Here is a 40693-nt window from a genome sequence, read left to right as displayed (position 1 = left end):
CACCAGCCCGGCCCGCTCCCCCAGCCGCGAGGTCACCACGTCCAGATGAGCGGTGGAACGCGGCAGGGCACGCTGGTACAGCAACTCCCGTACGCCGGTGAGGAAGGGGGTTCCGGCCAGATCTCCGGCGATCATCAGCACCCCGGGATTGAGGAGTGTCACGACGGTCGCCAGCACGTCCCCGACCTGTCGGCCGGCCTCCCGTGCCAGCGCGGCCGCCCCCGGGTGCCCGGACGCCAGCAGATCCCGCACATCCGAGCCGGAGGCCGCGGGCACCCCCTCCTCGGCCAGCCGCCGGGCCACGGCACCACCGCTGGCGACGGCGGCCAGGCAGCCGTACGAACCGCACCGGCACAGCGCGTCGGCGTCCACCCGGATGTGCCCGAGGTCGCCCGCGCCGCCGTCGATGCCCCGGTACACCGAACCGTCGACCACGACGCCCGCACCGATACCGGTGGACACCTTGACCAGCACGAACGCCGAGCAGTCGGGGTATCCGGTGCGCTGTTCGCCGTACGCCATGAGGTTGGCGTCGTTGTCGACGAGGACCGGCACCGGCCCGACCCCCGTGTGCTCGCTGAAGGCTCTGGCGAGGCGGCCGCGTATGTCGTAGCGGTCCCAGCCCGGCATGATCGGCGGCTGGACGACCCGGCCGGTCTCCCTGTCCACCGGCCCCGGCACCGCGAGCCCGATGCCGCCCACCTCGTCGGCCCGGCGCCCGGCCTTCTCCAGCAACTCGGCGAACCAGCGCCCGAGCTCGCCCAGCACCGCGTCCGGCCCGTCCTCGATGACCAGCGTGCCGCCGTGCTCAGCGAGGATCTCGCCGGTCAGGGACAGGACGGCGGCGCGCGCGTGCCGGGTGTCGAGGTCGGCGGCGAGGACGACCGCGTGGGCGTCGTCGAACTCCAGGGTGATGGAGGGGCGGCCGCCCAGCGGGGAGTCCACGGGACCACCCGCACCCTCGCGCAGCCAGCCGGCCCGGAAGAGGCGGTCGAGGCGCTGGCCGACGGTGGCCCTGGACAGCCCGGTGGCCTGTTGGAGGGCGCCGCGCGTGGTGGCGCGTCCACTGCGCACGAGTTCGAGCAGATCCCCGGCGCCGGCCTGACCGCCGCTCTTGGTCGTCCTGCCCGTACGTCCCGGCCGCCCAGTCATGCGCACCCCCTTGTGTTTCTCAACCATGCATTACATATTGAGTTTTGCGTGTTAAATAGACGTAACCCTACGGTAGCCATGACCGAACCGGTCAGCCGGACGTCTTTCGGGGAGCCCCGAGTGGATCGCACTGCCCAGCTCACAGCCCGTCGCGCCGAGCGTGACATTGCATACGATCCGCCCCCTGTGGCGGATGCGCTGCACGTCAGGGCCGCCCGGGTGCTGGAGGCCAACTGGACCGGCGCCTCGACGGTCCCCTCGCGCGGCCTGTACCCGCACCAGTGGTCCTGGGACTCGGCGTTCATCGCGATCGGCCTGCGGCACCTGTCGCCGCTGCGGGCGCAGACGGAGCTGGAGACGCTGCTCGACGCCCAGTGGGGTGACGGGCGTATCCCGCACATCGTCTTCAACCCCTCCGTACCGCTCGACGCCTACTTCCCGAGCCCCGACTTCTGGCGCTCCTCGACCGCGGGGCGCGCTGCGGGCGCCCCGCGCACCGTACAGACCTCCGGCATCGTGCAGCCACCGGTGCACGCGCTGGCGGCCTGGCTGGTGCACCGCGCCGACCCGGGTCTGTCCCGGGCGCGCGGCTTCCTCACCCGTATGTATCCCCGCCTGGCCGCCTGGCACCGCTATCTGCTGCACCGGCGCGACCTCGGCGGAGGCGGCCTCGCGTCCGTCGTACACCCCTGGGAACAGGGTATGGACAACAGCCCCTGCTGGGACGCCCCGCTGGCCCGCATCACGCCCGCCCCGGCCCGCTCCTTCCGCCGCGCCGACCTCGCCCACGGCGCCCCCGAGGACCGGCCGACCGATCTGGACTACGGGCGGTACGTGCGCCTGGCGACGGAGTACCGGGACGGCGGGTACGCCGACGGCGCCGGCGACTTCGCGGTCGAGGACCCGGCGTTCAACGCCCTGCTCATCGCCTCCGAGCTCGCGCTGGCCCGGATCGCACAGGAGCTGGGGGCGACGGGCACGGCCCGCATCGCGCGCGCCGAGCGGCTGACGGCGGCGCTGATCGAGCGGATGTGGGACCCGGCGGAGGGGATGTTCTTCTGCCGTGACGTGCGGAGCGACGGCGTGCGGAGCGACGGCGTGCGCAGCGACGGCGTGCGCAGCGATGGCGTGCGCAGCAACAGCGTGAGGGGCGACGGCGTACGCGGTGACGGGCCGGCCGGGGCGCTGATCCCCGAGCGCAGCGTCTCCGGCCTGATCCCCCTCCTCCTCCCCACCCTCCCGCCCGACATCGCCGCCACCCTGGTCCGCACGGCCTACGGCCCGCACTTCGGCCTCGGCGACACGACCCGCCTCGCCCCGTCGTACGACCTCCTCGGCGAGGCCTTCGACCCGCACCGCTACTGGCGCGGCCCGGCCTGGTTCAACACCGGCTGGCTGCTGGAGCGCGGCCTGCGCACGCACGGCGAGCGCGAGCGCGCCGACGCCGTGCGCGCGGCGGTGCTGGAGCTCGCCTGCGCCACCGACTTCGCCGAGTACGTCGACCCGTACACCGGCGAGGCCTGCGGAGCCACCGGCTTCGGCTGGACGGCCGCGCTCGCGCTCGACCTGCTGCACGACGAGCCCGCAGAGCCCGCAGAGCCCGCATGGGCCACGCGCCCGCACGACACCACGGAATTCGCAGTCAATGAGCTCAAGGGAGGGGACCGGGGATGACGGACCGGCATCATCTGCTCGTGTACGGGGGGACGTTCGCCGCCGTGGGCGACGGCGGGGACATCAGCGGCGTTCGGGGCGTCGGCTCCCCGGACGGGTTATTCGTACGCGACGCCCGGCACCTGAGCCGCTGGCAGCTCACCGTCGACGGGGCCGTGCCCGAGGCACTGAGCCCGGTCACCGACGGCGACACCACCCGCTGTGTCCTGGTCCCGCGCGGTGGCCGCAACGAGCCGCCCGCCTACACCCTCTTCCGTGAACAGGCGGTCGGCGACGGCTCGTTCATCGAGTCCCTGCGCGTGACCAGCAACCGCCCGGTGCCGACGACGATCCGCCTCGCGGTCACCGCGGACGCCGACTTCACCGACCAGTTCGAGCTGCGCTCCGACCACCGCACGTACGCCAAGATCGGCGCCACCCGTTCCCGCCAAGTCCTCGACCACGGCGTGGAGTTCACCTACCAGCGAGGTGAATGGCGCTCGATCACGACCGTGACGGCCGACCCCGCCCCCGACGCCGTCGAGGAGACGGGCACCGGCGCCCGCCGCCTGGTCTGGACCCTGGAGCTGGACCCGCACGGCACGGCAGAGCTGATCCTCCGGGTGATGGCCCGCCCGCACGGCGACAAACGCCCCCTGCGGGTACCCCGCTCCCCCGCCGCCCTGTCTTCCCAAGTCCTCTCCCTGGAGGGCGAGTTCGTGGAGGGCGTGGCCTTCCCCACCGGCTGGCCCGAGCTGGCCGCCGCCTGTGCCCGCGGCCTCGCCGACCTGGCCTCGCTCCAGGTCCCGGCGACGGGCCCCGACGGTGAGGAACTCCGCGTCCCAGCGGCCGGAGCCCCCTGGTTCCTGACCCTCCTGGGCCGAGACGCCCTCCTCACCTCCCTCTTCGCCCTCCCCTACCGCCCCCGACTGGCCGCAGCCACCCTCCCCGCGCTGGCCGCGACCCAGGCGACGGACACCGGCGTCGACGCGGTCTCCCAGCCCGGCAAGATCGTGCACGAGGTACGGCACGGCGAGCTGGCGCACTTCGGCCAGGTGCCGTACGGCCGCTACTACGGCTCGGTGGACGCGACGCCCCTGTTCCTGATCCTGCTGGGCGCGTACGTCGAGCACACAGCCGACACGACCCTGGCGCGCCGCCTCGAACCCCACGCCCGCGCGGCGATCGGCTGGATGCTCGACCACGGCGGCCTGACCTCCCGCGGCTACCTGGTCTACCGCGCCGACCAGGGCGGCCTCGCCAACCAGAACTGGAAGGACTCCCCCGGCGCCATCTGCTCGGCCGACGGCACCCGCCCCGCCGGGCCGGTGATGGCGGCTGGCGCCCAGGGCTACGCGTACGACGCCCTGCGCCGCACGGCGTGGCTGGCCCGCACGGTGTGGCGGGACGAGACCTACTCGGCGCTCCTGGAACAGGCGGCGGCCGACCTCCGCGACCGCTTCCAGCGGGACTTCTGGATGCCGGAGCACTCGTTCCCCGCCCTGGCGCTGGACGGCGAGGGACGCCAGGTGGACGCACTCGCCTCGGACGCGGGGCATCTGCTCTGGTCGGGCCTGCTGGACAAGGAGTACGGGGAGCTGGTGGGCCGCCGCCTCCTCGAACCCGACTTCTTCTCGGGCTGGGGCGTACGCACCCTGGCCTCCGGCCAGTCGGCCTACCACCCCCTCTCCTACCACCGGGGCTCGGTCTGGCCGCACGACAACGCCCTGATCACCCTGGGCCTGGCCCGCTACGGCCTGCACGACGAGGCCCGCACGGTGGCCCACGCCCTGGTCGACGCGGCGACGACAACCGGCCACCGCCTCCCGGAGGTCCTCGCCGGGTACGGCCGCGACACGCACGCGGAACCGGTGCCGTACCCGCACGCGTGCGTGCGCGAATCCCGTTCGGCGGCGGCCCCGTTGGCGCTGCTGACGGCGGTGGGAGGCGCGTAGCGGGGCGGCTGAGGGGTGGCTGCGGGGTGGCTGCGGGGCAGTTGGCCTGGCGTTTGCCGAGCGTTTGCCGAGTGCTGGGGCGGCGGGGCTGAACACGGGCTGAGGGCCGGCCGTACGGATGGACGGCGGGCCCCCAGCCTCCCCAGCGAGGCCCGCCGCACCACTCCACCAGGGGCCTCGCACGGAAGGACCTTCGGGTGCCTGTCTTCACGCGCCTACGTCAACTGCCCGGCAAGAACGACGACTTGACCGACGAGGCACCCGTCAGCGAGGCCGCCACGGAGACACCGCCGACCGACGATGCCGCACCCACAAGGGACGAAGGCGAAGGCGAAGGCGAAGGCGAAGGCGAAGGCGAAGGCGAAGGCGAAGGCGAAGGCGAAGGCGAAGCCGAGTCCGAGAAGCCAACAGCCCTCCGCACCTGGCGCACCACCTACCTCCCCTGGACCCTCACCGCCCTCGCCGCCGTCCTCATCTACGTCTGCCTGCAGATGCCGAACACCCTCGGTAACCTCAGAGCCAGGGAGTTCACCCGCCTCCCCGCGGAGGCGATCGTCGGCGCCGCCGTACTCCTCAGCCTCCCCCGCCGCCCCCGCGTGATCGTCGCGGCGATATCAGGCGCCACCCTGGGCGCCCTGACCGCCCTGAACATCCTCGACATGGGCTACAACGAGTTCCTGGGCCGGCACTTCAACATCATCCTGGACTGGGAACTCCTCGACGACGCCCAGTCGTACCTGAAGGACTCCCTCGGCGGCACGACCACCGTCCTCCTCACGATCGGCGTCATCCTCCTCGTCATCGCCCTGATCACCCTCGTGGCCCTGGCCACCGTCCGCACAGCCAACGTCCTGGCCCGCTACAAAACCCCCGCGTCCAAGGGCGCCCTGATGGCCGGCACCGTCTGGATCACCTGCACGGCGTTCGGGCTGCAGGTCGCCGGCGTACCGATCGCCGCGGACCACACCGCCGGTGTCATCAAGGTCCACGCACACCGGGCGATGGACACCCTCCGCGACGAGGCGGCGTTCGCGAAGGACGCGAAGTCCGACACGTTCGGCAACACACCACCCGACCAACTGCTACCCGACCTGCGCGGCAAGGACGTCCTGTTCACCTTCATCGAGAGCTACGGCCGCAGCGCACTGCAGGACCCGCAGATCGCCCCCGGCGTCACAAGCACCCTCGACACCAGCACCAAGGCCCTCGCGGAGGCCGGCTTCCACGCGAAAAGCGGCTGGCTGACGTCGGCGACGTACGGCGGCAGCAGCTGGCTGGGCCACTCCACCACCCTCTCCGGCCTGTGGATCGACAACCAGCAGCGCTACCGCACCGTCATGGCCAGCGACCACCTCAGCCTCACCAAGGCCTTCCAGAAGACGGGCGACTGGGACACGGTCGGCGTCATGCCCGGCGTACAGAAGGGCTGGCCGGAACAGCAGTACTACGGCCTCGACAAGGTCTACAACGCCTTCCAGCTCGGCTACAAGGGCCCGAAGTTCAGCTGGTCCACCATGCCCGACCAGTACGCCCTCGAAGCCTTCCAGCGCCAAGTCCACGGCAGGAAGCGCGACAAGCCCCTGATGGCGGAGATCATCCTGACCTCCAGCCACCAGCCCTGGGCACCGATCCCGAAGATGGTCGACTGGGAGGCCCTGGGCGACGGTTCGCTCTTCAAGCCCATCCAGAAGTCCGGCACCAAACCGGCGGACATCATCTCCGACTCCACCCGCTCCCAGCAGGAGTACGGCAAGTCGATCTCGTACTCCGTCACCAGCCTCACCCAATGGCTGGAGCGCTACGGCACCGACGACACCGTCCTGGTCTTCCTGGGCGACCACCAGCCGATATCCCGGGTCAGCGGCACCAATGCCAGCCGAGACGTCCCGATCTCGATCGTCGCCAAGGACCCGAAGGTCCTGGACAAAATCACCGACTGGAACTGGACGGACGGCCTCCAGCCCGCCGCCAAGGCCCCCGTCTGGAAGATGAGCTCGTTCCGCGACCGCTTCCTGACGGCGTACGGCTCGACGCCGCACGCGAAGAAGGACTGACCTTCGCCACGGCGGCTCAGCCCCCGGAGGCTCAGCCCCCGGAGGTGTCCAGCTCCGCGTCCTCACTCACGCCCGCGCAGTCGTACGGGTCCTTCAGCCAGCCGTCCGGCAGCACCACCCGGTTGTTGCCGGACGTACGGCCGCGGGGCCCGTCGGCGCCGGTCGGCCACGGCTGGTCGAGGTCCAACTCGTCCAGCCCGCCCCGCAGTTCCTCCAGCGACGACGTGATCGCGAGCCGCTTGCGCATCTCGGACCCGACCGCGAAGCCCTTCAGGTACCAGGCGACATGCTTACGGAAGTCGATGACGCCGCGCGCCTCGTCCCCGATCCACTCCCCGAGCAGCGTGGCGTGCCGCACCATGACGTCGGCGACCTCCCGGAGCGCAGGCCGAGCGATGTCTTCCGCGCGCCCCTCGAACGCCGCGACCAGATCCGAGAACAACCACGGCCGCCCCAGGCACCCCCGCCCGACGACCACCCCGTCGCACCCGGTCTCCCGCACCATCCGCACGGCATCCTCGGCCGACCAGATGTCCCCGTTCCCGAGCACAGGAATCTCCGGTACATGCTCCTTGAGCCGCGCGATGGCATCCCAGTCCGCCGTACCGCCGTAGTGCTGCGCGGCCGTACGCCCATGCAGCGCGATCGCCGTCACGCCCTCCTCGACCGCGATCCGCCCGGCGTCGAGGTAGGTGATGTGGTCGTCGTCGATGCCCTTGCGCATCTTCATCGTGACCGGCAGGTCCCCCGCCCCGCTGACCGCCTCGCGCAGAATCGCGCGCAGCAGGTTCCGCTTGAACGGCAACGCAGACCCGCCACCCTTGCGCGTCACCTTCGGCACCGGGCACCCGAAGTTCAGGTCGATGTGATCGGCCAGCCCCTCCTCCGCGATCATGCGGACGGCTTTGCCGACGGTGGCCGGATCGACGCCGTACAGCTGGATCGAGCGCGGCTTCTCGGTCGCGTCGAAGTGGATCAGCTGCATGGTCTTCTCGTTGCGCTCGACCAGCGCCCTGGTCGTGATCATCTCGCTGACGAACAGCCCCTTGCCCCCACTGAACTCACGGCACAGCGTGCGGAAGGGCGCGTTCGTGATCCCGGCCATGGGGGCCAGGACGACGGGCGGCTGGACGGTGTGCGGCCCGATCCGCAGGGGCGAAACGGTGGGCGAAAGAACGGGCGAGACGGTCGTGGGCATTCACCCATTCTCACGTACCGGACGGGGTGCGGCGAAATTCGTTAGTTAGGCGTACTATTGAAGAATGCCGGAGCTCAGCCCCCGTCGCCGCCTGCTGGTCCTCGCGATCTGCTGCATGAGCCTGCTGATCGTGAGCCTCGACACCACGGCCCTCAACGTCTCCCTGCCCGCCATGCAGCGGGACCTCGGCGCGAGCACGTCGGGCCTGCAGTGGACGATCGACGCGTACACCCTCGTCCTCGCCTCGCTGCTGATGCTGGCCGGCTCCACGGCGGACAGAGTCGGCCGCAAGCGCGTCTTCACGGCGGGCCTCGTCCTCTTCACCATCGGCTCGGCCCTGTGCTCCGTCGCGCCGAACCTCGACTCGCTGATCGCCTTCCGGATGGTGCAGGCGGTGGGCGGTTCGATGCTCAACCCGGTCGCGATGTCGATCATCACCAACACCTTCACGGATCCGCGCGAGCGGGCGCGCGCGATCGGCGTGTGGGGTGCGGTGGTGGGCATATCGATGGCCGCCGGGCCACTGGTCGGCGGCCTGCTCGTGGACTCGGTGGGCTGGCGCGCGATCTTCTGGGTCAACCTGCCGGTGGGACTCGCCGCCCTCCTCCTCACCCTCCGCCACGTCCCCGAGTCCCGCGCCCCCAAGGCCCGCCGCCTCGACCCGGTGGGCCAGCTCCTGGTGATCGCACTGTTCGGCTCACTGACGTACGCGATCATCGAGGCGCCGAACACCGGGTTCCCGGCGGTGGCGCCGTTCGCTTCGGTGGCATTCGTGGCGCTGCTGAGCCTCCTCTGGTACGAGCCGCGCCGCGCCGAGCCCCTGATCGACCTGCGCTTCTTCCGCTCGGCGCCGTTCAGTGGGGCGACGGTGATCGCGATCAGCGCGTTCGCCGCGCTGGGCGGCTTCCTGTTCCTGTCGACGCTGTATCTGCAGAACGTGCGGGGGCTGGACGCCCTGGAAGCGGGGCTGTGGATGCTGCCGATGGCGGTGCCGATGTTCTTGTGTGCCCCGTTGTCGGGGCGGCTGGTGGGGAGTCGGGGGCCACGGGTCTCTCTGCTGATCGCCGGTTCCGCGATGACGGTCAGCGCGGTGCTGTTCGCGGTTTTCGAGGCCGAGACGTCGAACGTCACGATGTTCCTCGGGTACCTGGTGTTCGGTTTCGGCTTCGGGTTCGTGAACGCGCCGATCACGAACACGGCGGTGTCCGGGATGCCGCGAGCTCAGGCGGGCGTCGCGGCGGCGGTCGCTTCCACGAGCCGGCAGCTCGGGATGACGCTGGGCGTCGCTGTGGTGGGGGCGGTGCTGGCCTCGGGGGTGGGTTCCTCGTCGTACAAGGACGCGTTCGTCTCCGCCTCGGTGCCGGGGTGGTGGATCATCACCGGGTGTGGGGTTGCGGTGCTCCTGCTGGGTGCGGTGACGAGTGGGCGTTGGGCGCGGAGGACTGCTGAACGTACGGCTGAACGGCTGGGGACGGTAGAGATTCGCGAGGCGGTACGGACGTGAGGTCGGGTACGGAGGCCTTCGGCCCGGCGGCGGTCGCGTACGGCAACCCGTCTCGGCGCGGGCGGGGACAGCTCGATGTACCGCCACCGTTACCACGGCTTCAGACGATCGTGCTGCCCTACGGCAAGGACATCCGGGTCCGGCTCACGCCACAGCCCTGAGTCCGTGGACGTCCCTCAAGGGGCGCGGGAAACTGCGCGACCGCACATCTCCTCCGCAATGGACACGCTCATCACCCCCTACGGTCGACTGCAATCTCCCGCAGCCGCACCAACCGCTCCCGACTCACCTCATCCGCCGGGACATAGGTGACCATCCGCGGCCCCACCTCCGGGCTCAGCCACAGGTCGGTGTGGTCGACCACCACCCGCCCCACATGCCGGTTGAGGAACTCCTTCCGCTTGGTCCGGTGGGCCACCACCTCATGCCGGTCCCACGCCTCGCAGAACTCGGCTGATTCCGTGCGCAGCCGCTTGAGGAGCATCTTCCACACGGGCTCGCCGAGATGGCCGGCCATGGCGGCCCGGAAACGGGCGGCCATGAGGCGCTGGGTCTCCTCCAGGTGCACGATCGACGAGCGCCACTCGTCGTGCGTGTACGACAGGATCATGCAGTTGCGGTCCTCGGGCGGCACCGCTTGCAGGTCGCACAGCAGCAGCCCGTACGTGCGGTTGTAGGCGAGGATGTCGTAGCGGCTGTTCTGCAGGCAGGCCGGGTACGGCTCCAGTTGCTCCAGGACGGCCCGCATGGCGGGGGTCACCGACGGGCAGGCCGTCGCCGGTGTCGGATCCACCGCGCCGGCCAGCTGGAAGAGGTGCGCCCGCTCGCTGGGGTCCAGGAGGAGGGTGCGGGCCAGGGCGTCCAGGACCTGGACGGAGACCTGGATGTCACGGGCCTGCTCCAGCCAGGTGTACCAGGTGACGCCGACCGCGGAGAGCTGGGCGACCTCCTCGCGGCGCAGGCCGGGAGTGCGGCGCCGGCGGCCACGGGGCAGGCCGACCTGTTCCGGGGCGATGTGCTCGCGGCGGTGGCGCAGAAAGTCGGCGAGCTCGTGCCGGCGGACCGCCGCCGTGGCCGTGCCTTGCGAAGCCCCCCGTGGGGTCGCCTGCGGGGTCACCGTCTCCTGGGCCATGGTCGTCATGCCTCCAGCCTGCCGCCGTGCGAACCCTGTTTCCAGGTAGTGCTTGTACCAGGATAAGGAGACTCTGGTACCAGTCTCGGGGTGCGCGGAGTCTGGTCAGCGTGACCGAAACCATCGCATCCACACCGCAGGCCGCCCGGCCCGCCGCGCCACCCTCGCTCGGCGGCCTCGGGCTCTTCACGGTGCTGCTCGCCGCGGCACTCCCGCTCATCGACTTCTTCATCGTCAACGTCGCGCTGCCCACCATCGGCCACGACCTCGCCGCGAGCGAGGCCGTGCTCGAACTCGTCGTCGCAGGTTACGGGTTGGCGTACGCCGTCCTTCTCGTCCTCGGCGGACGGCTCGGTGACCTGTTCGGCCGGCGTCGGCTCTTCATCGGCGGCATGGCGGCCTTCGGGCTGACCTCGCTGGCGTGCGGGCTCGCACCCAGCGCGTGGGCGCTCGTCGCGGCGCGGGTCGCGCAGGGCGCGGCGTCGGCGGCGATGCTGCCGCAGGTGCTCGCGACGATCCAGGCGGCCACCAGCGGTCCCCGCCGCGCGAAGGCCATGGGGCTCTACGGCGCGACGGCCGGCCTGTCCATGGTGGCGGGCCAGATCCTGGGCGGGGTCCTCGTCGCCGCCGACATCGCGGGGACCGGCTGGCGTTCCGTCTTCCTCGTGAACGTCCCCGTCGTCCTCGTCGGCCTCTTCCTGGCCGCCCGCGCGGTCCCGGAGACCCGCTCCCAGCACCCGGAACCGATCGACGGACCCGGCACGGTCCTGCTGGCCGTCTCCCTCCTCGCGCTTCTGGCCCCGCTCACCGAGGGCCGGGCGGCGGGCTGGCCGCTGTGGACGTGGCTGTCGCTGGCGGCGTTCCCGTTCGTGGCGGCGGCGTTCTACGCGGTGGAGCGCAGGGCGGACCGGCAGGGCCGTACGCCGCTCGTGCCTCCGAGCCTGTTCGCGCTCACGTCTTTGCGGCGTGGTCTGGTGATGATCGTGCCGTTCTCGATCGGCTTCAGCGGATTCATGTTCGTGATCGCGGTGGCGTTGCAGCAGGGTGCGGGCCGGGGGCCGGTCGCGGCGGGGCTGGCGCTCGCTCCCATGGCGGTGGTGTTCTTCTTCGTCTCGCTGGCCGGGCCACGGCTGGTGGCCCGCTACGGCACCCGGGTCGTGACCGCCGGTGCGGCGATCCAGGCGATGGGCGTGGCCCTGATGGCGCTGGCCGCCTGGCGCTCCTGGCCGGACCTCGGCCTGGTCGAACTGCTCCCCGGGGCGGCGATCGCCGGCGCGGGCCAGGCCCTCCAACTCCCCGTCGTCTTCCGGATCGTCCTGTCCGAGGTGCCGTCGGCGCGGGCGGGCGTGGGCAGCGGGGTGATGATCACGACCCAGCAGTCGTCACTGGCGCTCGGAGTCGCCACCCTGGGCACACTCTTCCTCTCCCTCATCCCCACGGTGGGCATGCGGGACGCCCTGGTCACCACGCTCCTGGTCCAGCTGGCCGGAGTGGCGCTGACCGGGCTGCTCAGCCTGCGTCTGCCGCGCACGATCGGCTGACCGACTTGTGAGGGTGTGGCCACAGGTTGGTCAACTCGCCGGGGAGGAGTCCCTATTGATGTTGGTCTTGCTGCACACTCCTTGCTGCGCACGCCACTCAGGGCCGCGCACGCGGACTCGATGTCCTCGGACGCTGGAGGCGTCATGCTGGAGATCAACACGAGCAAGGTGAGCCGCTGGGACCACCACGGACGCGAGCACGTCGTACGGGTACAGCGCAAGGGCGCGCAGCGCACGATCAGATGTGACACCTGCGGTTGGCGCCAGGGCGCGCAGTTCCTGCCCTGGCTGAAAGCGGAGGAACATCTGGCGGAGGCGCACCAGGCGACGGTGGATCCGACGGAGGCGCAGTCGGACCGATGACGGCAGTCCGCCGATGACGCGCATCCGCCGGTACCGGCCCGAGGACCGAGAGGCCGTCGAGGACATCTGCGTCCGCACGGCACACGAGGGTGGCGACAGCCGTCCGCACCACAAAGACCCCGGTGTCTTCCCGACGACCTTCGCGATCCCGTACGTCGTGCTCGAACCGGACCTCGCCTTCGTCCTGGACGACGGTGCGGGCCGGGCGGTCGGCTACGTCCTCGGCGCCGCGGACACGCCACGCTTCGTCGAGGACTTCCGCACCGAGTGGCTCCCGCGGGCAGCCGAGCGCCACCCCGAGCCGTCCGGGCCCCCGAGCACCCCGGACGAGGCGCTGATCCGGCTCCTGCACCACCCGGAGCGCATGCTCGTCCCGGAGGTCGCCGCCTACCCGGCCCACCTGCGCCTGATGACCTGGTCGATCAGCTGGGACGGCTCAAAGAACTGGACGTTCGGCGACAACGTCAAGGCGCTCCAGGGCCGTTGACCGCCCCCGCGGACCGAACCCCGAGCACATCGAGCATCGCCCGTGTCGCCGGACTCGGATTGAACCGGCTCCACGCGAGCACCTCGATGCGGCGCGGCCCGTCCACCACCGGGACCAGCGCCAGCTCGGGGTCATCGGCCGCCAGTGGCCGGACGAAGGCCGACGGCAGCAACGCGACCCCCAGTCCGCGCACGGTCAGCCGGGTGATCAGCTCGACGACCCCGACCTCGTACGCCACGTCCCGCGCCAGCCCCGCCGCGGTGAACGCCTGGTCGGACTGGGCCCGGGCGGGGGTGCCGGGCATGAAGTCCACGAACGTCTCCCCCGCGATGTCCCGCAGGGTGACCCGGGATGCGCCCGCGAGCCGGTGCCCGGCCGGTACGACCAGTACATGCTCGTCGTGGTCGAGCACCAGGGTCTCCACCTCGGACGGCCGCTGGTCCTCGGGCAGACCGAGAAAGGCGATGTCCAGCTCACCGGCCCGGATCGCCGCCACCAAGTCGTCGCTGCGACCGGAGCGCAACATGACCCGGACCTCCGGGTGTTGGGCGCGATACCGCTGCAACAGCTCGGGGACGTCGACGGCGGCGGTGGTCACGATCACGCCGACGGCGAGCCGTCCCCGTACCACCCCGGCCGCCGCGGCGGCGTCGGCGGCGGCGCGGTCGGCGGCCGCCAGGCACTCGCGGGCCCGTACGACGAACGCCTCCCCGGCGCTGGTCAGCTCCACCCGCCGACTGGAGCGGGCGAACAGCCTGACCCCCAACTCCCGTTCCAGACCGGCGATCCGGTGGCTCAGCGACGACTGCACCACGGAACACCGCTCCGCCGCCCGCGTGAAGTTGCGGGTCTCGGCGACGGCGACGACGTACCGCATCTGCTGAAGGTCCATTCGCTGATCGTGCACATTCATCGCTGCCATGGCAATCATGCTTTGGAGTCATGGTGGGGTCCGCCCGAGACTGCTCGGCATGCAGACCTCGACCGGACGGTCACAGGGCCGCGCGCCACGGGCCTCGTACGCACGGCATGCGGCGACCGTCGCGCTGACCGCACTCGCTCCCGCCTCCTGGGGCACCACCTACGCCGTGACCACGGAGCTGCTCCCGCCCGGGCATCCGCTGTTCGCCGGCCTGATGCGCGCCCTGCCCGCCGGGCTGCTCGCGCTGGCGCTCACCCGCGTGCTGCCGCGCGGCGACTGGTGGTGGAAGGCCGCGATTCTCGGCACCCTCAACATCGGCGCCCTGTTCCCCCTGTTGTTCGTGGCGGCCGAACGGCTCCCCGGCGGTGTCGCCGGGACCCTCAGCGCCGTCCAGCCGCTGCTGGTCGCCGGGTTGGCCATCGTGGTGCTGCACGACCGGCCGACGGCCTGGATCTGGACGTGGGGTGCGCTCGGTGTGGTCGGGGTCGGGCTCGTCGTGCTCGGGCCCGAGGCCCGGCTGGACGCGGTCGGCGTGCTCGCCGGTCTCGGCGGTACGGCGGGCATGGCGGTCGGCGTCGTCCTCACCAAGCGCTGGGGCCGCCCTGCGGGGATCGGTCCGCTGACCCTGGCCGGCTGGCAACTGACCGTCGGCGGGCTGGTGTTGCTGCCGGTCACCGTCGTTTTCGAGGGAGCGCCGCCGTCGGCCGACGCGGAGGCCGTGGCCGGTTATCTGTGGCTCGGCGGGATGGGCGGACTGATCTCGTTCACGCTGTGGTTCCGCGGGATCGGCAAGCTTCCGGTCGCCGCGTCCGCCCCGCTGGTGCTGCTGTCCCCGCTGGTCGCGACCGTCGTCGGCCTCGCGCTCGGCGAGATGCTGAACCCGCTCCAGGCCCTCGGTTTCGCCCTCGCCCTGGCCGCGCTGCTGGCCGTGCAGTTCAACGCCCCGAACCTGTCCCGCCCGTTCACGCGCGCCACATCCAAGAACCGCATACGAGAAGACCGGACCCAAGGAGAGCGGATCCCATGACGACAGGCCTGACGATCGCCGTGCTCGGCGCCACCGGCATGGTCGGCAGCCGAGTGATCACCGAGGCCGCCGCACGCGGACACCAGGTGCGCGCCCTGTCCCGGAAACCTGCGAGCGAGGACCCGGACGTGACGCCGTTCGCGGTCGACGCGAGCGACCCGGACGCCCTGGGCGAGGCCCTCAGAGCCTGTGCCGCCGACGCCGTGGTGGTCGCCGTGCGGACCGAACCGGTCGACCAGGACTTCCTCGTCGGTACGACCCGTGCGGTGCTGGACATCGCGGCCGAGGCGGGGATGCGCGTCCTCGTGGTCGGCGGCGCGGGCGTGCTGCGCAGTCCCGAGAACCGTGCGCTGCTGGTGGCCGACAACCCCGCGTACGTGCCCGCCGAGGTGACGGCCGTCGCCGCGGCCGGGGTCGCCCAGCTACGCGCCTGCGAGGCACACACCGGCAGCGACTGGGGCTACCTCGCCCCGCCCGCCCTGCTGGAGCCCGGAGAGCGGACCGGCCGCTACCGGCGCGGCACCGACACCCTGCTCACAGCCGCCGACGGCCACTCCTGGATCAGCGCCGAGGACCTGGCCGTCGCCGTGCTCGACGAGCTCGAGGCCCCGGGCGCCGACCGCCTGGTCACCGTCGTCCATCACGACTGACCGGCTACCGGGCGGTGAACGCCAGCTTCGCCCCGAGCGCCACGAACGACCCCGCGAAGCTCCGCCGCAGCCACGTCATCACCCGGGGCCGGGAGGTGACGTGGCTGCGGACGGAGGCCGCGAGCACGCCGTACGCCGCGAAGACCAGGAAGGTCGCCAGCATGAACACCCCGCTGAGCGCCAGCATGCGCGGCAGGGCGTTCGCCTCGCCCGGGTCCACGAACTGGGGCAGGAACGCGAAGAAGAAGATCGTCAGCTTCGGGTTGAGGATGTTGATCAGTACGCCCCGTACGATCACGCGTTTCGAGGAGAGCGGCGCGGCACCCTCGTCCACCGCGATGGTCTCCTTGTCCTTGAGTGTCGCCCACGCCATGTACAAGAGGTAGGCGACTCCGGCGTACTTGAGGATCTGGAAGGCCGTCGCGCTCGCGTGCAACAGCGCGGCGACCCCGGTGATGGTGGCCAGCATGTGCGGCACGATCCCGAGCGTGCACGCGAAGGCGGCGACAACGCTGGCGCGACGGCCGCGGGACAGCCCTGCCGCCAGGGTGTAGACGACACCGGTGCCGGGGGTGGCGACCACGACGAGGGTGGTCAGGAGGAACGCGATGCTCATGCGCGCCACCCTGTCGTCGCCGCGGCCCGGGATACAGGGCCAATCGCCTACCGCGCAACAGGACCAATGCGCAGCCGCCGCTCCGTTCGACACGGCTCACGTCCGCTCGGAGAATGGGAGGTGTCGGCGTGCGGTCACCCCGGCGGCGCCTGCCGTCGGCCGCGCGGTACCTCTGCGCCGCCCGAGGAGGCTGCCATGAGCGTCCGTATCGCCACCTTCAACATGGAGAACGTCTTCCGTCGGCCCACGGCCTTCCGCCTTTCGGACCCGGCGAAGCGCGAGGAAATCATCAGCGACTTCGCCAAGTTGGTCTCCCTCCTGGATCTGCCTGTGTATCAGCCCGGCGACAAGGAGGAGATCGCCCGGCTCATCGAGAAGCACCGGGCCTACGCCGTCGACCCGAAGAACCCGCCGCCGATCTACGTCAACCAGTCCCGCCCGGGCAAGGACTCCGGACTGTTCAAGACGACCGGGTCGGGCAACAAGACCCAGGTCGAGGTCACCGCCAAGGGCCGTGCCGCGTGGGCCGGTTGGGCCGAACTGGGGCAGGACGACCTCGACATGGACGTCGTGCGGAACACCGGCCGGGTCGTCTCGGAGGTCGACGCGGACATCCTGCTCGCCGTGGAGGTGGAGGACCGGCTGACTCTGGAGCGCTTCAACACGCAGGTCCTGGCCGGGGCGCTCGGCAGGCGGCCGTACCCCTACGCCCTGCTGATCGACGGCAACGACCCCCGGGGCATCGACATCGGGATCCTCAGCCGTCACCCGATCACGTCCGCCCGGACCCACCTCTTCGACACCGACCCGGAGCGCCCCGACAGGCGCCTCTTCAGCCGTGACTGCCCCGAGTACGAGATCGAGCTCGACGGAACACCCCTCGTGGTCCTCGGCAACCATCTCAAGAGCAAGTTCCGCGACGACCCGGAGCTGCGGCTCGCCCAGACGAAGCGGGTCGCGGAGATCTACCGGGCCGCCCTGGAGCGCACCTCGCACGTCGTGGTCGCCGGGGACCTCAACGACGTCCCGAACAGCGAAGCGGTCGCGGTGCTGCGGGACACCGATCTGCGCGACGTGATGGATCACCGCTCCTATCACGGAGATCCCGGCACCCACGGGGACTGCAACAGCGAGGACGACAAGCTCGACTACCTGATGCTCCCGCCGTCACTGTGGCCGGAGGTGCAGCACGTCGGCCTGGAGACCCGCGGAATCTTCGCGAAGAGCATCAAGTCCTTCGACACCGTGACATCGAAGACCAACGCAGCCTCCGACCACGCGGCGCTCTACGTCGACCTGGACCTGTAAACACGAGTTCCCCGCACCCCCTGAGGGGCGCGGGGCCCGGTCGATATGCGGCTCCGCCGCGTGGGCGCGACAAGCCAAGAACAACGCGCACCCGGCAGATCACACAAGCCAGGCAGACGCGAGCCCGCTCAAACGCCTAGCAGCCGACGAGCCGCCCGGCCAGGTACCCCTCGATCTGGTCCAGCGACACGCGTTCCTGCTTCATGGAGTCCCGCTCGCGCACCGTCACGGCGTTGTCCTCAAGCGTGTCGAAGTCAACGGTCACGCAGTACGGCGTACCGATCTCGTCCTGGCGACGGTAACGGCGACCGATGGCGCCGGCGTCGTCGAACTCGATGTTCCAGTTCTGACGCAGCGCCTGGGCGAGGCCCTTGGCCTTCGGGGACAGCTCGGGGTTGCGGGAGAGCGGGAGCACCGCGACCTTCACCGGGGCCAGGCGGTGGTCCAGCCGCAGCACCGTCCGCTTCTCCATCTTGCCCTTGGCGTTCGGCGCCTCGTCCTCGACATAGGCGTCGAGCAGGAACGCCAGCATCGCGCGGCCGACACCGGCCGCCGGCTCGATGACGTACGGCGTCCAGCGCTCGCCGGCCTCCTGGTCGAAGTAGGAGAGGTCCTGGCCGGAGGCCTTGCCGTGCGCGCCGAGGTCGTAGTCGGTGCGGTTGGCGACACCCTCCAGCTCGCCCCACTCGTTGCCGCCGAACTGGAAGCGGTACTCGATGTCAGCGGTGCGCTTGGAGTAGTGGGAGAGCTTCTCTTTCGGGTGCTCGTACCACCGCATGTTCTCCTCGCGCAGGCCCAGGCCGGTGTACCAGTTCCAGCGCTGCTCCATCCAGTACTCCTGCCACTTCTCGTCCTCGCCCGGCTTGACGAAGAACTCCATCTCCATCTGCTCGAACTCGCGGGTGCGGAAGATGAAGTTGCCGGGCGTGATCTCGTTGCGGAAGGACTTGCCCATCTGCGCGATGCCGAACGGCGGCTTGCGGCGCGAGGTGGTCTGCACCTGGGCGAAGTTGGTGAAGATGCCCTGGGCGGTCTCGGGGCGCAGGTACGCGATCGAGCCGCTGTCCTGGGTCGGGCCGAGATGGGTGGAGAGCAGACCCGAGAACTGCTTGGGCTCGGTGAACTGGCCCTTGTTGCCGCAGTTCGGGCAGTTGATGTCAGCGAGGCCGTTCTCCGGGAGGTGGCCCTTCTTGGCCTCGTAGGCCTCCTCCAGGTGGTCGGCGCGGAACCGCTTGTGGCAGGAGGTGCACTCGGTGAGCGGGTCCGTGAAAGTGGCGACGTGGCCGGAGGCGACCCAGACCTCGGGGGCAAGGATCACGGACGAGTCGATACCGACGACGTCCTCGCGCGACGTCACCATGTAACGCCACCACTGACGCTTCAGGTTCTCCTTGAGCTCGACACCCAGCGGTCCGTAGTCCCAGGCGGCGCGCTGGCCGCCGTAGATCTCACTGCAGGGGAATACGAAGCCACGGCGCTTGCTCAGGCTGACGATGGTGTCGATCTTGTCGGCGGCCACGGTGCTCTCTTCATTACGACGACGGGCGACGAAGCGAGGCGCTTCACAGCGAATGCTTCAGGGTACCGGCGGGGGCTCCCCCTCAACCAAATCGGTAGCGCTCTGTGGACGGCCGCTCACGCTTGTTGACAATGGTTTCCACTACGGCTGAAAATGACTGTCATGAACGTACGACGACAGCACATATCCGGGGTTGCCCTCGCGGCCGTCACCGCCCTCGGTCTCGGTACTCTCTCCGCCTGCTCCTCCGACAGCGCTGCCGCCGGCAACTCGGACAAGTTCGACGTCGTCGCGTCGTTCTACCCGATGGCCTTCCTCGCCGAGCAGATCGGCGGCGACCATGTGAAGGTCTCCAGCCTGACCGCGCCCGGCCAGGAGCCGCACGACCTCGAAGTCAGCGCCCAGCAGCGCGCGCAGATCGAGGAGTCCGACGCCGCCCTCTACCTCAAGAGCCTGCAGCCGGCCGTGGACGAGGCCGTCGAGCAGTCCGGCGTCAAGACCAAGATCGACGCCGCCTCGCTGACCAAGCTGGAGGACCACGGCAGCCTCGAGGACAGCCACGAGCACGAGGGCGAGAAGGCACACGCCGAGGAGGGGCACTCCGAAGAAGAAGAGGAGCACGCCCGCGACCCGCACATCTGGCTCGACCCGGTGAAGTACGCCGAGGTCGCCAAGGGCGTCGGCGCCGCCTTCGAGAAGGCGGACCCGGACCACGCGGCCGACTACAAGAAGAACACCGACGCGCTGGTCAAGAAGCTCGACGAGCTCAACACCCACTTCACGGACGGCCTGAAGGACACCAAGTCCAAGGTCTTCTTCACCAACCACGCCGCCTTCGGCTACCTCGCCGAGCGCTACGGCCTGACCCAGGAGGCCATCTCCGGACTCGACCCGGAGAGCGAGCCCAGCCCCGCCCGGATCAAGGAGCTCCAGGAGGAGGCCAAGGCCGACGGCGTCACCACGGTGTTCTACGAGACACTGGTGTCCGACAAGACCGCCAAGACCCTCGCCGCCGACGCGGGCCTGAAGACGGACGTCCTCGACCCGCTCGAGGGCATCACCGACAAGTCCAAGGGCGACGACTATCTCACGGTCATGGAGGCCAACCTCACGGCCCTGAAGACGGCTCTGGGAGCCAAGTGATCAACCTACGGAGGACGGCATGACCGAGCCCGTCATATCGCTGCGCGGCGTACACGCCGAGCTGGGCTCGCGCCCCGTCCTGCGCGGCATCGACCTCACCGTGCACCGCGGTGAGGTCGTCGCCCTGCTCGGCGCCAACGGCTCCGGCAAGTCGACCGCCGTGCGCAGCGTCATCGGCCAGGTACCGGTCGCCGCCGGCGAGATCGAGCTGTTCGGCACCGCGCGGGCACGGTTTCGCAACTGGGCGCGCGTGGGATACGTCCCGCAGCGCACGACCGCTGCGGGCGGCGTCCCGGCCACGATCACCGAGGTCGTCTCCTCGGGCCGCCTGTCCCGCACCCGCTTCGGCCTCCTGCGCAAGGCCGACCACGCGGCCGTACGACGCGCCCTGGAGCTGGTCGGGATGGCCGACCGCGCCAAGGACTCCGTGAACGCCCTCTCCGGCGGCCAGCACCAGCGCGTGCTGATAGCCCGTGCCCTGGCCTCCGAACCCGAACTGCTGATCATGGACGAGCCGATGGCGGGCGTCGACCTGGCCAGCCAGGAGGTCCTGGCCCGCACGCTCAGGGAACAGGTCGCGGCCGGTACGACGGTCCTGCTGGTCCTGCACGAACTGGGCCCCCTGGAGCCCCTGATCGACCGGGCGGTGGTGCTCCGCGACGGCTGCGTCCTGCACGACGGCCCGCCCCCGAAGGCGGTCGGCCAGCACGCGCTGCCCGGCCACGACCACGTCCACCCGCACGCGGCTCACGACGCCGAACCGATCCGGACGGGACTGCTGAGCTGATGGAGATCCTGAACTACGCCTTCATGCAGCGGGCCCTGCTCGCCGCCGTCCTGGTCGGCATCACGGCCCCCGCGATCGGCATCTACCTGGTCCAGCGCCGCCAGGCCCTGATGGGCGACGGAATCGGCCATGTCGCGATGACGGGCGTCGGTCTCGGCTTCCTCCTCTCCTGGTCCCCGGTGTGGATGGCGACGATCGTCTCGATCGTCGGCGCGGTCCTCATGGAACTGATCCGCTGGTACGGCAGAACGCGCGGCGACATCGCCCTCGCGATGCTCTTCTACGGCGGTATGGCCGGCGGCGTGATGTTCATCAACCTCGCGCCGACGGGCTCGAACGCGAACCTGACGTCGTACCTCTTCGGGTCGCTGTCGACGGTGAGCGAGTCCGACGTGACGGCGATCATCCTGCTCGCCGCCTTCGTGGTCTTGGTCACCCTCGGCCTGCGCCGCCAGCTGTTCGCGGTGAGCCAGGACGAGGAGTTCGCAAGGGTCACCGGTCTTCCCGTCCGCGCCCTGAACCTGCTGACGGCGATCACGGCGGCGGTGACGGTGACGGTCGCGATGCGGGTGGTCGGCCTGCTCCTGGTCAGCGCGCTGATGGTGGTGCCGGTCGCGGCGGCCCAGCAGCTGAGCCGCAGCTTCGCGGCGACGTTCGCGATCGCCGTCGCCATCGGCGTCACGGTGACGATCGGCGGCACGGTGACCTCGTACTACCAGGACGTGCCGCCCGGCGCGACGATCGTGCTGCTGACCATCGGCACGTTCATCGCGCTGACGGCACTGGCGACCCCGCTGGCCCGCCGCAGGGCCCGCGCTCTGGCCGCGGCGCTGCCCTCGGGCGACCCTGCGGAATGCGCGATTCCGGCCAGCAGGGGGACCGACGGCAAAGTCGGCGTCTGACCGCCGCCTGTGCGGGCTGGCACAATGGCCCGGCAAGGCGCAGACGTGAGGAGGCAAACCGGTGACGACCGCTGGACCGCCCGTAAAGGGCCGCGCGACTCGGCAGCGGGCCGCCGTGGCGGCGGCCCTCGACGAGGTCGACGAGTTCCGCAGCGCGCAGGAACTCCACGACATGCTCAAGCACAAGGGCGACTCGGTCGGGCTCACCACGGTCTACCGCACCCTGCAGTCCCTGGCCGACGCCGGCGAGGTCGACGTCCTGCGCACGTCCGACGGCGAGTCGGTGTACCGCCGCTGCTCGACCGGCGAACACCACCACCACCTGGTCTGCCGCGTCTGCGGCAAGGCCGTCGAGGTCGAGGGACCGGCGGTGGAGAAGTGGGCGGACGCGATCGCAGCCGAGCACGGCTATGTGAACGTGGCGCACACGGTGGAGATCTTCGGTACGTGTGCGGAGTGCGCGGCGGGTTGAGCCGTTGAACGGTGCGGGTCGGTGGGGGTGACCGTCCCCCTGGGGGCTGCCGCCCCCAGACGGGCCGAGACAGGCGATCCGGCGACTACACGCGGGGCAGGTGACGAGCCAGCAGCGTCCGCATCCGGTCGACGTCGGCCGGATCAGCGGCGCCCTTGGGGAAAACCCCCACCAGCAGGATGCTCGGGTCCCTGCTCAGCATGACCAGGTGGTCGCGGGTCTCCCGGTAACCCCGGAACGCGGACCAGCGCAGGGTCGTCGTCACGTGATCGGTGACGGTCGTGATCCCCGTCTCATCGGCAGTCGAGCGGTACTCGCCCTGCCAGGAGACGGTCCGGAACGCTTGGTTGGCCTGAAGACGGGGCGTGCCCCAGATCATGACCGAGCACAGCAGGCAGAGCGCGACGAACACCGCGGCGTCCGGCCCGGCGGCGGCGACAAACAGGCCCAGTCCCGCGAACAGCACCGTGAGCGCCCACCGCAGCACCGTCAGCCTGCGAATGCGGTCGCGTACCTGGATGGCCCGGAGGAAGTCGGTGCGTGTCGGCCGGAAGGCCAGCTCGACGGCGCCCGCGTCCTCGATGATGTCCCGCCCCTGATGATCCATGGGCGGAACCCTAGCGTTCGATTCCGCCGCCGGACGCCCCGCGCGCTCTCTCCCCCCCGATCAGGCCTCGTCCTGCTTGCCCTCCATGGCCAGCAGCTCCTCGTTCGGGATCGCCCCGCCGAACCGCCGGTCGCGGGAGGCGAACTCCACGCACGCCCGCCATAGGTCGCGCCGATCGAAGTCCGGCCACAGCACGTCCTGGAAGACCATCTCGGCGTAAGCGCTCTGCCAGAGAAGGTAGTTGGAGGTGCGCTGCTCACCGCTCGGGCGCAGGAAGAGATCCACGTCCGGCATGTCCGGGTAGTACATGTACTTCGCGAAGGTCTTCTCGTTGACCTTCGACGGATCCAGCCGCCCGGCCTTCACATCCGCGGCAAGAGCCTGCGCGGCGTCCGCGATCTCGGCCCGCCCGCCGTAGTTCATGCAGAAGTACAGCGTCAGCCTGTCGTTGCCCTTGGTCTGCTCCTGGGCGATCTGGAGCTCCTTGGCGACCGACTTCCACAGCTTGGGCATCCGCCCGACCCACCGCACCCGGATCCCCAACTCGTCGAGCTGGTCGCGGGTCTTGCGGATGAAGTCGCGGTTGAAGTTCATCAGGAAGCGCACCTCGTCCGGCGAGCGCTTCCAGTTCTCGGTGGAGAAGGCGTACAGGGAGATCGCCCCCACGCCCATCTCGACCGCGCCCTGGAGGACGTCCAGCACCCGCTCGGCGCCGACCTTGTGCCCCTCGGTGCGCGGCAGCCCGCGCTCCTTCGCCCAGCGGCCGTTCCCGTCCATGACGATCGCCACATGGTTGGGGACCAGCTCACCGGGGAGCTTCGGCGCGCGGGCACCGGACGGATGCGGCTCCGGCGTCTTGTACTCGCGGCGCCGGCGCCCCAGGAACCCACTCACGGCCATGTGCTTCTCGTCTCCCTTGCTTCTACTTCTCGACGTACCGAAGTGAGCGCAGCCCGCGCTCCAGATGCCAGTGCAGATAAGCGGACACCAACCCGCTGCCCTCCCGGACGTACCGCGGCTCGCAGGCGTCCGCAGTCTCCCAGTCTCCCGTAAGCAGCGCGGCGAGCAGTTCCAGGGTCTGCGGCGACGGTACGACGCTACCGGGCACCCGGCAGTCGACACAGACCGAGCCTCCGGAGGCGACCGAGAAGAAGCGGTTCGGTCCCGGCATCCCGCACTTCGCACAGTCGCTGAAGCTCGGGGCGTACCCGTTGACGGCGAGCGACCGCAGCAGGAAGGCGTCGAGAACAAGATGCGGGGCGTGCTCGCCACGGGAGAGGGTGCGCAGGGCGCCGACGAGGAGCAGATACTGCTGCACGGCCGGCTCGCCCTCGTGATCGGTGAACCGTTCGGCGGTCTCCAGCATGGCCGTCCCGGCCGTGTAGCGCGCGTAGTCGGTGACGATCCCGCCGCCGTACGGCGCGATGGTCTCGCTCTGCGTGCACAGTGGCAGCCCGCGTCCGATCAGCTCACTCCCCCGTGCGAAGAACTGCACGTCGACGTGGGAGAAGGGTTCGAGACGCGCCCCGAACTTCGACTTGGTCCGCCGCACACCCCGGGCCACGGCCCGCACCCGCCCATGCCCACGAGTGAGCAGCGTGATGATCCGGTCCGCTTCGCCGAGTTTCTGGGTGCGCAGGACGACGCCGTCATCCCGGAACAAACTCATCGCACACCCCCGTCGCTCCCGGCGCGGCAGCACAGCATGATCCGGTCCGCCTCACCCGGCTTCTGGGTGCGCAGCACGATGCCGTCGTCGCGGAACAGACTCATGGGTTCATTCTCGCGTACCCGCGGGGTCAGCGGGTGCGGTCGGGGTGGCTGATGGTGTCCCAGGGGGCGAGGTTCCAGGGGCTGGCGCGGTTCGCCGGGTCCAGCAGGGACCGCAGATACTCGTCGGCGACCGCCTGCGGGGCGGGGAAACGGGCGTCTTCCGTGCCGCGCAGCCCGTCCCGCCACACCTGCCGACCGAGCAGATAGTGATCGGCGTACTCCCGCCACGAGCCGTACGTCCCCGCCACCGCCGGCACGATGTTCTTCAGCGCGGTCCAGGCGTCGGACTCGCCGATCAGCCCGCAGGCGAAGCCACGACGGGCGATGTCGACGTACAGGGCGGCGTCCCAGGCGAGCGGCGAGACGCCGGTGAGCCGGTACGCCCGGGCCCGGTAGCCACTGCGGGACAGGTCGTCGAGCCGGCCGACCAACTGCTCACGCGAGGTGATCTCCCACTGGTCGGCCAGCCAGCGCCGGGCGCTGTCGTCGTCGACCCGCGTGAACGGGTACAGGGTGGTGCGCGAGGCTCCGCGGTCCCGGCTCACCGGCGCGCTCAGCGACACCATCCACAGCTGGTGCACGGTGAGCGGCACGGGGTAGCGGCGGGACGCCTTCGGCCCTCTCTTCCTCCATCTCCACAAGCCCATGCCGCCGCACCCTATGCGCCGGTCCTTACGTCAAGGAACCTCACCCCTGCTGCGTGCGTTCGCGTACGCGGTCGCCGCGCGGAGCCGCTCGGCGGGGCTGGCCGTGCGGACGGACGCCGGCTCGGCGTCCCACTCCTTGCCGCCGCCGTACGGTCTGAGTTGGACGTACGGCCCCTCGTGCCCCATGACGATCCCGATTCTCCCTGTGCGTGTGTCGACGACGTACGCCCCGATCGGCGGCTTCAACGCAGCACCGCCGCGAGGCGCTGCGCGGTCTCGACGGAACACCGGCCCAATTCGACGAGCGGGCACGGGGCTTCACGCGCAAGACTCGCCGGGTCGATCCGGAGTGTCGGGAGCGTAATTCCTGCCTTCTCCAGCGCCGCCCGCAATTCCTTCACTGCTTCCTCCGCTTCTTCGACGCAGCGCGCCGAGTGTCGTGCCGTCACGTGACTCCCCTCCTATTTGGGTTTCACTCATTTCATCTCCATCCTGACCTGCGGCGCCTACACTCGGCAGGAGTCTGTGCCCTACAAGTGCCGGGAAGTGCAAGGGGGTTGGCCATGGCCAATGGTTCACGTCAGGCGGCCTGGGAGTTCTTCGGCGCGGAGCTGAAGCGGCGGCGGGAGGATGCCGGGATCACTCAGGTGGAGTTGGGGTCCCGGGTATTTGTCTCCGGGGGTTACATCGGCCAGTTCGAACAGGCAATTCGAAAGCCGCAATTGGATGTCGCCCAGCGGATTGATGAGGCCCTGCAAACCGACGGTATTTTCGAGCGGCTTTGGCGAAAGCTCATCAAGGAGCAGCCGTACACGGAGTACTTCGCGCATGCGGCTGAGCTTGAGCGGCTGGCGACGGAGATCTGCGACTGGGCGCCGACGGTGATTCCGGGGCTGCTCCAGACGCCGGAGTACGCGCGAGCGGTCTTCCTGGCCAGCAATCCGTTCGCCGCCGACGAGTACATCGAGGAGTTGCTCAGGGGGCGCATGGACCGGACGGAGATCCTCAAGGACACTACACGGCCCGTGTATTGGGCGGTCCTGCACGAGGCGGCCCTGCGCATCCCAGTCGGCAACCCGGCGGTCATGGCACGTCAGCTGGACCACATCGCGGTCCTGATGCAGGAGCGCAAGGTGATGGTCCAGGTGATGCCCTTCGCGGCTGGGGCGCACCCGGAGATGGGCAAGATGATGTGGCTCATGGAGTTCGAGGACGCCCCGCCAACTGTCTATACAGAGGGCGTGCTTTCGGGGAGTTTGCTGGACGATCCGGCGGTGGTGAAGCGGGCCCGGGCGTCTTACGATCTCCTCAGGGCCGCCGCTCTGTCCCCGGAGGCGTCCCTGGCCCTGATCGAGTCGGCAGCAGAGGACTACAGACGATGCGCGAGTACGACCTGAGCAACGCCCGCTGGCGCAAGAGCAGCTACAGCGGCGGTAGCGGCGGGGAGGCCTGCGTCGAGGTCGCCGACGGCATCCCCGGCACCGTCCCCGTCCGAGACACCAAACTCGCCCCGGACAGCCCCATACTCCTCATCCCCGCCCACGCCTGGACCGGCTTCCTCACGTCCCTGAAGTAACCCACGGCAGCGGAGGACCACAGACGATGCGCGAGCACGACCTGAGCAACGCCCGCTGGCGCAAGAGCAGCTACAGCGGCGGTAGCGGCGGGGAGGACTGCATCGAGATCGCCGACGGCATCCCCGGCACCGTCCCCGTCCGAGACACCAAACTCGCCCCGGACAGCCCCGTACTCCTCATCCCCACGCACGCCTGGACAGGCTTCCTCACGTCCCTGAAGTAAGCGTCGGCTGCGGCTCAGGGCCCGCCTGTCGTTCCGATTCCGCCCACAGCTTGGCGAACTGGGTGACGCGGTCCTCGATGTGGTCCGGCTCGGCGCTCAGCCAGGTCCCGTCCGGGTTGGACTCCTGGTCCGGCTTGGTCTCGAAGCAGAGTTCGCCGTCGAAGACGATGAAGTCGTCCACCTTGGGGTTCGACTCCATCAGTGACCGCACGGCTATGCGCGCTTCGATGCCACGCCTGCGCTGGCGCTCGCAGAGTGCTCTGAGCTCCGGCGTGACCTCGTCCGTGTCCCGCACGACGAACAGGCGCCGGATCTCCACGCCCCGCCTCTTGATCGCCTTCTCCTGCGCGGAGAGATACCGCTCGGCGGACCCGCTGGTCCAGAACTCCCGGTCCACCGAGGTGCTGGTGGCGTCGAGGGTCATCTTGACGCAGTCGGTGATGTCGATCAGCCACTCGTCGTTCTCGCCGGGGCAGTCCGCGCTGCCGCTGCCGAGGCCCTCCATCGTCTTGGCGAGGCGGCCCAGCTCCTTCTCCGCGAAGGCCTGCACGATGTCGCCGCCCCGCTCACGGACCTTGGTGTACCCGAGGACGAGCCGGGTCACCTCGTCGGAGCGCAGAACCGAACCGTCGACCTGGCTGAACAGCGTCGTCGCGGCGAGGATCTCGTTGAACCGTGTGTCGACCTTCTCGAACCGCTCCCCGAAGTCGATCAGGAACTGCACGATCAGCGCCGCGCTGCCGATGACGATGGACGCCACCCACTGCCAGATGTTCCCGTCGTCCTGGTCCAGGATGCTGGTCAGCAGGAAGGCCCCGCCCGCCGCCGAGGCGGTGATCACGATCCGCCAGAACATCCTGGGCATGCGCGGCTCCGGACGCGGTGCGTGACCTCCGTTGTTCCCTGCTCCTAATGGCGCTCCACTCATGTTCTGTCCCCCGTCTGTATGTGGTTGGGTTCCGCCCCTCAGCGCGGGCTGAACGCCTGGTGCGGCATCGTTACGGCCTGGAGGGCCAGTCGGTCTCTGATCCGCCGACTGAGTTTCTCCCACTGGCGGGAGAACCCCGGCTTCTCTTCCAACACGTCCCACAGGTGGCCCAGCGCGGCGTCCACGTGTGCGCGCGGCATCCACAGATGCAGTAGGTGCACCACGACCGGATGCAGCGCCTCGACGACCGAGGGCCCGTCCGCCGCGCCGATGCGGCTGTTGTCCAGCATCTGCTGAACTGTCGTCAAAAGCCAGTCGTGCAGGGCGAGATCCTCACACAGGCCGGCCGCGGCGGCGGCGGGGACGTCCTCCGGCAGCCGTAACTCCATGGTCCGCAGCCCGCCCTCGGCCACGGTGAAGTTCGTCAGGGACGCGCGCTCGCCCTCGGGCTGTCGCCGGGCGACCCAACGCAGGTGCGTGGGCCGGGACTTGAAGGGCACCCTGCGGTCGAGCAGCGCGTGGCGGCGCAGTTGGGTCAGCAGGCCCTCGGCGATCGTCCCGAGGTCGAGCTCACCGCGCCCGGCGCCGCGCAACACGCCCTCCACCGTGGCCTGTTGGGGCAGCTTGCCGAACGGCTCGACCAGGCCCGGCCGTACGAGGTACTGCCCCCAGGGGCGGCGGGTGTCGGGGCCGGCGGCCGGGGCGCTGAAGTACGCCGTCGACTGCAGCAGACGGCCCTCGGTCAGCGCCGCGCGGGCGATGACCGTACCGACCGCCCGGACCTTGCTGCCGTTGGAGGTGGGCAGCCGGCAGTCCACCCCGGTCAGCACCTCGGGGGAAAGGGCGTACATGGTGGGCCGCTCGGAGACCCGGACGTGTTCGTCGGCGCGCAGCCTGAGCAGCTGGGCGGCGGCCCGGCCGTCCAGCGCCTGGAAGGACGGCAACAGACAGGTACGCACCTCACCGCAGGCGAGGACCGAACGCGCCGACTGTCCCAGGGCCGCCGTCATCTCAGGTCCCCTCGGCCTCGGAGGAGTCGCCGGGCTCCTCGTAGAAGACGTAGGTGGCGCGCTGTGCGACGGCGGCCGGTACCGCCATCCCCTCACCGCCGGACCGGTCGGCGACCTGCCGCAGCGCCCCGGCGTCGACGTCTATCTGGTCCAGGATGAGCCGCACGGCGTCCTCGACGGCGAGGAACCGGTTCGGCATGAGCGTGCAGGTGCGGTACGCGCTGAAGGCCGCCTTGGTGTCGGTGAGCTTGATCAGCGGCGGCAGCCGGTCCCAGTCGTGCGGGAACTCCTCGCTCTTCCAGTCCTGCGGCTCCAGCACGGGCTCACCGAGGTGCCGTAACAGCCCCAGCCGGGCCAGTTGCCATACGGCGGCCAGGAAAGGGCAGGACCACAGCCGCCCGCCGTCCTTCTCGGACCACAGCTCGACGTCCATGAAGACGGAGTGGTTGCGGGCCGCGGTCTCCCCGGGCGGCTGCCAGCCCTTGACCTCGCCCAGGGCGCTGCGGGACATCGTGGGGGTGCGCTGGCCGTTGGCGAGCCAGCCGGTCTGGCTGACGGGCGGGCGGGAGCCGTAGCTGCCCGGGGGCGGCGACTCGACGAGGCGGTGCATGACCGATTCCGCGAGTTCGATGCGGTCGGCGACCGCGCAGGCCGACTCGCGGGCGAGGTAGTCGATGACGAGGCCGGCCTTCTCGGCCTCCTTCAGCACCATCGGGATCAGCTCGGCCGGAGTGGAGAAGCGGGTGAAGTAGTCGTCGATGAGGAAGCAGGTGCTGATGCGCGGGCGCTTGCTGCGGCGGGCGGCGGAGGCGCGCACGGCGTCCACCCAGATCCGTACCTCGGCGAAGTGCTCGCGCAGCCGGTCGGGCCCGGCCTCGAAGTCCTCCATGTAGAGGTGGCCCAGCTCCAGGGAGAGATGGGACAGCGGCACGGACTTGGTGACGGGCTCGGCGGTGGTCTCCCGGAAAACGGCTTCGGTCATGCCTCCTCCCAGTACTTGTCGTCGGTCAGCCGCGCGGCCAGCCGGCTCAGCGCCGTCCAGGTCTCCTGGTTGGCGATCTGGCTGTCGAGCACGTCCTCGTCGGTGATGAGCTGCTCGCGCCACTGCAGGACCGGTTCGAGGGGCACCGAGCCGAGGACCTGGCTGTAGCCGATACCGGCGGTGGAGGCGAGCTGCTTGAGGTCGCCGTCGGTCTTGCGCATCCATGCCGACTGGGTGGGCGAGACCTGGGACCACAGCGGCGATTCGGGGTCGGGTACGGCGGCCCGTACGAAGCGGATGGCGCCCCGCAGCGCCTCCTCGTCGTGGCCGCGGTGGACGCCTCCGGCGACAATGCCGCGCCTTCCGAAGACGAGGCTCGCGGCGGCCGCCACGTGCTGGCGGGTCCAGCGGTGGAAGACCAGCCAGCGGGCCGTGAGCTCGCTCATCTCGGGCTGTGCGGTGGCCTCCAGGGCCATGTCGACGGCGTAGGAGCGGCCGGCGCTGAGATCGACGATGACCAGGTCGAACTCGTGGTACAGCTTCATCAGCAGGTCGACGCACCGGCGCAGGTTGTCGTCGGTGGTGGCGAACTCGCCGCCGCTGACGTCGCCGGGCATCAGCACCAGCCGGCCGCAGCCGGGTGGCGGGTCGCGCAGCACCTGGTGTTCGGTCTTGGCCCAGACGTCGATCCGTTCCGGCTCGCTGACCTCGCCTATCAGGTAGGCGTGCAGGCCGCGGTCCTCGGCGGCCTCGCGGGCGTCGGCCACGTCGAAGACGGCCACCGCGGTGGGCGAGCCGAAGTCGAAGTCCAGGTAGCAGACGTCGTCCCCGGCCAGCGCCCGGTGGTAGGCGAGGTTGGCACTGGTGACGGAGCGGCCCGTGCCTCCCTTGTCGGAGGCGGCGAAGATCAGCACGGTTCACACTCCCCGGTCCGCGGCTTCGCGGGCCCGGGCGAGCGAGTCGAGCTGTCCCAGCACGTCGAGCGTCAACGCGTAGGCCGTACCCGGCTGTTCGTCCACGAGGCTGCGGGCGCGGCGCAACTTGACCTCGATGTTTCTGAGTTCCATTCCGTGCCGGCCGGCGTCCGTGGGCGCAGGTTCCATCTGCTCGTTGCCGAGCAGGTGTGCGGACTCACTGAGCAACGCCCTTGCCAGTTCGGTGAGTTCGAGGCTGCGGATCGGTGGCTGGCGGTACATCTCGTGCGCCTGGACCATGACCTCGGTGACCCGCTCGGTGATGCTCCATGACACCGGGACCCGCCGCTTGTGGATCTCCGCCTCGGGATAGGCGGCGTGAATGTTGTCCCACAGGCCGACGCCCTCGCCGTCGCGGATGCGGCGCCGCCACATGTGGTCGAAGATGTCCTCGGCGAGTCTGAGCAGCCGGTCGTGCGAGGCGAGGTTGCGCGACAGCGTGCACAGCTGGACGGTCCGCTTCAGCAGCTGTGCCGAGAAGTCGGTGATGGACCACGTCATGGGCGTGCCGACCCGCTCGCTGCCCTGCAACGGCAGGGCGACGCCCACGTTGTGCAGCTCGTGGACCTGGGGGTCGTCGCGGGTCATCCGGCTGGTGATGCGGCCGCGTTCGGCGAGGCGTTCCATGACGCCGACGGTGCGGGTCAGGTCGTCGTCGGTGGCCCGGCGCCGCATCAGGTCGTGCACGAGGATGGCGGCGACGGAGAGGGAGAAATACGCGGATTCCAGTTTCTGTCCCGTCGTACGCCAGGGCAGGTCCTCCAGGGGCCAGCGGTCGGCGTCGAAGCGGGCGATGCGGGACCAGTACTGCTGGGTGAGCTCCCACCGCAGCCGGAGCGCCTCGGCGAGCTTCTGCTGCTCGGTGTTGAGCAGGCCCAGGGTGAGGGTGCGGTCGGAGAACAGGTCCTGGATACCGTCGAGGGCGACCACGGTGAAGTACAGATACGGCACCGCGTTCGCGACGCCCTCGGGCTGCGGCCCGATGGGTTCGTCGGTCTCGACCTCGGGGGCGTCCTTCACCAGGCTCCACGCCCAGCCGCACTCGAAGAGCTGGTTCTCGTCCTTGAGCCCTTCCTCGACGTCGATACCGAGGCTCACGCTCTCGACGATCGCGGCGCGCAGCGCACGGAAGCGATTCTGGTACTTGTTGAGCACCTGCCGCTGCGACTGCCGTCCCTGGCCGAGGAGTTCGATGAGGGTACGGCCCTGGGAGGAGTCGGTGTCGAAGACGTTGACGGTGAAGGAGCGCAGCAGGCTCACCATGGCGGCGGTGAGCCGGTTGCTGGTGGCCTGGCGCAGCTCGGCGATCGTCTCCTTGATGTCGCTGCGCCGGGTCCTGGTCTCGTAGACCTTGAGGAAGCCGAGCGTGGCGAGGCACAGGGTGATCGACATGGAGAACGAGTCGACGACGCCGAGTTGGCGCTGCTCCTCGCTGAGCTCCTTGGTCTTGTCCGCCGACCCGAAGTAGTAACCCCCGGCGAACGTGGGCCTCTTGTCCTCACCGGTGTGGGCCCGCATGAACTCGGCCGCGGCCGTGACGATGTTGGCCGGGATGTCCAGCCGCCCGCCGGCCTTCTTCAGGACCTGCTGGACGTCGTCCTGTGTGGTGTCCGGGTCGTCCAGCCGGAACGCGGGGATCTCCGTGGCGGGGTACAGCAGGCAGAGCAGCCGCTCGGCGTCGGCAACGCTGCTCACTCCGCCCCATTCGCCCCAGTCCCACTCTCCCCCGTTGAAAGAGTGGCGAGCGATCGCCTGCCAGATGTCCAGCAGATGCTGACGTGGCTTGATCTGCATCCCATGCCCCTCACACAGGCCGCCCTGCCCTAAGTTGAGCAATATCTCTGTTCTGTTGTGAAGATTCGCTGATCAGTTATACGAAATGTCCGCATCCGAATTACAGCGCCACCCGTGGGCGACAATCATGCCCTTGTACCCCTCGCGCACCCGCGCCGAGGATTTGAGCGGCCTCACTTTGAAGTCCCTCGCAAACCGCTCCAGGCTCGCGTACACATCGGACTCTCCCACGTCGCACGCGGGGAAGAAATGCTCACCCGCGTGATAACCCTGTGAATGCGCCATGAAAGCGGCGGCGAACGGGGCACCGGGGGCCAGGCATCGCATGAAACGCTCCACGCCCAGCGCGAACTCGCCGGGGGAGGTCGTCATCGACTCGGCGACGAAGAACATGGTCCCCACGGACCACCGGCCCCCGTACCGCTTGAGTTCGAAGATGTCACCCTGCTCGACCTTGACGACCTTGCGGAACTTCTCACGCGGGTCCACATCAAGGGAGCGGTAGGCCTTCTTCCGGCACAGGGCGGTCCAGAACTTGTCCCAGTTCTCCCCGTAGGAGTCGACCTGGCCGTCCAGGTACTCCACATTCGAGGAGGAGCGCTCGAAGAGGGTGATCTCGTCGCACCACGGCAGCATGGCCAGTGCGGGATAGAGATTGACGCCGGCGCCCACATCGATCCCGGAAACCGGCCCGACGCCCTGCTTCCGGAAATGATCGCCGAAATGATCCCGGATGATCTGCAGGATCTCCGCGTCCTCTTCCTGTAAGTCGCGGTAATTGTGATCAAGGTAGGCGATCGAGTCGAATGCCTCGTCCCATGGCACATCGGCATTCTTCACCTGGCCGCCCCCCGACGATCTCTGGGTCATTCCACCAACGGTACCAAAAGCAGGCGCATCGGGAGCGCGTTGAGGCACAGACATCATGCAGTCTTGAAGACCCCGGACCGCGCTCCTCAAGATGGGCGGACCTCGAACTGAGCACCTGAAACGGCAGGCAACAGGTACTCACCCGCACGAGTGACTCCATTCCATCACACAGGGGGCGGCTGATGGCTGTACCGGAGGAACGTTTCCCTTTCTCGGGCGGCACGACTGACCAGGCATTCTTCGCCGACAGCGCCGACCGACCGCTGACCATGAGGGGCGTCACCGAGGCGGATCTGCCCGAACTCCTCCGCGTGGACAGGGAGGTCTTCCCCGAGGAGCCGTACCCGTACTTCGTGCTGCGCCAGCACTTCGACGCGCACGGCGACCGCTTCCTCGTCCTCGACGACGGGGCGTGCCTGCACGGGTACGTCCTCTTCATCAACTCATCGGACGGCTACGTGTGTTGGGTCCTGAGCCTGGCCGTCAGCGCCGACCAGCGGGGCCGTGGGCTGGGCAAGCGGCTGATGCTGGAGGTGCTGCGGCAGTTGCGCCGGGAGCGGGTCCATGAGGTGCGGCTGACCGTGGAGCCTACGAATGCGGCGGCGATCCAGCTGTACCGGTCCCTGGGGTTCTCCGCTGAGGGAGGAGTGCACCGGGACTACCTGGGGCCCGAGGAGGACCGGCTCATCATGACGTTGGGGTTGGGATTGGGGTCGGCGTAATCCCCGCCTGGGCCCCCGACACCGCCCCGCCTCCCGTGGTGGGCGACGGGGCGTGGCCTTGGACCGACTGCGAATCTATCTCTCACCGCCCTGCCCGATGAAAGAGGCGATCGTGAGTCCCAGGCCGAAGGCGGCCACGCCGGCGACCATCCCGGTTCCGGTCGCTTCGTACAGGGTTTGCTCGCCTACGACACGGCCGAAGGCGCCGGCTGCGAAGCCGAAGTTCCCGGCGCCCAGCCCGATAGATGTCGCCAGCATTGCGCTTGAGGGCGACTTCCTGGGCTCAGGCGGCGTAGTATTCATCGTCGGGTCCTGTTTCTTTAGCAGGGACATGTGGCCCACCAGGGCCCGGCGGTGTGCTGTGAGAGGTTGCGCCGCCGGGCCCTCGCGTTTGGAAATCATCGAGCCTATGCCGCTGCTCACGTGGCGCGAATTCCACTGATATCCGCACTCTCTCGCAATTTGCGGCTATGCATAGTTTCAGAGGGTGTACCCCGCGCCCCCTGCCGGTAAGTCGCGGTGGTTCTGATCAACGTAGGCGATCGGGTCGAATGTAGCCCAGTGCACATCTGCGTTCTTCAGCTGGACGTTCCCCGACGCTCTCTGGGTCATTCACTTACGGTACCAAAAGCAAGCGCACTGGGAGCGCGTCGAGGCATAAGCATCTCGCGCTCTTGAACCACCGGATTCACCCTGCTCAAGATGGGCGGATCTCGAACCGAGCACCTGAAACGGCAGGCAACACGTGCTCACCACACGGAGTGACTCCAATCCACCACATAGGGGGCATTTGATTGGCATGTCGGAGAAACGTTTCCCTGCTGGGAGTTGCAGCGCTGACCAGGCGTTATTCGCCGACAGCAGTGATCGGCCGCTCACGACCAGGGGCATCACCGAGGCGGATCTGCCCGAACTCCTCCGCGTGGACAGGGAGGTCTTCCCCGAGGATCCGTACCCGTACTTCGTGCTGCGCCAGCACTTCGACGCGCACGGCGACCGCATCCTCGTCCTCGACGACGGGGAGTGCCTGCAGTGCACCGGGACTACCTCGGGCCCGGGGAGGACCGGCTCGCCATGACGTTGGGGTTGGGGTTGGGTTCGGGGTCGGCGTAATGCCCGCCTGGGGTAATCCCCCGGACAGACACGGGAGTTACCAGGATGTGACGTTCCGTCCATCCCCGTCAGGCTGCTGCACATGAAGCAGATCACCAAGAGTGCCGCCCTGATCGCCGCCGCCTCCGGAGTCGTCTTCGGGCTCGTCACCCCGCTCACCGCGTCCGCCACCGGCGTGCCCGCGCCGCTGAAATGGACCAAGTGCGAGGGCAGCGGTCTGGACTCACGGCAGGAGTGCGCGGCCCTCTCCGTACCGATGGACTACTCCGACCCCGGCGGCCCGAAGATCGACATCGCCGTGTCCCGTATCCCCAGCGAGAAGCCCTCCGCCCGCCGGGGCGCGCTGCTGCTGATCGCCGGCGGACCCGGTGGCACGAGTCTGAACGACCCTTCAGGCAAGGGGCAGAAGCTGCCGCAGGAGGTGTGGGACGCCTACGACCTGATCGGGTTCGCGCCGCGCGGCAACGCGCCCTCCGCGCCGGTGAGTTGTGACCTTGATGCCGGAGACCTGACCCCGACGAAATCGCGCCCATGGCCCGCCCCCGACGGGTCCGTCACCGAGAACATGGCCTACGCCCGGCGTGTGTCGGACGCCTGCTCGCGCAATGGCGGAGAGCTGATGAAGCACATCAGCACCAAGAACAACGCCCGCGACATCGACCGCATCCGCGCGGCGCTCGGCGAACGCAAGCTGTCGGCGTGGGGCGACTCGTACGGCACGTACGTCGGTGCCGCGTACCTCGAACTGTTCCCGCAGCGCACGGACCGCATCGTGCTGGACAGCAACGACCACCCCGACCCCGTCCGGGCCGAACGTGCCTGGCTGGAGGCGTTCGAGGCGGGCGTTGAGGACAACTTCCCCGAGTTCGCCAAGTGGGCGTCCACGCCGGGCAATCCGTACCGGCTCGCCGACACGGCGGACGAGGTGCGCCCCCTCTTCCTCCGCCTCGCCGCCCACCTGGACCGCGAGCCGATCCCCTGGCCCGGCGCCAATCCGGCGGAGCTGAACGGCAACGTACTGCGCCAGACCATGCTGGACAGCCTCTACGACCCCGACAACTACCCGGTCCTGGCCAAGCTGATGCTGGCCGCGCAGAAGGGCACGGTGCCGCCCGCGCCGCCGGCCCCGCCGGAGGCGGCGCTGCAGAACGGCGCCGCGGTCGGCTCCGCCACCATCTGCAACGACGGCGCCTGGCCCAGGTCGGCGGCCGTCTACCGGAAGGGTGTCGCCGAGAGCCGGGCCAAGTATCCGCTGACGGCGGGCATGCCGAGGAACGCGATGATGTGCGCGGCGTGGCCGTGGCAGCCGAAGGAGGCGCCGGTACGGGCCACCGACCGCGGCCCGTCCAACGTCCTCCTCGTCCAGAACGAGCGGGACGTGGCAACGCCGCTGAGCGGCGCCCTGAAGCTGCGTGAGGCCCTCGGCAGGCGGGCCGTCATGGTCACCGTGAACTCCACCGGCCATGGCGCCTACCTCGACAACGGCAACGCCTGCGGGGACGCGACGGTCTCCCACTTCCTGGCGACCGGGGAGCGGCCCCGCGAGGACCTCTACTGCAAGTGATCCGGTACTGCGAGTGATCCGGCCTAGGACCGGCACGCCCTGGCGTACTGTCGCGCCACGGCGTGGAAGGCCTCCTTCGGTTCCCAGTGCCAGTCCGAGGTCGGGTCGTCGGGGCGGTCCTTGATCGGCTTGGTGATGGCGTAGCTCGCGAGGTCGAGGTCGTAGCGCGGGTTGTCGGGGCGGTGTGGGGCGTCCGGGGTGACGAACTCGAAGGCCATTGCCGCGTACAGGCCCATCGACTCGAAGACCTCCAGCAGATCGGTCATGTAGGCGGCCTGTGTGCGCTCACTGCGCACCGGGTCGCCTTTGATCTCGTTGGGCTCCTTCGTGTAGTCGACGATGTTCCAGCCCACGCCGGCCGTCTTCGGGGCGCCGACGTACGCGCATGTGCCGAACTCGGTGATCGCCAGAGGCTTGCCCCAGCGCTGGTAGCGACGCAACTCCCTTATGTAGTCGGCGGATTGGCGATGGAACGAGTAGTAGTCGATGCCGATGACGTCGAAGAGGTTCCAGTCGACCGGTTCGAACTCCTCGTCCTGTGCGGCGGCGTAGCTGAGGCGGCCGTGGAAGACGGACCGGCCGACCGCCGCCGCCTTCGCCGTAAAGCGAGCGAGTCGGCGCTGCATCTTCGCCATGTCGACCGTGCCCTTCAGGAGGTTGTCGATCCGGTCCAGGACCGTCTCCCCCGGCACGATCCCCGGCACGAACAGCCAGAACTCGCAGCCCACGCTGAAGTCGACGCTCGCGCCCTGCCGGCGCAGCCGCTCCGCGAACCGGCCGCACTCGGCGATGCTCTCCAGGATGTCCCGCTCCGGTATGTCCCCCAGGGTCGGCTGGAGCCAGACGTGCAGCCCGCGTTCGGCGGCCTCAGCGGCCGTGGCGGTGAGGCGCTCGACGCCGTCGAGGGTGTCGGCGTGCAGCTCGTCGCGGATCACCCGGACGTCCTCGCGCATCCGGGCGGCATTCCACGCGGTCCCCGGTGTCTCGCCCTCCCCGACGGTGTAGACGACGCCCCTGTGCTTCAGTCCCCTGTGCTTCGGCTCCGCCCCTGCCTGCCCCGCGGGCAGGACCGCCCCCGCCAGCCCGACGGCCGCCGCCCCCGCCAGAAACCGTGCCCTGCTCATCCCCTTGCTCTTCTCCATACGGCCACTGTGGCGAGCGCGGCGCCGCAGCACCGTCCGCCGAAGGTCTACGGCGCCGCAACCAAGGGATGAGACAGAGCGTCGATCACTGAAGAGATCGTCGAAGGCCCACGAACGAAGGAGAGCGAGATCTTAAGCGCCGCCTCAACCCCCAAGTCCCCGATGACCAGACGCACGCTGCTGACGGCCGGCACCACCGTGGCCGCGCTGCTCGCGAGCAGCCCCGCCCACGCCACCCCCGGCGACGACGACGTCACCACCCGCCTCCGCGCGCTGGAGGAGCAACACGGCGCCCGCCTCGGCGTGTTCGCCCACAACATCGCCACGAAGCAGACCGTCCGCTACCGCGCCGACGAGCGCTTCCCGATCTGCTCCCTGTTCAAGACCCTGGCGGCCGCGGCCGTCCTGCGCGACCTGGACCGGGACGGCGAGGTGCTCGCCAAGCGCATCCACTACACAGCGGACGACCTGGTCGAGAACTCCAAGGAGACCGAGAAGCACCTGGCCACCGGCATGACCGTCGCCGAACTCGCCGACGTGGCCATCCGCTTCAGCGACAACACGGCCGGAAACCTCCTCCTGCGCGAACTCGGCGGCCCCACCGCCGTCACCCGCTTCGCCCGCTCCCTCGGCGACCCGGTGACCCGCCTCGACCGCTGGGAGACGGAGCTCAACTCGGCGGAGCCGTGGCGCACCACGGACACCACGAGCCCGCGTGCGATCGGCCGGACGTACGCCCGCCTGGTCCTCGGCAACGCCCTGAACCGCCCCGACCGCGACCTCCTCACCCACTGGCTGCTGAACAACACCACCAGCGCCAACCGCTTCCGCGCCGGCCTGCCCAAGTCATGGACCATCGCGGACAAGACCGGCGGCGGCTTCTACGGCACGAACAACGACGCGGGGATCGCCTGGACCGAGGACGGCACCCCACTCGTCCTGGCGGTCCAGACGACGAAGCCGGAGCAGGACGCGGCGCCGGACCACGCCCTGATCGTCGAGACGGCGGCGCTCCTGGCGGAAACGCTCACGTCAACTACCCGTCGCTAAAGCGGCGAGCTTGCACAGCAGGCGCCACCGGCTGTAGCGCTGCGCTTGCGTCTGGTCCCACCCTCGGGTGTTGGGGGTGGGTCTGGGGCGGTTGACTGCGCCCCGCGTCGCCACAACTCTTCCGCACGAGCGCGGATGTTGCGGGAGCCATTACGGTCTGCGTGATCAACGAATCCGCAGGACCGGCACGCGAACCACGCCTGTGAGACGCGGTTCGCCTTGTCTACATGGCCGCATTCGGCGCAGGTGCGGGAGGTGTACGCCGGATCGACGTGCACCAGAGGCACTCCCGCCTTGCGGGCCTTGTACGCGATGAACGCTCCGAGCTGGGCGAAGCTCCAGCTGGAGTGGGTAGCCCGTTGGGGCTTGCGAAGCCGTACCCGCTCACGGATCCCTGTCAGATCCTCCAGGGCGATCCCGCGACCGGTGCGTTCTGCCTCAGCCACCACGTGTTTCGCGATCTTGTGGTTGATGTCCTTGGCCCGCCGCGCTTCCTTACGCCTGCGTTTCTTCAACCGGCGTTTGGCGGACGGGGTGTTCTTGCGTTGCAGCTTGGTGCGCAGCGTGCGTTCGCGCAGCCGTCCCCGGTTCAGGGCGCGCCCGGCCATGATCTGGCCGTCCGAGGTGGTGGCGATGTTCACGATGCCCAGATCAATGCCCAGGAACCCGGCCGGATCGGCATTCTGCTCGGCTTCGGGGATCTCGCAGGTGGCCTGCAGGAACCACATGCCGTCCCGGGCGATCAGGTCGGACTCGCCCTTGCGGTACAGGGCCAGCCGGGCCAGCTGCTCCGGGGAGGCAATGAACGCCACGCCCTTCACCCGCCCGTCCAGGGTCCAGATGGAGATGGTCCGCTCCGGGATCTGCCAGGAGAGCATCCGGTCGTCATAGGGCTGCGCACTCTCAGGACGGAAAACGATCGGCTTCTGTGTGGCCCGCCGGTATCGCTTGGACCACGGCTTGCCCAGGTTCCCGGCCTTCGCATTCGCCGCCAGTGTCCGGTAGGCGTCACAGGTCTTCTTGATGGTGTGCTGGGCGGCCTGCGCGCCCAGCCCCCACCGCTGCTTGACCTCGGCGTAAGTGTGCTCGCGCAACGCGAAGTTCCGCTTCACATCCTTGGCGAACGCCACCCCGGACACCCAGGTAGCCGCCTCGTTGCAAGCATGCAGGGTCGCCTCAAGTGCCGCCGCCTGCACGGGCGTCGGCAACAGCTTGACCTGCACCACCAGCTTCATGACACCCAACCCTACGAGCACGGCCGCACAAACAGACGACTTCCGCACACCTGCCCCACCTTCCAGTGACGAGTCGACCGAGTGTTCTATGTCGCCC

At 69.6% G+C, this 40693-nt stretch carries 42 protein-coding genes and 1 pseudogene; 21 read left to right on the top strand and 22 right to left on the bottom strand.

Annotated elements, in window-relative coordinates; genetic code table 11:
- Window positions 1–1152 (bottom strand): ROK family protein (locus tag ADL12_RS44695; protein WP_208614751.1); only part of this gene is annotated, 1152 nt, incomplete at its 3' end.
- Between the two features lie 120 nt (window positions 1153–1272).
- On the opposite strand from ADL12_RS44695, the gene ADL12_RS44690 reads away from it, so the two are divergent.
- The 3 genes from ADL12_RS44690 to ADL12_RS44680 all read left to right on the top strand — a co-directional run bounded on the left by ADL12_RS44690 (window position 1273) and on the right by ADL12_RS44680 (window position 6814).
- A complete protein-coding gene (locus ADL12_RS44690) occupies window positions 1273–2826 on the top strand; it encodes an MGH1-like glycoside hydrolase domain-containing protein (protein WP_062714336.1) in 1554 nt (517 codons plus the stop codon).
- Window positions 2823–4760 carry an amylo-alpha-1,6-glucosidase gene (locus ADL12_RS44685; RefSeq protein ID WP_062714334.1) on the top strand — a complete coding sequence of 646 codons (1938 nt, stop codon included), beginning with the start codon at window positions 2823–2825 and terminating at the stop codon, window positions 4758–4760. Before ADL12_RS44690 ends, ADL12_RS44685 begins: the two co-directional genes overlap by 4 nt.
- Window positions 4761–4957: 197 nt before the next feature.
- Window positions 4958–6814 carry an LTA synthase family protein gene (locus ADL12_RS44680; protein ID WP_079052618.1) on the top strand — a complete coding sequence of 619 codons (1857 nt, stop codon included), beginning with the start codon at window positions 4958–4960 and terminating at the stop codon, window positions 6812–6814.
- Window positions 6815–6845: 31 nt separating this feature from the next.
- Here the strand turns inward: ADL12_RS44680 and dusB are convergent, their stop codons facing one another.
- Complete coding sequence (gene dusB / locus ADL12_RS44675; protein WP_062714332.1) at window positions 6846–8012, bottom strand: tRNA dihydrouridine synthase DusB; 1167 nt, start codon at window positions 8010–8012, stop codon at window positions 6846–6848.
- A 64-nt stretch (window positions 8013–8076) separates the two neighbouring features.
- On the opposite strand from dusB, the gene ADL12_RS44670 reads away from it, so the two are divergent.
- Entirely contained in the window at window positions 8077–9516 is a 1440-nt protein-coding gene (locus ADL12_RS44670; protein ID WP_062714330.1) for an MFS transporter, read from the top strand.
- A gap of 232 nt (window positions 9517–9748) precedes the next feature.
- Here ADL12_RS44670 and ADL12_RS44665 read toward each other — a convergent pair whose 3' ends face one another.
- Window positions 9749–10657 (bottom strand): helix-turn-helix transcriptional regulator, encoded by a 909-nt coding sequence (locus tag ADL12_RS44665; RefSeq protein WP_079052617.1) that lies wholly within the window; start codon window positions 10655–10657, stop codon window positions 9749–9751.
- 101 nt (window positions 10658–10758) lie between these two features.
- Between ADL12_RS44665 and ADL12_RS44660 the strand changes: the two genes are divergently transcribed.
- The 3 genes and pseudogenes from ADL12_RS44660 to ADL12_RS44650 form a co-directional block, all read left to right on the top strand.
- Window positions 10759–12189 carry an MFS transporter gene (locus ADL12_RS44660; protein WP_062714328.1) on the top strand — a complete coding sequence of 477 codons (1431 nt, stop codon included), beginning with the start codon at window positions 10759–10761 and terminating at the stop codon, window positions 12187–12189.
- A 144-nt stretch (window positions 12190–12333) separates the two neighbouring features.
- Window positions 12334–12552, top strand: a complete 219-nt coding sequence (locus ADL12_RS44655) for a hypothetical protein (protein WP_062714326.1) — start codon at window positions 12334–12336, stop codon at window positions 12550–12552.
- Between the two features lie 13 nt (window positions 12553–12565).
- Window positions 12566–12961: pseudogene (locus ADL12_RS44650) on the top strand (GNAT family N-acetyltransferase); the annotation flags it as partial.
- Window positions 12962–13016: 55 nt separating this feature from the next.
- Here the strand turns inward: ADL12_RS44650 and ADL12_RS44645 are convergent.
- On the bottom strand, window positions 13017–13931 hold the full coding sequence (locus ADL12_RS44645; RefSeq protein WP_062714324.1) for a LysR family transcriptional regulator: 915 nt from the start codon (window positions 13929–13931) through the stop codon (window positions 13017–13019).
- A 79-nt stretch (window positions 13932–14010) separates the two neighbouring features.
- Here ADL12_RS44645 and ADL12_RS44640 point away from each other — a divergent pair, with 79 nt between their 5' ends.
- Window positions 14011–14988 carry an EamA family transporter gene (locus tag ADL12_RS44640; protein ID WP_062714322.1) on the top strand — a complete coding sequence of 326 codons (978 nt, stop codon included), beginning with the start codon at window positions 14011–14013 and terminating at the stop codon, window positions 14986–14988.
- The gene (locus ADL12_RS44635; protein WP_062714320.1) at window positions 14985–15638 is read left to right on the top strand and encodes an NAD(P)-dependent oxidoreductase; all 654 of its coding nucleotides are present in this window, start codon (window positions 14985–14987) and stop codon (window positions 15636–15638) included. Before ADL12_RS44640 ends, ADL12_RS44635 begins: the two co-directional genes overlap by 4 nt.
- A 4-nt stretch (window positions 15639–15642) precedes the next feature.
- Here the strand turns inward: ADL12_RS44635 and ADL12_RS44630 are convergent, their stop codons facing one another.
- Window positions 15643–16254, bottom strand: coding sequence for a LysE family translocator (locus ADL12_RS44630; protein WP_062714318.1), 612 nt, complete (start codon window positions 16252–16254; stop codon window positions 15643–15645).
- 195 nt (window positions 16255–16449) lie between these two features.
- On the opposite strand from ADL12_RS44630, the gene ADL12_RS44625 reads away from it, so the two are divergent.
- Entirely contained in the window at window positions 16450–17562 is a 1113-nt protein-coding gene (locus ADL12_RS44625) for an endonuclease/exonuclease/phosphatase family protein (RefSeq protein WP_062714316.1), read from the top strand.
- A 136-nt stretch (window positions 17563–17698) separates the two neighbouring features.
- On the opposite strand, the gene ADL12_RS44620 is transcribed toward ADL12_RS44625, so the two are convergent.
- Window positions 17699–19081 (bottom strand): glycine--tRNA ligase, encoded by a 1383-nt coding sequence (locus ADL12_RS44620; RefSeq protein WP_062714314.1) that lies wholly within the window; start codon window positions 19079–19081, stop codon window positions 17699–17701.
- 162 nt (window positions 19082–19243) lie between these two features.
- Here ADL12_RS44620 and ADL12_RS44615 point away from each other — a divergent pair, with 162 nt between their 5' ends.
- The 4 genes from ADL12_RS44615 (at window position 19244) to ADL12_RS44600 (ending at window position 22385) form a co-directional block, all read left to right on the top strand.
- On the top strand, window positions 19244–20224 hold the full coding sequence (locus tag ADL12_RS44615; RefSeq protein ID WP_062714312.1) for a metal ABC transporter solute-binding protein, Zn/Mn family: 981 nt from the start codon (window positions 19244–19246) through the stop codon (window positions 20222–20224).
- 19 nt (window positions 20225–20243) lie between these two features.
- Window positions 20244–21011, top strand: a complete 768-nt coding sequence (locus ADL12_RS44610; protein ID WP_062714310.1) for a metal ABC transporter ATP-binding protein — start codon at window positions 20244–20246, stop codon at window positions 21009–21011.
- Window positions 21011–21913: a metal ABC transporter permease gene (locus tag ADL12_RS44605; protein ID WP_062714308.1), complete on the top strand. Its 903-nt coding sequence runs from the start codon at window positions 21011–21013 to the stop codon at window positions 21911–21913. Before ADL12_RS44610 ends, ADL12_RS44605 begins: the two co-directional genes overlap by 1 nt.
- 61 nt (window positions 21914–21974) lie before the next feature.
- On the top strand, window positions 21975–22385 hold the full coding sequence (locus ADL12_RS44600) for a Fur family transcriptional regulator (RefSeq protein ID WP_062714306.1): 411 nt from the start codon (window positions 21975–21977) through the stop codon (window positions 22383–22385).
- Window positions 22386–22470: 85 nt separating this feature from the next.
- Here the strand turns inward: ADL12_RS44600 and ADL12_RS44595 are convergent, their stop codons facing one another.
- From ADL12_RS44595 to ADL12_RS52010, 7 genes are read right to left on the bottom strand one after another with little or no spacing between them, the layout of a single operon-like run.
- A complete protein-coding gene (locus ADL12_RS44595) occupies window positions 22471–22992 on the bottom strand; it encodes a YcxB family protein (RefSeq protein ID WP_062714304.1) in 522 nt (173 codons plus the stop codon).
- 60 nt (window positions 22993–23052) lie between these two features.
- Window positions 23053–23892, bottom strand: coding sequence for an isoprenyl transferase (locus ADL12_RS44590; protein WP_062714302.1), 840 nt, complete (start codon window positions 23890–23892; stop codon window positions 23053–23055).
- Between the two features lie 22 nt (window positions 23893–23914).
- Window positions 23915–24661 (bottom strand): DNA repair protein RecO, encoded by a 747-nt coding sequence (recO, locus tag ADL12_RS44585; RefSeq protein WP_062714300.1) that lies wholly within the window; start codon window positions 24659–24661, stop codon window positions 23915–23917.
- Window positions 24658–24765 (bottom strand): recombination protein O N-terminal domain-containing protein, encoded by a 108-nt coding sequence (locus ADL12_RS55860; protein WP_208614750.1) that lies wholly within the window; start codon window positions 24763–24765, stop codon window positions 24658–24660. Before ADL12_RS55860 ends, recO begins: the two co-directional genes overlap by 4 nt.
- 26 nt (window positions 24766–24791) lie before the next feature.
- Window positions 24792–25412 carry a DUF1266 domain-containing protein gene (locus ADL12_RS44580; protein ID WP_062714298.1) on the bottom strand — a complete coding sequence of 207 codons (621 nt, stop codon included), beginning with the start codon at window positions 25410–25412 and terminating at the stop codon, window positions 24792–24794.
- Between the two features lie 30 nt (window positions 25413–25442).
- Window positions 25443–25658, bottom strand: coding sequence for a hypothetical protein (locus tag ADL12_RS44575; RefSeq protein ID WP_062714296.1), 216 nt, complete (start codon window positions 25656–25658; stop codon window positions 25443–25445).
- The gene (locus ADL12_RS52010; protein ID WP_079052616.1) at window positions 25655–25861 is read right to left on the bottom strand and encodes a hypothetical protein; all 207 of its coding nucleotides are present in this window, start codon (window positions 25859–25861) and stop codon (window positions 25655–25657) included. The genes ADL12_RS44575 and ADL12_RS52010 overlap by 4 nt, the downstream gene beginning before the upstream one ends.
- A gap of 114 nt (window positions 25862–25975) precedes the next feature.
- On the opposite strand from ADL12_RS52010, the gene ADL12_RS44570 reads away from it, so the two are divergent.
- Genes ADL12_RS44570 through ADL12_RS44560 form a run of 3 tightly spaced genes read left to right on the top strand, consistent with a single transcriptional unit; the run spans window position 25976 to window position 27212 of the window.
- The gene (locus tag ADL12_RS44570) at window positions 25976–26809 is read left to right on the top strand and encodes a helix-turn-helix domain-containing protein (protein WP_062714294.1); all 834 of its coding nucleotides are present in this window, start codon (window positions 25976–25978) and stop codon (window positions 26807–26809) included.
- Window positions 26791–26988, top strand: coding sequence for a DUF397 domain-containing protein (locus ADL12_RS44565; RefSeq protein WP_062714292.1), 198 nt, complete (start codon window positions 26791–26793; stop codon window positions 26986–26988). Before ADL12_RS44570 ends, ADL12_RS44565 begins: the two co-directional genes overlap by 19 nt.
- A gap of 26 nt (window positions 26989–27014) precedes the next feature.
- On the top strand, window positions 27015–27212 hold the full coding sequence (locus ADL12_RS44560) for a DUF397 domain-containing protein (protein ID WP_062714290.1): 198 nt from the start codon (window positions 27015–27017) through the stop codon (window positions 27210–27212).
- On the opposite strand, the gene ADL12_RS44555 is transcribed toward ADL12_RS44560, so the two are convergent.
- The 6 genes from ADL12_RS44555 to ADL12_RS44530 all read right to left on the bottom strand — a co-directional run bounded on the left by ADL12_RS44555 (window position 27196) and on the right by ADL12_RS44530 (window position 33770).
- Complete coding sequence (locus ADL12_RS44555; RefSeq protein ID WP_244188273.1) at window positions 27196–28077, bottom strand: DUF6879 family protein; 882 nt, start codon at window positions 28075–28077, stop codon at window positions 27196–27198. The genes ADL12_RS44560 and ADL12_RS44555 overlap by 17 nt on opposite strands.
- A 101-nt stretch (window positions 28078–28178) precedes the next feature.
- On the bottom strand, window positions 28179–29150 hold the full coding sequence (locus ADL12_RS44550) for an SCO2521 family protein (protein WP_062714286.1): 972 nt from the start codon (window positions 29148–29150) through the stop codon (window positions 28179–28181).
- A 1-nt stretch (window position 29151) separates the two neighbouring features.
- Window positions 29152–30132, bottom strand: a complete 981-nt coding sequence (locus ADL12_RS44545) for an SCO2522 family protein (RefSeq protein ID WP_062714284.1) — start codon at window positions 30130–30132, stop codon at window positions 29152–29154.
- On the bottom strand, window positions 30129–31046 hold the full coding sequence (locus tag ADL12_RS44540) for an SCO2523 family variant P-loop protein (protein ID WP_062714282.1): 918 nt from the start codon (window positions 31044–31046) through the stop codon (window positions 30129–30131). Before ADL12_RS44540 ends, ADL12_RS44545 begins: the two co-directional genes overlap by 4 nt.
- Before the next feature lie 3 nt (window positions 31047–31049).
- Window positions 31050–32900 (bottom strand): SCO2524 family protein, encoded by a 1851-nt coding sequence (locus ADL12_RS44535; protein ID WP_062714280.1) that lies wholly within the window; start codon window positions 32898–32900, stop codon window positions 31050–31052.
- 72 nt (window positions 32901–32972) lie between these two features.
- Window positions 32973–33770 (bottom strand): SCO2525 family SAM-dependent methyltransferase, encoded by a 798-nt coding sequence (locus tag ADL12_RS44530; protein WP_062714277.1) that lies wholly within the window; start codon window positions 33768–33770, stop codon window positions 32973–32975.
- A gap of 182 nt (window positions 33771–33952) precedes the next feature.
- On the opposite strand from ADL12_RS44530, the gene ADL12_RS44525 reads away from it, so the two are divergent.
- Window positions 33953–34492 carry a GNAT family N-acetyltransferase gene (locus ADL12_RS44525; protein WP_062714275.1) on the top strand — a complete coding sequence of 180 codons (540 nt, stop codon included), beginning with the start codon at window positions 33953–33955 and terminating at the stop codon, window positions 34490–34492.
- A gap of 75 nt (window positions 34493–34567) precedes the next feature.
- On the opposite strand, the gene ADL12_RS44520 is transcribed toward ADL12_RS44525, so the two are convergent.
- Entirely contained in the window at window positions 34568–34750 is a 183-nt protein-coding gene (locus tag ADL12_RS44520) for a hypothetical protein (protein ID WP_062714273.1), read from the bottom strand.
- Window positions 34751–35291: 541 nt separating this feature from the next.
- On the opposite strand from ADL12_RS44520, the gene ADL12_RS52005 reads away from it, so the two are divergent.
- Together ADL12_RS52005 and ADL12_RS44510 are read left to right on the top strand one after the other, a co-directional pair.
- A complete protein-coding gene (locus ADL12_RS52005; protein ID WP_244188272.1) occupies window positions 35292–35570 on the top strand; it encodes a hypothetical protein in 279 nt (92 codons plus the stop codon).
- A 117-nt stretch (window positions 35571–35687) separates the two neighbouring features.
- Window positions 35688–37169: an alpha/beta hydrolase gene (locus ADL12_RS44510; RefSeq protein ID WP_062714271.1), complete on the top strand. Its 1482-nt coding sequence runs from the start codon at window positions 35688–35690 to the stop codon at window positions 37167–37169.
- 23 nt (window positions 37170–37192) lie between these two features.
- On the opposite strand, the gene ADL12_RS44505 is transcribed toward ADL12_RS44510, so the two are convergent.
- Complete coding sequence (locus ADL12_RS44505; RefSeq protein WP_062714269.1) at window positions 37193–38311, bottom strand: hypothetical protein; 1119 nt, start codon at window positions 38309–38311, stop codon at window positions 37193–37195.
- 162 nt (window positions 38312–38473) lie between these two features.
- On the opposite strand from ADL12_RS44505, the gene bla reads away from it, so the two are divergent.
- Window positions 38474–39361 (top strand): class A beta-lactamase, encoded by an 888-nt coding sequence (bla, locus tag ADL12_RS44500; protein ID WP_062714267.1) that lies wholly within the window; start codon window positions 38474–38476, stop codon window positions 39359–39361.
- Here the strand turns inward: bla and ADL12_RS44495 are convergent.
- Window positions 39358–40596, bottom strand: coding sequence for an RNA-guided endonuclease InsQ/TnpB family protein (locus tag ADL12_RS44495; protein ID WP_062714338.1), 1239 nt, complete (start codon window positions 40594–40596; stop codon window positions 39358–39360). The two genes, bla and ADL12_RS44495, sit on opposite strands and share 4 nt — an antisense overlap.
- Window positions 40597–40693: the final 97 nt, after the last annotated feature.

The organism is Streptomyces regalis, assembly GCF_001509475.1.
Lineage (GTDB): Bacteria > Actinomycetota > Actinomycetes > Streptomycetales > Streptomycetaceae > Streptomyces > Streptomyces regalis.
Note: the sequence above shows the minus strand (reverse complement) of the source record. Positions and strands in the feature narration are given on the sequence as shown.

Excerpts from the sequence above, each read along its gene's own strand:
- ADL12_RS44560 (WP_062714290.1), top strand. The coding sequence starts at position 27,015 with ATGCGCGAGCACGACCTGAGCAACGCCCGCTGGCGCAAGAGCAGCTAC.
- ADL12_RS44550 (WP_062714286.1), bottom strand. The coding sequence starts at position 29,150 with ATGACGGCGGCCCTGGGACAGTCGGCGCGTTCGGTCCTCGCCTGCGGT.
- ADL12_RS52005 (WP_244188272.1), top strand. The coding sequence starts at position 35,292 with ATGTCGGAGAAACGTTTCCCTGCTGGGAGTTGCAGCGCTGACCAGGCG.
- ADL12_RS44615 (WP_062714312.1), top strand. The coding sequence starts at position 19,244 with ATGAACGTACGACGACAGCACATATCCGGGGTTGCCCTCGCGGCCGTC.
- ADL12_RS44645 (WP_062714324.1), bottom strand. The coding sequence starts at position 13,931 with ATGGACCTTCAGCAGATGCGGTACGTCGTCGCCGTCGCCGAGACCCGC.
- dusB (WP_062714332.1), bottom strand. The coding sequence starts at position 8,012 with ATGCCCACGACCGTCTCGCCCGTTCTTTCGCCCACCGTTTCGCCCCTG.
- ADL12_RS44545 (WP_062714284.1), bottom strand. The coding sequence starts at position 30,132 with ATGACCGAAGCCGTTTTCCGGGAGACCACCGCCGAGCCCGTCACCAAG.
- ADL12_RS44670 (WP_062714330.1), top strand. The coding sequence starts at position 8,077 with ATGCCGGAGCTCAGCCCCCGTCGCCGCCTGCTGGTCCTCGCGATCTGC.
- ADL12_RS44655 (WP_062714326.1), top strand. The coding sequence starts at position 12,334 with ATGCTGGAGATCAACACGAGCAAGGTGAGCCGCTGGGACCACCACGGA.
- ADL12_RS44555 (WP_244188273.1), bottom strand. The coding sequence starts at position 28,077 with ATGCCCAGGATGTTCTGGCGGATCGTGATCACCGCCTCGGCGGCGGGC.
- ADL12_RS44495 (WP_062714338.1), bottom strand. The coding sequence starts at position 40,596 with ATGAAGCTGGTGGTGCAGGTCAAGCTGTTGCCGACGCCCGTGCAGGCG.
- ADL12_RS44520 (WP_062714273.1), bottom strand. The coding sequence starts at position 34,750 with ATGCTGGCGACATCTATCGGGCTGGGCGCCGGGAACTTCGGCTTCGCA.
- ADL12_RS44630 (WP_062714318.1), bottom strand. The coding sequence starts at position 16,254 with ATGAGCATCGCGTTCCTCCTGACCACCCTCGTCGTGGTCGCCACCCCC.
- ADL12_RS44685 (WP_062714334.1), top strand. The coding sequence starts at position 2,823 with ATGACGGACCGGCATCATCTGCTCGTGTACGGGGGGACGTTCGCCGCC.
- ADL12_RS44640 (WP_062714322.1), top strand. The coding sequence starts at position 14,011 with ATGCAGACCTCGACCGGACGGTCACAGGGCCGCGCGCCACGGGCCTCG.
- recO (WP_062714300.1), bottom strand. The coding sequence starts at position 24,661 with ATGAGTTTGTTCCGGGATGACGGCGTCGTCCTGCGCACCCAGAAACTC.
- ADL12_RS44595 (WP_062714304.1), bottom strand. The coding sequence starts at position 22,992 with ATGGATCATCAGGGGCGGGACATCATCGAGGACGCGGGCGCCGTCGAG.
- ADL12_RS44625 (WP_062714316.1), top strand. The coding sequence starts at position 16,450 with ATGAGCGTCCGTATCGCCACCTTCAACATGGAGAACGTCTTCCGTCGG.
- ADL12_RS44610 (WP_062714310.1), top strand. The coding sequence starts at position 20,244 with ATGACCGAGCCCGTCATATCGCTGCGCGGCGTACACGCCGAGCTGGGC.
- ADL12_RS44580 (WP_062714298.1), bottom strand. The coding sequence starts at position 25,412 with ATGGGCTTGTGGAGATGGAGGAAGAGAGGGCCGAAGGCGTCCCGCCGC.
- ADL12_RS44590 (WP_062714302.1), bottom strand. The coding sequence starts at position 23,892 with ATGGCCGTGAGTGGGTTCCTGGGGCGCCGGCGCCGCGAGTACAAGACG.
- ADL12_RS44525 (WP_062714275.1), top strand. The coding sequence starts at position 33,953 with ATGGCTGTACCGGAGGAACGTTTCCCTTTCTCGGGCGGCACGACTGAC.
- ADL12_RS44505 (WP_062714269.1), bottom strand. The coding sequence starts at position 38,311 with ATGGAGAAGAGCAAGGGGATGAGCAGGGCACGGTTTCTGGCGGGGGCG.
- ADL12_RS44530 (WP_062714277.1), bottom strand. The coding sequence starts at position 33,770 with ATGACCCAGAGATCGTCGGGGGGCGGCCAGGTGAAGAATGCCGATGTG.
- ADL12_RS44605 (WP_062714308.1), top strand. The coding sequence starts at position 21,011 with ATGGAGATCCTGAACTACGCCTTCATGCAGCGGGCCCTGCTCGCCGCC.
- ADL12_RS44510 (WP_062714271.1), top strand. The coding sequence starts at position 35,688 with ATGAAGCAGATCACCAAGAGTGCCGCCCTGATCGCCGCCGCCTCCGGA.
- ADL12_RS44535 (WP_062714280.1), bottom strand. The coding sequence starts at position 32,900 with ATGCAGATCAAGCCACGTCAGCATCTGCTGGACATCTGGCAGGCGATC.
- bla (WP_062714267.1), top strand. The coding sequence starts at position 38,474 with ATGACCAGACGCACGCTGCTGACGGCCGGCACCACCGTGGCCGCGCTG.
- ADL12_RS44565 (WP_062714292.1), top strand. The coding sequence starts at position 26,791 with ATGCGCGAGTACGACCTGAGCAACGCCCGCTGGCGCAAGAGCAGCTAC.
- ADL12_RS44570 (WP_062714294.1), top strand. The coding sequence starts at position 25,976 with ATGGCCAATGGTTCACGTCAGGCGGCCTGGGAGTTCTTCGGCGCGGAG.
- ADL12_RS44635 (WP_062714320.1), top strand. The coding sequence starts at position 14,985 with ATGACGACAGGCCTGACGATCGCCGTGCTCGGCGCCACCGGCATGGTC.
- ADL12_RS55860 (WP_208614750.1), bottom strand. The coding sequence starts at position 24,765 with ATGAGTCTGTTCCGCGACGACGGCATCGTGCTGCGCACCCAGAAGCCG.
- ADL12_RS44665 (WP_079052617.1), bottom strand. The coding sequence starts at position 10,657 with ATGACGACCATGGCCCAGGAGACGGTGACCCCGCAGGCGACCCCACGG.